This window comes from Streptomyces sp. WM6372 (assembly GCF_001279655.1).
GTDB lineage: Bacteria > Actinomycetota > Actinomycetes > Streptomycetales > Streptomycetaceae > Streptomyces.
Genome location: NZ_LGDB01000229.1, coordinates 1 through 40,573, shown reverse-complemented (window position 1 = coordinate 40,573; position 40,573 = coordinate 1). Strand labels below are relative to the sequence as shown.

Here is a 40,573-nt window from a genome sequence, read left to right as displayed (position 1 = left end):
CCGCTGAACCGCCCTCCCCTGAACCGGCCCTCCCCTGAACCGCGGCCCCGCCGAAATCCGGCCCCGCCGGCGTTCGAGGCGCCGGCGGAGCGGGTCCGGGGCCGCGCCCCTGGGGGCGGTCCACCAGCGGGAGCCGGGAGAGGAACGGAGAAAGGGCGGGGCGGGGAGAAAGCCCGCGCAGCGGAACCCGCGCCGCCGACCACCGGCATTCGACCACTCACAGGAGGTCCCCCGATGTCCGCATCCGCGGCGGCGGCTCCAGCCACCACCACCGCCCCCGAACCCCCCGGCTCCGCCCTCCGCCTCCGGGCCGTCCGGCTCGGCCGGCCCGGGAGTCCGGCCGTCCTCGACCGGCTCGACCTCGGCATCCGGCCCGGCGAAGTGCTCGCCGTCGTCGGGCCCTCCGGCTGCGGGAAGTCCACGCTGCTGCGCACCCTCGCCGGGCTCCTGCCCCCGCTCGCCGGCACCGTCACGCAGGACGGAACCCCGATCACCCGCCCCGACGCCGACCGCGCGCTCGTGTTCCAGGACGACGCCCTCCTCCCCTGGCGCACCGTACGGGCCAACGTCGAACTGCCCCTCCTCATCCGCCGCGTACCCCGTGCCGAGCGGCGCCGCACCGCCACCGACTGGCTGACGCGCGTCGGTCTCGCCGAGCACGCCCTCAAGCTGCCCCACCAGCTCTCCGGCGGCCAGCGCCAGCGCGTCCAGCTCGCCCGCGCCCTCGCCGCGCGCCCCCGCGCCGTCCTCATGGACGAGCCCTTCGGCGCGCTCGACGCCCAGACCCGCGCCGGGATGCAGGACCTTCTGGTCGACGTCCTCGCCGGCACCGGGGCGACGGTCGTCTTCGTCACGCACGACGTGGACGAGGCCCTGTTCGTCGCGGACCGCGTCGCGCTCCTCGCCACCGGCGCGGTGCTCGACGTACCGGCCCCGCGCGACCGGACCGCCGATCACTCCGCCCTCCGGGCCCAGATCCTTTCCTCACTCTGACCGCTGATCTCTGACCTCTTACCTCTGGCCTCTGACTTCTGGCCTCTGGCCTCTGGCCTCTGGCCTCTGACCGACCCCCGAAGGGCGACCCCCAGCATGGACATCCCCGCACTCGCCGACGCCGAGGAACTCTCCTGCGACGTCCTCGTCATCGGCGGCGGCACCGCCGGCACCATGGCGGCCCTGACCGCCGCCGGCCGCGGCGCGCGGGTCCTGCTGCTGGAGAAGGCGCACGTACGCCACTCCGGCGCCCTCGCCATGGGCATGGACGGGGTCAACAACGCGGTCGTCCCCGGCCGCGCCGAGCCCGACGACTACGTCGCCGAGATCACCCGCGCCAACGACGGCGTCGTCGACCAGTCCACGGTCCGCCAGACCGCCACCCGCGGCTTCGCGATGGTGCAGCGCCTGGAGTCGTACGGCGTGAAGTTCGAGAAGGACGAGCACGGCGAGTACGCGGTCCGCCGGGTCCACCGCTCCGGCTCGTACGTACTGCCCATGCCCGAGGGCAAGGACGTCAAGAAGGTCCTCTACCGGCAGCTGCGCCGCCGCGAGATGCGCGAGCGGATCCGGATCGAGAACCGGGTGATGCCGGTACGGGTCCTCACCTCGCCCGAGGACGGCCGGGCCATCGGCGCCGCCGCCTTCAACACCCGTACCGGCGCCTTCGTGACGGTCCGCGCGGGCGCCGTGATCCTCGCGACCGGCCCCTGCGGCCGGCTCGGACTCCCCGCCTCCGGCTACCTGTACGGGACGTACGAGAACCCCACCAACGCCGGTGACGGCTACGCCATGGCCTACCACGCGGGCGCGGCCCTCACCGGAATCGAGTGCTTCCAGATCAACCCGCTGATCAAGGACTACAACGGACCGGCCTGCGCGTACGTCGCGAACCCCTTCGGCGGCTACCAGGTCAACCGGCACGGCGAGCGGTTCGTCGACTCCGACTACTGGTCGGGGCAGATGATGTCGGAGTTCGCGGCCGAACTCGCCTCGGACCGGGGGCCGGTGTACCTGAAGCTCAGCCACCTGCCCGAGGAGTCGGTCTCCGCCCTCGAATCGATCCTGCACACCACCGAGCGGCCGACCCGCGGCACCTTCCACGAGGGCCGCGGCCACGACTACCGCACGCACGACATCGAGATGCACATCTCGGAGATCGGACTGTGCGGGGGCCACTCGGCGTCGGGCGTCCGCGTCGACGACCACGCGCGCACCACCGTGCCGCGGCTGTACGCGGCCGGGGACCTGGCCTCCGTACCGCACAACTACATGATCGGGGCGTTCGTCTTCGGCGACCTGGCGGGCGAGGACGCTGCGCAGTACACCGCGTACGAGGGCCCGCTCCCGGCGGAGCAGCTGGCGGCGGCGCACGAGCTGGTCTACCGGCCGCTGCGCCGGCCGGACGGGCCGCCGCAGCCGCAGGTGGAGTACAAGCTGCGGCGGTTCGTCAACGACTACGTGGCCCCGCCGAAGACGGGCGCGAAGCTGTCGCTGGCCGTGGAGGCCTTCACCCGGATGGGCCGCGAGATCGAGGAGATGGGGGCGCGGACCCCGCACGAGCTGATGCGGTGCGCCGAGGTGTCGTTCATCCGGGACTGCGCGGAGATGGCGGCGCGGGCCTCGCTGGCGCGGACGGAGTCCCGCTGGGGCCTCTACCACGAGCGGCTCGACCACCCTGAGCGCGACGACCCGGCCTGGCTGCACCACCTGGACCTGCGCAAGTCGGCTTCGGGGGCGATGGAGTTCACGGCCCGCCCGGTGGAGCCGTACGTGGTCCCCGTCCCGGAATTCCGACCGACGGGCGGTCCGTCCCGCCACCTGGGCGAGGTCGAACTGGTCGGCGTGGCCACGGCGGGCCCGCGCCGGACGGCGCCCCGGCCGGGCGGGGCCGGACCCTCCGCGGCGACGGAGCCCGCGGCGACGGAGCCCGCGGTCGGCGGAGCTCCCGGCCGGGACGCCCGGCCCGGGCCGCACACGGATCCCGCGGCGCCGACGGGCGCCCACCCCGCCGGCCCCGGCACCGCCGCCGGTCCCGCCCCGGCCGCCGCCTCCCCGGGGCTGCTGGCCCTGCTCGCGCTCGCCGAGGAGTCGCCCGGCCTCGACGTGCTGGGGCCCTACCTGGCCGACCCCGACCCGGGTGTGCGCACCGCTGCCGTCGGCGTGGTCAGCGAGACCGTCCCGGCCGGCGCGGGGCCGGTGCTGGCCGCCGCCCTGGCCGACCCGGCCCCCGCGGTACGGGCGGCCGCCGCGGCCGCGCTGCGGGAGCTGCTGGAGGTGCTGCCCGGGGACCCGGAGCTCGGGGCCGCCTTGCGCGCCGCGCTCCCCGTACCGGACCCGGTGGTGCGCGCGGCCGCCCTGGAGGCCCTGCGCGCGCTGCGGCTCGGCGACGGCGACCTGTACGCGGAGTCCCTGGCGGATCCCGACCCGGAGGTCCGCATCCACGCCGTACGGGCGCTGGTCTCGGTGGACGCCGTCGACGCCCTCGCGCGGGCCGCGGCGGACCCGGCCCGGGAGGTCCGGGTCGCGGTGGCCAAGGGGCTCGCGGCGGTCCACGCCCCGGCCCCGGCCCCGCTGAACCCGCTCCTCACGGACCCCGATCCGCTGGTCCGGGCCGCGGCCCTGGCGGCGCTGGCCGCCACGGGCTGCCCGGCGCCGTACGCCGCCAAGGCCGTGGCGGCCCTGGCCGACCCGGCCTGGCAGGTCCGCGCGGGCGCCGCCGGCGCCCTCGCGGCCGCCGACCCCGCCACGGCCGTCGCCCCCCTGGCCTCGGCCCTGAAGGACGACAACGCGGACGTCCGCAAGGCCGCCGTCCTTTCCCTCCGCTCCCACCGCGCCCACCCGGAGGCCCGCACGGCCCTGGCCGGCGCCGCCTCCGATCCCGACGCGGACGTCCGCGCATATGCCAGCCGCCCCTGACAGGGTCAACATGCCGGGCCCGTTCACACGTGTGGACGGGCCCGGAAGGATCTCCGGCGATACTCCGGCGGGCCCGGAAGACTCCCCTGCATGGAACCCGAGGACATCGAGCCGGCCTATCGCTGGCCGATCCCCCCTGCGGTCGGCTGGACGGCAGACGACCTCGACCTTCTCCCCGACGTGCCGCCGCACACCGAACTGATCGACGGGAGCCTGGTCTTCAGGAGTCCGCAGACCCCCTCTTCCGCATGCGGACGGTCAGCTTCATCAACCACCGCCTCGCGGCCCTGATCCCACCGGGGCTGGAGGTCATGCGCGAGTTCACGATCGACATCGACCGTCACAACCGGCCCGAGCCCGATGTCATCGTGGTCGACGAAGCCGCCATCCAGAGCATGGAGCAGACCCGCCGTCCCGCGGAGTTCGTGCGGCTCGCGGTCGAGGTCGTCTCCCTCGATTCCGTCCCGCGCGACCGGCACAGCAAGCCGCTCACGTACGCCCGCGCCGGGATCCCGCACTTCTGGCGGGTGGAGAACGACGACGGCCGACCCGTGGTCCACGTCTACGAACTCGACCCGGCCGGCAAGGCGTACGTGGCCACCGGCATCTTCCGCGACCGGCTCAAGGTGTCGGTGCCGTGCGGCATTGACCTCGACCTCACGGCCGCCCGGTAAGGAAACGCACCTGGGCCCGGCTCCCCGAAGGAGGCCGGGCCCAGTCGTGTCGCAGGCGTCAGCGGACGAACGTGCTCGCCTGCCCCGCCAGATCCAGGAAGTACTGCGGGGCCACGCCCAGGACCAGGGTGACGGCCACGCCCACCGCGATCGTCGTCATCGTCAGCGGCGAGGGGACGGCCACCGTCGGGCCGTCCGCCTTCGGCTCGCTGAAGAACATCAGGACGATCACCCGGATGTAGAAGAACGCGGCGATCGCGGACGAGATCACACCGACCACGACCAGCACCCCGGCCCCGCCTTCCGCCGCCGCCTTGAACACGGCGAACTTCCCGGAGAAGCCCGAGGTCAGCGGGATGCCGGCGAAGGCCAGCAGGAACACCGCGAAGACCGCCGCCGTCAGCGGCGAACGGCGGCCCAGACCCGCCCACTTGGACAGGTGCGTCGCCTCCCCGCCCGCGTCGCGCACCAGCGTGACCACCGCGAACGCGCCGATGGTCACGAAGGAGTACGCGAGCAGGTAGAAGAGGACGGACTGGACGCCCTGCGCCGACGTCGCGATCACACCGGCCAGGATGAAGCCCGCGTGCGCGATCGAGGAGTACGCCAGCAGCCGCTTGACGTCGGTCTGGGTCACCGCGATCACGGCACCCGCCAGCATCGTCAGGATCGCCACGCCCCACATCACCGGCCGCCAGTCCCACCGCAGGCCCGGGAGGACCACGTACAGCAGCCGGAGCAGCGCGCCGAACGCGGCCACCTTCGTCGCCGCCGCCATGAAGCCCGTGACCGGGGTCGGGGCCCCCTGGTAGACGTCCGGGGTCCACATGTGGAACGGGACCGCGCCGACCTTGAAGAGCAGGCCCGTCAGGATCAGCGCCCCGCCGATCAGCAGCAGCGCGTCGTTGCCCATGGTGTCGGCGAGCGCCGGGTCGATCTTGGTGACCGTGCCGTCGACGACGTCGGCGATCGCCGCGTACGAGACCGAGCCCGCGTACCCGTAGACCAGGGCGATGCCGAAGAGGAGGAAGGCCGAGGAGAAGGCGCCGAGCAGGAAGTACTTGACCGCCGCCTCCTGCGACATCAGCCGCTGGCGGCGGGCGACGGCGCAGAGCAGGTACAGCGGGAGGGAGAAGACCTCCAGGGCCACGAAGAGCGTCAGCAGGTCGTCGGCGGCCGGGAAGATCAGCATGCCGGAGACCGCGAACAGCGCCAGCGGGAAGACCTCGGTGGTGGTGAAGCCCGCCTTGACGGCGGCCTTCTCGCTCTCGCTGCCCGGTACGGACGCCGCCTGCGCGGCGAAGGAGTCCACCCGGTTGCCGTGGGCGGCCGGGTCCAGGCGCCGCTCGGCGAAGGTGAAGACCGCGACGACCGCGGACAGCAGGATGATGCCCTGGAGGAACAGCGCCGGGCCGTCCACGGCCACGGCGCCCATCGCCGCGATGTGCGCCTTGCCGCCGGCGTACCCGCCGGCGGCGAGGCCGACGACCGCCGCGAAGGCCGAGGCCAGCGCGGCGACGGCGAGGAACACCTGGACGTAGTAGCGGGACCTGCGCGGTACGAAGGCCTCGACGAGGACTCCGAGGACCGCCGCGCCCACCACGATCAGCGTGGGCGCGAGCTGCGCGTACTCGATGTGCGGGGCCGGGATCCGGTCGACCGGCTCCCCGGCCGCCAGCGTCAGCAGCCCTTGGGCAGCAGACATCGTGCTCACTTCGCCGCCTCCCCGTTCTTGGCCTCGACGGCCACCTGTGGCTTCGGGTCCTTCTCGTGTACGTCGGACATGGTGTGCTCCACCGCCGGGTTGACGATCTGGGTGAGCGGCTTCGGGTACACGCCCAGCCCGATCAGCAGCACGATCAGCGGGGCGACCACCAGTACCTCGCGCAGGCGCAGGTCCTTCATGGTGCGGACCTCCTCCTTCACGGGGCCGGTCATCGTGCGCTGGTAGAGCACCAGGGTGTAGAGCGCGGCCAGCACGATGCCGATGGTGGCGATGATGCCGATGACGGGGTACCGGGCGAACGTGCCGACCAGGACGAGGAATTCACTGACGAAGGGCGCGAGGCCCGGCAGCGACAGGGTGGCGAGGCCGCCGATCAGGAAGGTGCCGGCCAGTACCGGGGCCACCTTCTGCACACCGCCGTAGTCGGCGATGAGCCGGGAGCCGCGGCGCGAGATCAGGAAGCCGGCCACGAGCATCAGCGCGGCCGTCGAGATCCCGTGGTTGACCATGTACAGCGTGGCGCCCGACTGCCCCTGGGAGGTCATCGCGAAGATGCCCATGATGATGAACCCGAAGTGGGAGATCGACGCGTACGCGACCAGCCGCTTGATGTCCCGCTGCCCGACCGCGACCAGCGCGCCGTAGACGATGCTGATCAGGGCCAGGACGAGGATCACCGGCGTGGCCCACTTGCTGGCGTCGGGGAACAGCCCGAGGCAGAAGCGGAGCATCGCGAAGGTGCCGACCTTGTCGACGACCGCGGTGATCAGGACGGCGACCGGTGCGGTGGACTCGCCCATCGCGTTCGGCAGCCAGGTGTGCAGCGGCCACAGCGGGGCCTTCACCGCGAAGGCGAAGAAGAAGCCGAGGAACAGCAGCCGCTCGGTGTTGGTCGCCATGTCGAGCGTGCCCGCGGCGCGGGCCGCGGTGATCTCCTGGAGCGAGAAGTTCCCGGCGACGACGTACAGGCCGATGACGGCGGCCAGCATGATGAGGCCGCCGACCAGGTTGTAGAGGAGGAACTTGACCGCCGCGTACGAGCGCTGCGCGGCCGCGTTCTCATCGGACCCGGCGTGTGCCCGGTCCCCGAAGCCGCCGATGAGGAAGTACATCGGGATGAGCATGGCTTCGAAGAAGATGTAGAAGAGGAAGACGTCGGTGGCCTCGAAGGAGATGACCACCATCGCCTCGACCAGCAGGATCAGGGCGAAGAAGCCCTGCGTCGGCCGCCAGCGCGAGTTCGCCGGGGATTCCCCCTCCAGCGGGTCGGCGTCGTGCCAGCCGGCCCCGATCACGAACGGGATCAGCAGGGCGGTGAGCGCGATCAGCGCCACCCCGATGCCGTCGACGCCCAGTTCGTAGCGGACGCCGAAGTCGGGGATCCAGGCGTGCGATTCGGTGAGCTGGTAGCGGGCGCCACCGGGCTCGAAGCGGACCGCGACGAGCACGGCCAGTGCCAGCGTCGCCAGGGAGAAGAGCAGCGCCAGCCACTTGGCGGCGGTCCTGCGGGCGGCCGGGACGGCCGCCGTCAGGACGGCGCCGACCGCGGGGACCGCGGCCGTCACCGTCAGAAGCGGGAAACTCATCTCACACCGCCCTCATCAGCAGGGTCGCGGCGATGAGGATCGCCGTGCCCCCGAACATCGAGACCGCGTAGCTGCGGGCGTAGCCGTTCTGCAGCTTGCGCAGCCGGCCCGAGGCCCCGCCGACCGAGGCGGCCGTCCCGTTGACCACCCCGTCGACCAGGCTGTGGTCGACGTACACGAGCGAGCGGGTCAGGTGTTCCCCGCCGCGCACCAGCACGACGTGGTTGAAGTCGTCCTGGTACAGGTCCTTGCGCGCCGCCCGGGTGACCCAGCTGCCGCGCGGGGCGACGACCGGGACGGGCTTCCTGCCGTACTGGACGTAGGCGAGGCCCACGCCGATGAGCAGGACCACCACCGTCGAGGCGGTGATGGCGGCGGCTCCGATCGGCGGGTTCCCGTGTTCGAAGGAGGTGACGGGCTCCAGCCACTTCACGAAGGACTCGTTGAAGCTGAAAAGGGCGCCGGCGAAGACCGATCCGAAGGCCAGGACGACCATCGGGAGGGTCATGGACTTCGGGGACTCGTGCGGGTGCGGCTCGTGGCCGTTGGCGTCCGGCTGCCAGCGCTTCTCGCCGAAGAAGGTCAGCAGCATCACGCGGGTCATGTAGAACGCGGTGATGGCCGCGCCCAGCAGGGTGACCGCGCCGAGGATCCAGCCCTCGGTGCCGCCCTTCGCGAAGGCCGCCTCGATGATCTTGTCCTTGGACCAGAAGCCGGACAGGCCCGGGAAGCCGATGATGGCGAGGTAGCCGAGGCCGAAGGTGACGAAGGTGATCGGCATGAACTTGCGCAGGCCGCCGTAGCGCCGCATGTCCACCTCGTCGTTCATCCCGTGCATCACGGAACCCGCGCCGAGGAAGAGGCCGGCCTTGAAGAAGCCGTGCGTCACCAGGTGCATGATCGCGAAGGCGTAGCCGATGGGGCCGAGCCCCGCGGCCAGGATCATGTACCCGATCTGCGACATCGTCGAGCCGGCGAGGGCCTTCTTGATGTCGTCCTTCGCGCAACCGACGATCGCACCGAAGAGGAGCGTCACCCCGCCGACCACGACGACCGCGGTCTGCGCGTCCGGCGCGGCGTTGAAGATCGCCCCGGAGCGGGTGATGAGGTACACGCCGGCGGTGACCATGGTCGCCGCGTGGATCAGGGCCGAGACCGGGGTCGGGCCCTCCATCGCGTCCCCGAGCCAGGACTGCAGCGGCACCTGGGCCGACTTGCCGCACGCGGCGAGCAGCAGCATCAGGGCGACCGCCGTCAGCTTGCCCTCCGTCGCGTTCCCCACCGAGGCGAAGACCGGCCCGAAGGTGAAGGTCCCGAAGGTGGTGAACAGCAGCATGATCGCGATCGACAGGCCCATGTCGCCGACCCGGTTGACCAGGAAGGCCTTCTTCGCGGCGGTCGCCGCGCTGGGCTTGTGCTGCCAGAAGCCGATGAGCAGGTACGAGGCGAGGCCGACGCCCTCCCAGCCGACGTACAGCAGCAGGTAGTTGTCGGCGAGGACGAGCAGCAGCATCGCCGCGAGGAAGAGGTTCAGGTAGCCGAAGAAACGGCGGCGGCGCTCGTCGTGCTCCATGTACCCGATCGAGTACACGTGGATGAGCGTGCCCACTCCGGTGATCAGCAGGACGAACGTCATCGACAGCTGGTCCAGCTGGAAGGCGACGTCCGCCTGGAAGCCCTCGACCGGGATCCAGGTGTACAGCTTCTGGTACAGGGTCCGGTCGTCGGCGCCGCGGCCGAGCATGTCGGTGAACAGGGCCACGCCGATGCCGAAGGAGGCGGCGGCGAGCAGGGTGCCGAGCCAGTGGCCGGCCTTGTCGAGGCGCCGGCCGCCGCACAGCAGCACCGCCGCTCCGAGCAGGGGCGCCGCGATCAGCAGCCCGATCAGATTCTCCACTGTGAGCGCCCCTTACAGCTTCATCAGGCTGGCGTCGTCGACCGAGGCCGAGTGGCGGGTACGGAAGAGCGACACGATGATCGCGAGGCCCACCACGACCTCCGCGGCGGCGACGACCATCGTGAAGAAGGCGATGATCTGGCCGTCGAGGTTGCCGTGCATCCGGGAGAAGGCCACGAACGCGAGGTTGCAGGCGTTGAGCATCAGCTCGACGCACATGAACAGCACGATCGCGTTCTTCCGGATGAGTACTCCGGCCGCGCCGATGGTGAACAGCAGGGCGGCCAGGTACAGGTAGTTGACCGGATTCACTTGGATGCCTCCTCACGGCCGAGGCGCTCCGCGGACGCCTGCTCCAGCGCCTTCAGGTCGTTCAGCGCCTCGCTCGACACGTCCCGGATCTGGCCGCGGGCGCGCAGCGTCTTGCTGACGGTCAGCTCGGACGGGGTGCCGTCCGGCAGCAGGCCGGCGACGTCCACCGCGTTGTGCCGGGCGTAGACGCCGGGCGCGGGCAGCGGCGGGAGCTGGACGCCCTCGCGCACGCGCCGCTCGGCGAGCTCGCGCTGCGTGGCGGCCCGCTCGGTGCGCTCGCGGTGGGTGAGGACCATCGCACCGACGGCGGCGGTGATCAGCAGCGCGCCGGTGATCTCGAAGGCGAACACGTACTTGGTGAAGATCAGCGTGGCCAGCCCCTCCACGTGCCCGGCGGAGTTGACCCGGCCGAGCCCGTTGAAGTGGGTGAGCTTGGCGTTGGCGAGGCCCGCGATCAGCAGGACGCCGAAGCCGAGCCCGCACAGGACGGCCATCCAGCGCTGCCCCTTGAGGGTCTCCTTCAGGGAGTCGGCGGCGGTGACGCCGACGAGCATGACCACGAAGAGGAAGAGCATCATGATCGCGCCGGTGTAGACGATGACCTGGACCACGCCCAGGAAGTACGCCCCGTTGGCGAGGTAGAAGACCGCCAGGATGATCATCGTCCCGGCCAGGCTCAGCGCGCTGTGCACGGCCTTCTTCATCAGGATCGTGGACAGCGCGCCGATGACGGCGACGGTGCCGAGGACCCAGAACTGGACCGCCTCGCCGGTGGAGGTCGCGGTGGCCGCTGCGAGGGCGCTCATGCCTGCACCTCCTCGGCATCGGGCGCGGCCGCGCTCTCGCCCTTGGAGACCGCCACCTGCCGGACCGTTCCCGGGGCCGCCCCCGTCACCAGTCCGCGGTAGTAGTCCTGCTCGTCCGTGCCCGGGAAGATCGAGTGCGGGGACTCCACCATGCCCTCGGTCAGGCCCGCGAGCAGCTGCTCCTTGGTGTAGATGAGCGATTCGCGGCTGGAGTCGGCCAGTTCGAACTCGTTCGTCATCGTCAGCGCCCGCGTCGGGCAGGCCTCGATGCACAGCCCGCACAGGATGCAGCGGGCGTAGTTGATCTGGTAGACCCGCCCGTACCGCTCACCCGGGGAGTAGCGCTCCTCCTCGGTGTTGTCCGCGCCCTCCACGTAGATGGCGTCGGCGGGACAGGCCCAGGCGCACAGCTCGCAGCCGATGCACTTCTCCAGGCCGTCCGGGTGCCGGTTCAGCTGGTGGCGTCCGTGGAAGCGCGGAGCGGTGGTCTTCTGCTGCTCGGGGTACTGCTCGGTGAGGCGCTTCTTGAACATGGCCTTGAAGGTCACGCCGAAGCCGGCCACCGGGTTCTGCCACTTCTCGCCCTGCTCGGCATCAGACTTGTCAGACATTCTCAGCACCCTCCTCTCGGTCACTGTCGGTATTCGTCCCGCCACTGACGATCAGCTCCCGCTCGCTGCGAGGCCGCCTGCGCGGTACGGGTGCCAGGTGCTGGCCGGGCTTGGGCGGTACGGGGAACCCGCCCGCCAGCGGGTCGAAGGGCTCGGCCCCGGCGGCCTCGTCGGCCCGCTCGGCGGAAGCCTTCTCCTTCCGGTCGCGGAAGAGGTCCGCGACGAAGGACAGCAGCAGGATCGCGACGACCGCGCCGCCGACGTACAGGACGATCTCCGAGAAGTCGTAGTTCTCGTTGCGCAGCGCCCGGACGGTCGCGACCAGCATCAGCCAGACCACGGAGACCGGGATCAGGACCTTCCAGCCGAGCTTCATCAGCTGGTCGTAGCGGACGCGGGGCAGCGTGCCGCGCAGCCAGATGAAGAAGAAGAGCAGCAGCTGGACCTTGATGACGAACCAGAGCATCGGCCACCAGCCGTGGTTCGCGCCCTCCCAGAAGTGGCTGATCGGGTACGGGGCCCGCCAGCCGCCCAGGAAGAGGGTGACCGAGACCGCCGAGACGGTGACCATGTTGACGTACTCGGCCAGCATGAACAGCGCGAACTTGATGGAGGAGTACTCGGTGTTGAAGCCGCCGACCAGGTCGCCCTCGGACTCCGGCATGTCGAACGGCGCGCGGTTGGTCTCGCCGACCATCGTGATGACGTAGATGATGAACGAGACCGGCAGCAGCACGATGTACCAGCGGTCCGCCTGCGCCTCCACGATCGCCGAGGTCGACATCGACCCGGAGTAGAGGAAGACCGAGGCGAAGGCCGCGCCCATCGCGATCTCGTACGAGATCATCTGCGCGCAGGAGCGCAGGCCGCCGAGCAGCGGGTACGTCGAGCCCGAGGACCAGCCGGCCAGGACGATGCCGTAGATGCCGACCGAGGCGACCGCGAGGATGTAGAGCATCGCGATCGGCAGGTCGGTGAGCTGCATCGTGGTGCGCTGGCCGAAGATCGAGACCTCGTCGTCGGCCGGACCGAACGGGATCACCGCGATGGCCATGAAGGCCGGGATCGCCGCGATGATCGGGGCCAGGACGTACACCACCTTGTCGGCCCGCTTGACGATGATGTCTTCCTTGAGCATCAGCTTCACGCCGTCGGCGAGCGACTGGAGCATGCCCCAGGGGCCGTGCCGGTTGGGGCCGATGCGCAGCTGCATCCAGGCGACGACCTTGCGCTCCCACACGATGGAGAAGAGCACGGTCACCATCAGGAAGGCGAAGCAGAACACCGCCTTGACGACGACGAGCCACCAGACGTCCCTGCCGAACAGGGACAGGTCCTCGGCCGCGAGCTGTACCGCGTTCACGCGCCCACCTCCGCAGGGGTGCCGCTGCTGTCGGCCGGCGTCGCCGGGCCGATCCGTACGAGGGTGCCCGGGTGGGCCCCGGTGTCGGCGAGGACGCCGTGCCCGGTGGAGTTCAGCGGGAGCCAGACCACCCGGTCGGGCATCTCGGTGATCCGCAGCGGCAGTTCCACGGAACCGGCCGGGCCGGTCACCGCGAGGACGTCGCCGTCCTTGACGCCGGTCTCGGCGGCCGTGGCGGCCGACAGCCGGGCGCTCGCCTCGTGCCGGGTGCCGGCCAGGGCGTCGTCGCCCTCCTGGAGCCGGCCCAGGTCGAGCAGGAGCCGGTGGCCCGCGAGGACCGCCTCGCCCGCTCCGGGGCGGGGCAGCGGCGCGGTGTCCGCGGAGTGCTCGGCGGCGCGCTCCCCGGCCCACGGGCCGAGCGCGTCGAGCTCGCGGCGTACGGCGTGTACGTCGGGCAGCGCGATCGGCCGGTCGGCCGCGTCGGCCAGCATGTGCAGCACGCGGGCGTCGGCGGGGGCGAGCCGGCGGGTCATCTGGTCGGGCTTGAGGGCGGCCTCGAACGGCCGGACCCTGCCCTCCCAGTTGATGAACGCGCCGGCCTTCTCGGCGACAGCCGCGACCGGGAACACCACGTCCGCGTGGTCGGTGACCTGGCCGGGCCGCAGTTCCAGCGAGACCACGAAGGCTTCCTGGAGGGCGACCAGCGCCCGGGCCGGGTCCGGCAGGTCGGCGACCTCGACGCCCGCGACCAGCAGGGCGGAGAGCTCGCCCCCGGCGGCGGCTTCGACGATCTGGCCGGTGTCGCGTCCGTAGCGGTGCGGGAGTTCGTCCAGCCCCCAGGCGGTGGCGACCTCGTCGCGGGCCCGCGGGTCGGTGGCCGGACGGGCCCCCGGCAGCAGCGACGGCAGGGCGCCCGCCTCGACGGCGGCCCGCTCCCCGGCCCGGCGCGGGATCCACACGAGCTGCGCTCCGGTGGCGGCGGCCGCCCGTACGGCGGCGGTCAGCGCGCCGGGCACGCCGGCCAGGCGCTCCCCGACGACGATGACCGCACCATCCTGGCGCAGCGCGTCGGCGGCCCCCGCCCCGCCGGCCTCCAGGCCGGTCCGGGAGGCCAGGGCCGCCAGCCACTCGGGCTCGGTGCCGGGGGCGGCGGCCAGCAGGGTGCCGCCCGCCTTCTCCAGGCCGCGGGTGGCGAACGGGGCGAGGGCGAAGGTCCGCTGCTTGTGCTTGCGGTGGGCCTTGCGCAGCCGCAGGAAGACGCCGGGGGCCTCCTCCTCGGACTCGATGCCGGCGAGCAGGACGGCGGGGGCCGCCTCCAGCTTCGCGTACGTGACACCGCGGCCGTCGAGGTCCTTCCCGGTGCCGGCCACGGTGGCGGCCAGGAACTCGGCCTCCTCCGCGCTGTGGATCCGGGCCCGGAAGTCGATGTCGTTGGTGTCGAGGACGACGCGGGCGAACTTGGCGTACGCGTACGCGTCCTCGACGGTCAGCCGGCCGCCGGTCAGGACGCCGGCCCGGCCGCGCGCGGCGGCGAGCCCGGCGGCCGCGGCCTCCAGGGCCTCGGGCCAGCTCGCCGGGGCGAGGACCCCGTCGGCGCCGCGTACCAGCGGGGTGGTGAGCCGGTCCGGGCGCTGCGCGTAGCGGAACCCGAAGCGGCCCTTGTCGCAGATCCACTCCTCGTTGACCTCGGGGTCCTCGGCGGCCATCCGGCGCAGCACCTTGCCGCGGCGGTGGTCGGTCCGGGTCGCGCAGCCGCCCGCGCAGTGCTCGCACACGCTCGGGGAGGAGACGAGGTCGAACGGGCGGGAGCGGAACCGGTAGGCGGCCGAGGTGAGGGCGCCGACGGGGCAGATCTGGATGGTGTTGCCGGAGAAGTACGACTCGAAGGGGTCGCCCTCGCCGGTGCCGATCTGCTGGAGCGCCCCGCGTTCGAGCATCTCGATCATCGGGTCGCCCGCGACCTGCGTGGAGAAGCGGGTGCAGCGCGCGCACAGGACGCACCGCTCGCGGTCCAGCAGCACCTGGGTGGAGATCGGGACCGGCTTCTCGTAGGTGCGCTTCTTGCCCTCGAAACGCGAGTCGCTCTGCCCGTGGGACATCGCCTGGTTCTGCAGCGGGCACTCGCCGCCCTTGTCGCAGACCGGGCAGTCCAGCGGGTGGTTGATGAGCAGCAGCTCCATCACGCCGCGCTGGGACTTCTCGGCGACCGGGGAGGTCAGCTGCGTCTTGACGACCATGCCGTCCGTGCAGGTGATGGTGCAGGAGGCCATCGGCTTGCGCTGGCCCTCGACCTCGACGATGCACTGGCGGCAGGCGCCGACCGGGTCGAGGAGGGGGTGGTCGCAGAATCGGGGGATCTCGATGCCGATCTGCTCGGCGGCCCGGATGACCAGGGTCCCCTTGGGCACCGAGAGTTCGATGCCGTCGATGGTCAGGGAGATCAGGTCCTCCGGCGGCACCGCTGCCTCTCCGCCACCGGTCGGAGCATTAGTGGTGACGGTCATGCGTTCACCTCCGTGTCAGCCCAGAGGGTCGACTTCTTGGGGTCGAAGGGGCAGCCCTTGCCCGTGATGTGCTGCTCGTACTCCTCGCGGAAGTACTTGAGCGAGGAGAAGATCGGGCTGGCGGCGCCGTCGCCGAGCGCGCAGAACGACTTGCCGTTGATGTTGTCGGCGATGTCGTTCAGCTTGTCGAGGTCGGACATGACGCCCTTGCCGGCCTCGATGTCGCGGAGCAACTGCACGAGCCAGTACGTACCTTCGCGGCAGGGGGTGCACTTGCCGCAGGACTCGTGGGCGTAGAACTCGGTCCAGCGGGTGACGGCCCGCACCACGCAGGTCGTCTCGTCGAAGCACTGGAGCGCCTTGGTTCCGAGCATGGAGCCGGCCGCGCCGACGCCCTCGTAGTCCAGCGGCACGTCCAGGTGCTCGGCCGTGAACATCGGGGTGGAGGAGCCGCCCGGGGTCCAGAACTTCAGCCGGTGCCCGGGGCGCATCCCGCCGCTCATGTCGAGCAGCTGGCGCAGGGTGATGCCGAGCGGGGCCTCGTACTGGCCGGGTCCGGCGACGTGCCCGGAGAGCGAGTACAGGGTGAAGCCGGGGGACTTCTCGGTGCCCATCGCCTTGAACCAGTCCTTGCCCCGGTTCAGGATCGCGGGAACCGAGGCGATGGATTCCACGTTGTTGACGACAGTGGGGCACGCGTAGAGCCCCTCGACGGCGGGGAAGGGGGGACGCAGCCGGGGCTGGCCGCGCCGGCCTTCGAGGGAGTCGAGGAGTGCCGTCTCCTCGCCGCAGATGTACGCGCCCGCGCCCGCGTGCACCGTGATGTCGAGGTTGAGGCCGCTCCCCATGATGTCCTTGCCGAGGTATCCGGCCTCGTACGCCTCGCGCACCGCCTCGTGCAGGCGCCGCAGCACCGGTACGACCTCGCCGCGCAGGTAGATGAAGGCGTGCTCCGACCGGATCGCGTAGCAGGCGATGATCATTCCCTCGATGAGGGAGTGCGGGTTGGCGAAGAGGAGGGGGATGTCCTTGCAGGTTCCCGGCTCCGACTCGTCCGCGTTCACGACGAGGTAGTGCGGCTTTCCGTCGCCCTGCGGGATGAACTGCCACTTCATTCCGGTGGGGAAGCCCGCGCCGCCGCGCCCGCGCAGACCGGAGTCCTTCACGTATGCGATGAGGTCGTCCGGGGTCATCGCGAGCGCCTTGCGCAGGCCCTCGTATCCCTCGTGCCGCCGGTAGGTCTCCAGCGTCCACGACTGCGGCTCGTCCCAGAAGGCCGACAGCACGGGCGCCAGCAGCTTCTCCGGGGCGCCGTTCTCATGCATTTCGGCAGTCACCGTCATCACTCCCCCTCCTCTGTGGCAGCAGAAGCCTCACCACGCGGGTGCACGACCTTGCCGAGCTGCGGGGTCTCGCCGCGCGCGATGCGCAGCCCGATCAGGGAGGCGGGGCCGGCGCCGCCGCTCGCCTCGACCGCGCCCTCGCGTTCGTCCGGGAAGCCGGCCAGGATCCGGGCCGTCTCCTTGTACGTGCACAGCGGCGCGCCCCGGGTCGGCGCGACGGGCCGGCCGGCGATCAGGTCGTCGACCATGGCCTTGGCGGACTCGGGGGTCTGGTTGTCGAAGAACTCCCAGTTGACCATCACCACGGGGGCGTAGTCGCAGGCCGCGTTGCACTCGATGTGCTCCAGCGTGACCTTGCCGTCCGGGGTGGTCTCGTTGTTGCCGACCCCGAGGTGCTGCTTGAGCTCGTCGAAGATCGCGTCGCCGCCCATGACCGCGCACAGGGTGTTCGTACAGACGCCGACCTGGTAGTCGCCCGAGGCCTTGCGCCGGTACATCGTGTAGAAGGTGGCCACGGCGGTGACCTCGGCGGTGGTCAGGCCCAGCACCTCGGCGCAGAACCGGATGCCGGTGCGCGAGACGAAGCCCTCCTCCGCCTGGGTCAGGTGCAGCAGCGGCAGCAGCGCGGAACGGCTGTCGGGGTAGCGGGCGATGATCTCCTTCGCGTCCGCTTCGAGCCGGGCGCGTACGTCCGCCGGGAAATCGGGGGCCGGCAGCTGGGGCATGCCCAGACCCACCCCTTGACCGGGCGCATTGGCGGTCATCGGTCGACGCCTCCCATCACGGGGTCGATGGAGGCGACGGCGACGATGACGTCGGCGACCTGGCCGCCCTCGCACATCGCTGCCATGGCCTGAAGGTTGGTGAAGGACGGGTCCCGGAAGTGGACCCGGTAGGGGCGGGTGCCGCCGTCGGAGACGACGTGGACGCCGAGTTCGCCCTTGGGGGACTCGACCGCCGCGTACGCCTGCCCGGCCGGCACCCGGAAGCCCTCGGTCACCAGCTTGAAGTGGTGGATGAGGGCCTCCATGGAGGTGCCCATGATGTTCTTGATGTGGTCGAGCGAGTTGCCGAGGCCGTCCGGGCCCATCGCGAGCTGCGCCGGCCAGGCGATCTTCTTGTCGGCGACCATGACCGGGCCCGGCTCCAGCCGCTCCAGGCACTGTTCGACGATCCGCAGGGACTGGCGCATCTCCTCCAGGCGGATCAGGAACCGCCCGTACGAGTCGCAGCTCTCGGTGGTCGGCACGTCGAACTCGTAGGTCTCGTACCCGCAGTACGGGTCCGCCTTGCGCAGGTCGTGCGGCAGGCCGGCGGAGCGCAGAATCGGGCCGGTGGCGCCCAGCGCCATGCAGCCGGTGAGGTCGAGGTAGCCGACGTCCTGCATGCGGGCCTTGAAGATGGGGTTGCCGGTGGCGAGCTTGTCGTACTCCGGCAGGTTCTTCTTCATGGTCTTGAGGAAGTCGCGCAGCTGGTCCACGGCGCCCGGGGGCAGGTCCTGGGCGAGGCCGCCGGGGCGGACGAACGCGTGGTTCATGCGCAGGCCGGTGATCAGCTCGAAGATGTCGAGGATCAGCTCGCGGTCCCGGAACCCGTAGATCATGATCGTGGTCGCGCCCAGCTCCATGCCGCCGGTGGCGATGCACACCAGGTGGGAGGAGAGCCGGTTGAGCTCCATCAGCAGGACGCGGATGACGGTGGCGCGGTCCGGGATCTGGTCGGTGATGCCGAGCAGCTTCTCGACACCGAGGCAGTACGCCGTCTCGTTGAAGAACGGCGTCAGGTAGTCCATGCGCGTCACGAAGGTGGTGCCCTGCGTCCAGTTCCGGAATTCGAGGTTCTTCTCGATGCCGGTGTGCAGGTAGCCGATGCCGCAGCGGGCCTCGGTGACCGTCTCGCCGTCGATCTCCAGGATCAGCCGGAGCACGCCGTGGGTGGACGGGTGCTGCGGCCCCATGTTGACGACGATCCGCTCGTCGTCGGCCTTGGCCGCGGACTGGACGATCTCGTCCCAGTCCCCGCCGGTGACGGTGTAGACGGTGCCTTCGGTGGTCTCCCGGGCGGCCGCGTGGTTCGAGGAGGCGTTGTTTGACGTGGACATCAGCTGTACGACCTCCGCTGGTCGGGAGCCGGGATCTGGGCGCCCTTGTACTCGATGGGGATGCCGCCGAGCGGGTAGTCCTTGCGCTGCGGGAAGCCCTGCCAGTCGTCCGGCATCATGATCCGGGTGAGCGCCGGGTGCCCGTCGAAGACCAGGCCGAAGAAGTCGTACGTCTCGCGCTCGTGCCAGTCGTTCGTCGGGTAGACGGAGACGAGCGACGGGACGTGCGGGTCGGCGTCCGGGGCCGTGACCTCCAGGCGCACCACCCGGCCGTGGGTGATCGAGCGCAGGTGGTAGACGGCGTGCAGCTCGCGGCTCTTGTCGTCGGGGAAGTGGACCCCGCAGACGCCGGTGCACAGCTCGAAGCGCAGGGCCGGGTCGTCGCGCAGGGTCTTCGCGACGCGGACGAGGTGCTCGCGGGCGATGTGGAGCGTCAGCTCGCCCCGGTCGACGACGACCTTCTCGATCGCGTTCTGCGGGAGCAGGTCCTGCTCCTCCAGCGCCCCTTCGAGCTCGTCGACGACCTCGTCGAAGTAGGAGCCGTAGGGGCGGTGGCTCGCGCCGGGCATGGCCACGGTGCGGACGAGGCCGCCGTAGCCGCTGGTGTCGCCGCCGCCCCGGGTGCCGAACATGCCCTTGCGGACGCCGATCACCTCGGGGCCCTGGCCGCGCGGCGCAGGGACGTTGCTGCCGTTCTCCGGCTCTTGGGTCTCGCTCACCGGAGCAGCCCCTTCATCTCGATCGTGGGGAGGGCCTTGAGGGCCGCCGCCTCCGCCTCTCGCGCCGCCTCTTCCCGGTTCACGCCGAGCTTTCCGCCCTGGATCTTCTGGTGGAGCTTGAGGATCGCGTCCATCAGCATCTCGGGGCGCGGCGGGCAGCCGGGGAGATAGATGTCCACCGGGACGATGTGGTCGACGCCCTGGACAATCGCGTAGTTATTGAACATTCCGCCTGAAGATGCGCAAACCCCCATGGAGATGACCCATTTGGGAGCGGGCATCTGGTCGTACACCTGCCGCAGCACCGGCGCCATCTTCTGGCTGACCCGTCCGGCCACGATCATCAGATCGGCCTGGCGCGGGGATCCGCGGAAGACCTCCATGCCGAAGCGGGCGAGGTCGTACCGGCCCGCTCCGGTGGTCATCATCTCGATGGCGCAGCAGGCCAGGCCGAAGGTCGCGGGGAACACGGATGACTTGCGCACCCAGCCCGCGGCCTGTTCGACGGTGGTCAGCAGAAAGCCGCTCGGCAGCTTCTCTTCCAGTCCCATGGGAAATTCAGCCCCTCAGTCCCATTCCAGGCCGCCGCGGCGCCACACGTAGGCGTAGGCGACGAAGACGGTGAGCACGAAGAGCAGCATCTCGACGAGCCCGAAGATCCCCAGGGAGTCGAAGGTGACGGCCCAGGGGTAGAGGAAGACAACTTCGATGTCGAAGACGATGAAGAGCATCGCCGTCAGGTAGTACTTGATGGGGAAGCGACCGCCGCCGGCCGGCGTGGGCGTCGGCTCGATGCCGCACTCGTACGCCTCTAGCTTCGCCCGGTTGTACCGTTTTGGGCCGATCAGCGTGGCCATGACCACGGAGAAGATCGCAAACCCTGCGCCGAGGGCGCCGAGCACGAGGATGGGCGCGTACGCATTCACGCTCCTCGCTCCTTCCAGTCGTCCTTGACCGTTGGACCGCTGTGCCGGCACCGAGCGAGCGGCCCCGCGAAGATCGCCCAACTCGACGAGATCGCATGTGAGGCAGTTCACAAGCCGGACTGCTGCGCATCTTATGCCCGGTGGTCTGTGATCTGCGACACGGGTAACAACAACGAGTTTGTGATCTCCACCACCTGACGAACGATCATGAAGTCCGATGAGCTGTGATCTTCATACGCGAAGCATCCACATGATCACCAAAGGTGACATCCGACCCCGTTACCGCAGGTAGAAGGGTGATGGCACTATCAAACGATGGCGGGTGCAGGCAAATTTGCGGGATCAAGCCTTGCACGGTAAAGGAAATCGCCGTCGCCCGGCCGGGGGAGGCCCCGGGGACGGGAGTGGACGGACGCATAGGGGGGCGGGACGCGTGCGCGCGTTCACGAGCGGCGGGCGCGGGCGGTCGGACCGCCGGGGGTGGCACCGCACGGGAAGTTCACGGACGGATCACGGACGGACCACAGGGCCCTCACAGTGAGATGGTTCTGTGACCTGCGCCACTCCGAATTCTTGGTTCCGAAAGCGGGCTTGGCCATCTGTCCGCGGTGATGGTAGGTCGTGGATCAATTCGGACTAATTGCGGAAACCCCTTGATCACAGCCTTGTGACGGCGTGTCCGATACGTCCGTTACGGCGTCAATAAGACGCGCGACGCGCCCGGTTAGCCCGGTTCGCGAACAACTGTGGCGCAGACCACGTTTCTTGAAGGGAACCCGGACCCCCTGATAGCGGTTGTCCTCATGTCCCACACCGCTCACATACCCAGCCACCGGAAGCCCCGTCGCAGCGCCTCGAAGCTCGCGGTCCGCGCCGGAGTTGCCGGTGGCGTCCTCAGCACCCTGGCGATGGCCGGCACGGCGAGCGCGTCCCCGTCCGAGCCCGTGACCGAGACGACGCTCGAAATGCCGGTCCTGAACCTGGACCTGGCCGCCGACGTCTCCTCCGCCGTCACCACCGCCGCCGAGAACACGGCCGCCGCCGCCGTCACCGGCGAGCTGCGCACCCAGGAGGAGCAGGCCCGCACCGGCGCCGCCGCCGAGGCCAAGAAGGCCAAGGAAGACGCCCAGAAGGCCGACGCCGAGAAGAAGGCGAAGGAGGAGGCGGACCGCAAGGCCGACGCCGAGCGCGCCACCCGCAGCTCTTCCCGCAACACCCTCCAGAACGCCTCCGCGTCGGACTCGGGCTCCGAGCTGGGCTCGGGCACCGTCACCGCCCCCGCGACCGGCTCCGCCGCCGCGATCGTCAACTACGCCCGCGCGCAGGTCGGCAAGGCGTACGTCACCGGCGGCACCGGCGCGAACGGCTCGTTCGACTGCTCCGGCCTCGTCCAGGCCGCCTACCGCCAGGCCGGCATCTCCCTGCCGCGCGTGTCGCAGGACCAGTCCACGAAGGGCCGTTCGGTCTCCCTGAGCGCCCTCCAGCCCGGCGACATCCTGTACTGGGGCCCCAGCGGCAGCGCCTACCACGTCGCCATCTACGTCGGCGGCGGCAAGTTCGTGGGCGCCCAGAACTCCGGCACGGGCGTCGTCGAGCGCTCCCTGAGCTACGACCCGCCGACGGGCGCCCGCCGCGTCCTCTGAGGCCTCTGAGGCCCCCCGAGGTCCCCTGAGGTTCCCCAGGGGCTCCTGAGCCCCTCTCGGCGCGTCCCGGCATGCTTCAGCACGGCCCGAGGGCCGGCACTCCCCCGCTCGGGGGCGGAGTGCCGGCCCTTTCCGCGTCCGCCGGCGCCCTGAGAAGATGGCGGTGCGCAGCGCACGATTCAGGCCAGGAGGTGGCGGACCGCGATGACCGACGCGTACGAGGAACACGACGGCGCCGACCCCACCCCCGTACCGGCCGCCACCGGGCTCTTCCTGCTCGCCGTCGGCGGCTGGCTGTTGAACACCACCCGTCCCTGGCACAAACCCGGACATCCCGTCATCCTGGGGCTCGGCTGGGCCCTTGCGTTCGGGCTGCTGCTGTGGGGCGCGGTGCTGGTGGCCCGCTGCGTACGGACGGTCCACGGCCCGCGGCGGTCGGCGTACGGGGACGGATCCGGCGGATCCGGGAACGGCGAAGCGGGCCGAACCGGTGGAAACCCGGCCCGCCCCGCTCCCTAGCCCAACACGCGGCTCGGGCCTTGGGGGCCACCTTGGTTCCGCTGAGGTAATCACCGGACGAGAAATTTCCTACCAGCGGTGCTACGTTTTAGGCATGAGCAGTCACGTAGCGCCCCAGGCCGTCGAGCGGGCCGGAAAGAGATCCGTGTCGCTCGCCCAGTCATTGATCAAGGAAGTTGAGGAACGCGCCGGCAAGAGCGGGTTCTCGTCTGTCGTGGCCGAAGCCCTGGAGGAATGGCTCGCCGCGCAGAAGCTCCGCGAGGTCGTGACCGCCGACCGCAAGGCGTTCGGCCCCGTCTCCGCCGAAGCACGGCGGCAGGCGGAACAGGAGTGGTAAGCAAGCGCCTCAAGATCAAGGCAAAGAGCGAGGGCACGCTCGTACTGGACGCCCAAGGGCTTTCACTGCACGTCGACGGTGACGAGGGGATGCGCGCGCGCATCGAGGTCGCTCAGCAGAACGGTCGGCGCGTGGCGCTGTCCGCCCTGACGCCCTTGGAGGTGCGCCGTACCGGCGAGGCCGCCAAGCGACTCCAGTTCCTGCTATCCCGGTTCGACGTGAAGCCGGTCAGCGACGCGGTGACAGAAGCCGCAGCAAAGCTGCTCGACGCCTCGGGTCTTGACGGCCACGAATGCCTCGTGGACGCACTCGTGGTGGCCACGGCCGCCCTCTGCACTCCCCCGGTACTGCTCGTCACTTCCGACACGTCGCACATCCCGGCACTGTGCAAGGCCGCCGAGGAACTGCCGGGCTCACCGAAGGTGAAGATCGTCAACGTCTGACGGTCGCATGCGGAGAGCCCGGCCGCTCGGCTCTCCGCAGAACGGCCGGGCCTTGAATCATCAGGCTTTTGGAGCGACCTTCGAGAGGCCGTTGATGATGCGGTCCATCGCGTCGCCGCCCGCCGGGTCGGTCAGGTTGGCCAGCATCTTCAGCGTGAACCGCATCAGCACCGGGTGCGTCAGGCCGCGCTGCGCGGCGACCTTCATGACCTTCGGGTTGCCGATCAGCTTCACGAAGGCGCGGCCCAGCGAGTAGTACCCGCCGTACGTCTCCTTGAGCACCTTCGGGTAGTTGTGCAGCGCCAGCTCGCGCTGGGCCGGGGTGGCCCGGGCGTGCGCCTGCACGATGACATCGGCGGCGATCTGCCCGGATTCCATCGCATACGCGATGCCCTCGCCGTTGAACGGGTTGACGAGCCCGCCCGCGTCGCCGACCAGCAGCAGGCCCTTGGTGTAGTGCGGCTGCCGGTTGAAGGCCATCGGCAGGGCCGCGCCGCGGATCGGCTGCGTCATGTTCTCGGGGGTGTAGCCCCAGTCCTCCGGCATGGACGCGCACCAGGCCTTGAGGACCTCGCGCCAGTCCAGCTCCCGGAAGGCGGAGGAGGAGTTGAGGATGCCGAGGCCGACGTTGGACGTGCCGTCGCCCATGCCGAAGATCCAGCCGTAGCCGGGCAGCAGCCGGTCCTGCGCACCACGCCGGTCCCACAGCTCCAGCCAGGACTCCAGGTAGTCGTCGTCGTGCCGCGGCGAGGTGAAGTACGTACGGACGGCGACGCCCATCGGGCGGTCCTCGCGCCGGTGCAGGCCCATCGCGAGGGACAGGCGCGAGGAGTTGCCGTCGGCGGCGACCACGAGCGGGGCGCTGAAGGTGACCGGGGTCTTCTCCTCGCCCAGCTTCGCGTGCACGCCGGTGATGTGGCCGGTGCGGGGGTCGCGGACGGGCTCGCCGACGTTGCAGCGCTCGTACAGGCGGGCGCCGGCCTTCTGGGCCTGGCGGGCCAGGGTCTCGTCGAAGTCGTCGCGCTTGCGGACGAGTCCGTAGTCCGGGAAGGAGGCGAGTTCCGGCCAGTCCAGCTGGAGCCGCTGGCCGCCGCCGATGATCCGCAGGCCCTTGTTGCGGAGCCAGCCGGCCTCTTCGGAGACGTCGATGCCCATCGCCACCAGCTGTTTGGTGGCGCGCGGGGTCAGACCGTCGCCGCAGACCTTCTCGCGCGGGAACGCCGTCTTCTCCAGCAGCAGGACGTCGAGTCCGGCCTTGGCGAGGTAGTAGGCGGTGGTCGAGCCGGCGGGCCCGGCCCCGACGACGATCACATCCGCGGAGTGTTCGGAGAGGGGCTCGGTCACTGCGGGGTCTCCCGAAGGCTCGATAAGGGGTGCCCAACGGCACGGGACATGTGCAGTCTATGCAGCGAGAGAGATCACGAACCCGAAGGGCTGCCCCGATGACCGCTTCGCCCACCTCGCCCGCCTCGCTCCCCACCGTCCGGCTGCGCGTACCGACCGACGAGGACGCACGGGCCTGGCACGAGGTCTTCGACGACCCCGACGTCATGGAGTTCCTCGGCGGACCCGCCGAGCTGTCCCTGTACGAGGAGTTCACGGCGCGCCAGCGGATGCACGACGCACAGCTCGGCTTCTGCCTGTGGACGCTGCTGGACGCGCAGGGCGCGGTCATCGGCTTCACCGGCGCGCAGCCGTGGCCCCAGGAGAAGGCGTGGGGCCCGGTCGGCGAGATCGAGATCGGCTGGCGCCTGGGCCGCTCCGCGTGGGGCAAGGGCTACGCGTACGCCGCGGCCCTGGCCACGCTGGAGCGGGTGCGCGCGGCCGGGACAGGACACGTGGTGGCGATGATCAACGACGGGAACCGCCGCTCGATCGCGGTCGCGGAACGCCTGGGCATGACCCTGGCGGACCGCTTCCTGCTCCCCGACGGCGTCCGCTACGCCCGCCGCTACGAACTCGCGCTCGCTCCCGAGTAGACCCGGGCGGACGGAGTCCGGCACGGACGGAGTCCGGCGCGTCAGAAAACGGACAGGCCGGTCAGCGTCGTGAAGCGGTCCAGGGCGGCCACGCCCGCAACGGAGTTGCCGTGCGGGTCCAGGCCCGGCGACCAGACGGCCAGCGTGCACACGCCCGGGACCACCGCCACGATGCCGCCGCCCACACCGCTCTTGCCGGGGAGACCGACGCGGTACGCGAACTCGCCTGCCGCGTCGTACGTCCCGCAGGTCAGCATCACCGCGTTGACCTGCTTGGCCTCGCTCCGCGTCAGCAGCCGCGAGCCGTCCGCCCGCAGCCCGTGCCGGGCCAGGAACCGCGCCGCCCGCGCCAGATCGGCACAGGTCATCTCGATCGAGCACTGCCAGAAGTAGTGGTCCAGCAGCGCCGGCACGGGGTTGTCGATGTTTCCGTACGAGGCCATGAAGTGCGCCAGCGCGGCGTTGCGGTCGCCGTGCTCGTGCTCCGAGGCCGCCACCTCCGCGTCGAAGCCGAGCTCCGGGTTGCCGCTCTCCTCCCGGAGGAACTTCAGCAGCTCGCTGCTCGCGTCGCCCGTCAGCGTCTGCAGCCGGTCCGTGACCACCAGCGCGCCCGCGTTGATGAACGGATTGCGCGGAACGCCGTTCTCGTACTCCAGCTGCACCAGGGAGTTGAACGGGTTGCCCGACGGCTCCCGGCCGACCCGCTCCCACAGGCTGTCGCCGCCCTCGGCCAGCGCCAGGGCCAGCGCGAAGACCTTGGTGATCGACTGGGCCGAGAACGGGACCTGCCAGTCCCCCACCCCGAAGACGTTCCCGTCGAGATCGGCGACGGCCATCCCGAACTGCCCGGGATCCACGGACGCGAGCGCCGGGATGTACTCGGCCGGCGTGCCGCTGCCCAGCAAGGGGGCGACGTCCGCCGCTATCCGCTCCAGGAGGGGCTGGTAGTCCACGGCCCGCTACGCCGTCTTGACGCCGCGGTGCAGCGCCACGATGCCGCCGCTCAGGTTCCGCCACGCCACCTTCGACCAGCCGGCCTTCTGCAGCAGCGCGGCCAGCGCCGGCTGGTCCGGCCACTCGCGGATCGACTCGGCGAGGTAGACGTACGCGTCGGGGTTGGAGGAGACCGCGCGGGCCACCGGCGGCAGCGCCCGCATCAGGTACTCCATGTAGACCGTCCGGAAGGGGGCCCAGGTGGGCTGCGAGAACTCGCAGATCACGACCTGCCCGCCCGGCTTGGTCACCCGGTACAGCTCCCGCAGCGCCGCGTCCGTGTCCTGCACGTTGCGCAGCCCGAAGGAGATCGTCACCGTGTCGAAGACGTCGTCCTTGAACGGCAGCTTCGTCGCGTCGCCCGCGGTCAGCGGCAGCCAGGAGTGCCGCTTCTTGCCCTCGCGGAGCATCCCGAGCGAGAAGTCGCAGGGGACGACGTACGCGCCCGTCGCGGCGAACGGCAGCGAGGAGGTCGCGGTTCCGGCGGCCAGGTCCAGCACCTTGTGACCGGGGCGCGCGCCGACCGCCTTGGCGACCTCCTTGCGCCACAGGCGGGCCTGCCCGAGGGAGAGGACGTCGTTGGTGAGATCGTAGTTCGCCGCCACACCGTCGAACATGGAGGCGACTTCGTGCGGCTGCTTGTCCAGGGAAGCGCGGGTCACTGGCGTTGGCCCCTCAGGTGCGGTGCGGTACGGGTGGGCGGATACCAGGCCATTCTCGCAGGCGGCGCCCGACCCCACCGCCGGGGGCACAACTGGCCCGATGGACAGTTACGCGGAGCCCACGCGTCCGCGTTGACTGGCGGCTATGGCCTGAAGAAGGCCTACCGAAACACCATATTCACGAACAAAGGGCTCCACGATGCCGGCAGGCAAACCCACCGGTCACGGTCAACGCTCCCGCCTCGGCCCCCGCGCGCAGCGGCGGGCCGAGCGGCGCAAGCGGCTCCGCCGCACGCTCCTCGGAACGGCCGCGGCGGTCGCCGTCGCCGCGACCGCCTACGCGGTCGTGCCGCTGGACGACGCCTCCTCCGCCTCCGACTCCGTGGCCGCTTCGCCGTCCGGTACGCCCGGTGCCGCCTCCGGTGAGCCCGGCCGGGTTCCCGCCGCCGCGGCCGCCTCCCCCTCGGCCTCGGCCGGGTCCGCCGCTCCCGGGGAACCCTCCGCCGACGCCTCGAAGCCGAGCGGCGGCGCCGGCGGCGGCCCGGCCGCCGGCAAGACCCCCCAGTCCGGCCCGGGCACCTTCGCGGCCTCCTCCCACTCGGGGCAGCCGCAGGGCAAGGGGACCGCCCGCAAGTGGCGGATCGAGGTGGAGGAGGGCAGCGGGGTCGACGCGAACGCCGCCGCGCAGTCCGTGGAGAAGATCCTCGGGGACCCGCGCGGCTGGATCAAGGACCCGGCGTACGGCTTCCAGCTCGTCGGGGCCGGCCAGCCGGTGGACTTCACCGTGAAGATCGCCACACCCACGACCACCGACCGGCTGTGCGAGGTGGTCACCCCCGAACTCATCGGCGAGACGAACTGCCGGGCCGGGCACACGGTCGTGGTGAACCTCAAGCGCTGGCTGGAGGGATCTCCGCAGTTCAAGGGGGCCGTGGAGGAGTACCGGGCACTGATCGTCAACCACGAGGTGGGCCACGAGCTCGGCCACGACCACGAGACCTGCCCGGGCCCCGGAAAGCCCGCTCCGGCGATGATGCAGCAGATCAAGGGGCTGCTCGGCTGCAAGGCCAATGCCTGGCCGTTCGACGGAAATGGAACCTACCTGTCAGGACCACCCGTCCCATAGGGCAGAGAGAGCGGCCGCCGGCCGCCGGCCAGGGACGAGGAGCGGAAACCGTGCGCGTCGTGAACTTCAGCGTCCCTGTGTGGTTCCCGCCCCGCGCGAGGGAGAAGGTGCGGCGGGACGAGGTCCAGCTCACCGAACAGGAGTCGGCGGTGTTCCTGTGCCTGGCGACCGGCGCGTCCAACGCGGAGCTGGCCGGCGAGCTCCAACTCTCCGTCAGCACGGTCAAGTTCCACGTGCACAACATAAGAGCGAAGCTGGGCGGCATCAGCCGCCTCCAGGCCTGCCTCCTGGCCGCCCTGGCCCGCGAATCCGCACGGCCCAGACCGGTCAGCGGCGGCGGTGCAGCAGCCGTCCCCCGATGACCGTGGCCACGCAGGTGGTCGCGCCCTGCGCGAGCAGCTCCGCCGGGCCCGGCACGGCGAACACCGCGAAGCGGGCCGGGGCGTCCGCGTCGAGCGCCCCGTGGAAGGCCTCCTCGGCCGACCGGCGCCCGGCGAACGGGTCCAGCGAGGGCTCCCCGACCGCGGCCGGGGGCAGGATCGTCAGGCCCGAGCGGACCACCGCCGTCCGTACCGCCGGGACCGTGAGCCTCCCGGTCACCGCCACCACCCCGCGGGCCAGCAGCTTCTGCGTGGCCCGGCGGGCGCTGTTGCCCCAGCGGGATTCCGTCAGCTTCAGGTCCGCCAGCGCCCCGGCCCCGGTGATCGGGTCGGACCCGAGCTCGGCGGTCTCGTACGGGTCGTCGGGGTAGTACGTCCGCTCCAGCAGTACGTCCGCGCCGCGCACGAGCAGCCCCGGGGTCAGCACCCCGGGCCAGCGCCGGACCCGCGCGTGCGGCCAGGCCGCGGCGAGCTCCTCGTACGGGCCCACCCGGGCGATCCGGTCGCCCTCGACCAGGACCGCCCCGGCGGGCAGCGGCGCACGGCCGGGCCCGGACAGGAGGACGTCGGCGGTGTGAAGCGTCAGCACGAGCGCGTCAGTTCGTGGAGATGAGCTTCAGCTCGGGGTGCGCCGTACCGCCCTCGATCGCCGTGGACGAGATGTGCGAGACCACGCGGTCGTCGACCGGGTCGTTCGCCGGGTCGTCGTGCACGAGGAGGTGCTCGTACGTGGTCGCGCGCTGCGCCGGGACGCGGCCCGCCTTGCGGATCAGGTCGATGATCTCCTGGCGGTTCGAGCGGTGCTTGGCACCCGCCGAGGAGACGACGTTCTCCTCCAGCATGATCGAGCCGAGGTCGTCCGCGCCGTAGTGCAGCGAGAGCTGGCCCGCCTCCTTGCCGACGGTCAGCCAGGAGCCCTGGATGTGGGCGATGTTGTCCAGGAAGAGCCGCGCGATCGCGATCATGCGCAGGTACTCGAAGACCGTCGCCTGGGTCCGGCCCTTGAGGTGGTTGTTCTCGGGCTGGTACGTGTACGGGATGAAGGCGCGGAAGCCGCCGGTGCGGTCCTGCGTGTCCCGGATCATCGCGATGTGCTCGATGCGCTCGGCGTTGGTCTCGCCGGTGCCCATCAGCATCGTGGAGGTGGATTCCACGCCCAGCTCGTGGGCGATCTCCATGATCTCCAGCCAGCGCTCGCCGGACTCCTTCAGCGGGGCGATCGCCTTGCGCGGCCGCTCCGGCAGGAGTTCGGCGCCGGCGCCCGCGAAGGAGTCGAGGCCGGCGGCGTGGATCCGCTTGATGGCCTCCTCCGCCGAGACGCCGGAGATCCGGGCCATGTGGTCGACCTCGGAGGCGCCGAGGGAGTGGATGACCAGCTGCGGGAACGCCTTCTTGATGGCGGAGAAGTGCTCCTCGTAGTACTCCACGCCGTAGTCCGGGTGGTGTCCGCCCTGGAACATGATCTGCGTGCCGCCGAGCTCCACGGTCTCCGCGCAGCGGCGCAGGATGTCGTCGAGGTCGCGGGACCAGCCCTTCTTGGTGTCCTTCGGGGCCGCGTAGAAGGCGCAGAACTTGCACGCCGTGACACACACGTTCGTGTAGTTGATGTTGCGCTCGATGATGTACGTCGCGATGTGCTCGGTGCCGGCGTAGCGGCGGCGGCGCGCCGCGTCGGCGGCCTGGCCGAGCGCGTGCAGCGGGGCGTGCCGGTAGAGGTCGAGCGCCTCTTCCCTGGTGATCCGGCCCCCTGCGGCGGCGCGGTCGAGGACAGACTGGAGAGCGGCCTGGTCGGTCACCGGTGCGTCACCTTTCGGCGGTGTCAAGAGGTACGGACCGATCCAGCGTACGCCAGGGCCCGTCGGCGGGTTTCAGGGGATGCGGGTCAGGTCGCCTTCGGGGTTTCCGGCCGGGCCGTCGCCCGACTTGTAGTGGAGCGTCCCGTTGGCGTTGAGGGTGAAGCGCTCGTCGGCGGAGCCGTTGGAGCAGACTCCGGGAGCCGGGTTGGGGCCGCCCGCCGTGTCCAGGACGAGGGAGCGGTCGGTGGCGGAGGCCAGCTTCCAGTCGCCGCTGCAGTCGGTGCCGAAGACCGGGACGATCGACTTGTCCCGGGCGACGACCTCGCCGACCCTGCCGGCCTTGATGGTGATCTCGAACTCGCTGGAGACCCCGGCGCGGGCGGTGGTGACCGTCCCCTTCCAGGTGCCCGTCAGCTCCTTGGGGACGTCGCCCCGGGTGCCGGTCGGCGCGCCCGTCGAGGGCTTGGCCGTCGACGGGGTGGCGGAGGGGGTCGCCGACTCCTTCGGGGCCGGCGTGCCGGACTGCGCCGATGCCGGGGGCCTGGCCGCGGTGTCGCCGGACGCGTGCTGGTCGGCGTCGCCGCTGCCCGGGAGCAGCCCCAGCCCGTACAGCCCGCCGCCGGACAGCACGGCCAGGACGGCCGTCGCCGCGAGGACCAGCGAGCAGCTGAACCGCCGCCCGGCCGCCTTGAAGGTGACCTGGCGCGCCTGGTCGGGGGAGGTCCGCGGCTGCGGCACCCCGCCCCCCGCGGTCTCGGTGGGGCTGTGCCCCGCGTCCGTCGGCGGCGGCCCGTAGGGCCCGTACGAGGGCCCAGCCCCGCCACCGGACCCGGCGGCGCTCCCGTACGAGGGGTCCGGCGCTCCGAAACCGACCGCAGGTCCCCCGTACGAGGAGGAGGTGAACGGCACCGGCCCGGACGCGGGTTCACCGGCGGGCGCCGCGGCACCCGCCGAGGGGCCCACCGGCGCGGCCTCCAGGTCCAGCAGGGCCGTGGCGGCGCGGCTGGCCTCCTCCACCACGGGGGCGGGGAGCCAGCCGGGAGCGCGCAGGGCGCCGGCGAGCGTCTGCGCGATCTCCGCCGGGGCGGGCCGGTCGGCGGCCGGCTTGGCCAGGCAGGCCGCGATCAGCTCGCGCAGCCCGCCGGCCGGGACGGCGTCGAGGTCCGGCGGCTCGTGGACCACCTTGTAGAGGAGCGTCGCCGAGTTGTCCCCGGTGAACGGCGGCCGCCCGGTCGCCGCGAAGGCCAGCACGGCGCCGAGCGAGAACACGTCGGCGGCCCCGGTGATCCCCTTGCCGAGGATCTGCTCGGGGGACATGTAGCCGGGGGAGCCGATGGAGACGCCGGTGGAGGTCAGCGAGGCCGTCCCGTCGGTGGCCCGGGCGATCCCGAAGTCGATGAGCCGGGGGCCGTCGAGGGTCAGCATCACGTTCGACGGCTTCACGTCCCGGTGGACCAGGCCCAGCCCGTGCACGGCCGTCAGCGCCCGGGCCAGGCCTTCGCCCACGGCCCGTACGGAGGCCTCCGGAAGGGGGCCGTGCGCGGCCACCGCACCGCCGAGCGAGGGGCCCGCCACGTACCCGGTGGCCACCCACGGCACCGCCGCCTCCGGGTCGGCGTCCAGCACGGGCGCGGTCCACTCGCCGCCGACCCGGCGCGCGGCCTCGACCTCGCGGCGGAAGCGGGCGCGGAACTCCTCGTCGGAGGCGAAGTGCGGGTGCACGATCTTGACGGCGACCGTCCGGCCGCCGGCGCTGCGGCCGAGGTAGACCCGCCCCATGCCGCCCGAGCCGAGCCGGCCGAGCAGCCGGTACGCGCCGATGGTCCGCGGTTCGCCGGCTTCGAGCGGCTGCATCGCGTCCCCCTCCCCCGTGGTCCCTGTGGGTGTCGTGCCTGTTGGCTTCGTGCCAGCAGAACCTTAGGGGCTGATCACCGTGGTGCGCCGGGGGTTGGGGCCATCGCACGGTCAGGCCGGCGCGACGGGGACCGACCCCTCGGGCGCGGGCGCGGCCGGTCCGCCGGGCTCGAACCCGGCGAGCATCTGCTCCAGGGCCTGCTGGTCGGGGCCGACGAAGGGGTCGATGCCCGCCGCGAGGGCGGCCGTCTCGACCATCCGGCCGGTGATCCCGACGGCGGGCGGCAGGTGCGTGGACGCCACGATCTCCGGGTCCATATCCCGCAGCGGCGCCACCGTGGCGAGGTAACGGTCGCGGTCCACGAGGTGCACCCACGGGCTGTCCACGGAGGCCCACAGGAGCTGGGCGGCCCGCAGGTCCTCGGCCCCGACCGCCGCGGCGTCGCCGCCGGCCGCGGTCTCCGCGCTGGGCATGGGCGCGCCGAAGCAGTCCGAGCTGAAGCAGGCCCGCGAGCGGTCGTCGTAGAAGCCGACGGTCGCGGGGTTGTCGAAGAGGGGCGGCCGGAAGGCGGCGAGCGAGCGGTCGCCGACGTCGAGGGACTGGCCGGGGTTCAGCAGGAACACCCGGTCCATGGGCAGCGGCCGCTCGCAGGACATCTCCCCGGCGCCGAGGAAGGTGGTCACGACCCTCGCCCGGGGCGCGGCGTCCAGCAGGGCGAACAGTCCGCCGGTGTGGTCCCGGTCGGGGTGGCTCAGCCAGATCCACCGGACGTCCGCGGGGTCGATCGCCGTGCCCAGCACTTCCAGGAAGTCGCGGTCGGGCAGACCGAGTCCGGTGTCGACGACGACGGGCTCGCGCGCGTGCAGGACGTACGCGTTGATCGGGATGAAGCCGATCCCGGGCACTTCGAGGCTGTCCCCGAGGACCGTGATGTCCGGGGCGATCTTGCGGTTCGTCATGGCGGCACTCCCATGGCCCCCTGGCATGAGAACGCTCGCGGCCACCGAGGAGAGGATGCCCCTCCTGTCCATGGTGGCCCGGGCGGGGCGGCACCGCACGCGCGCGGGGCCCGTGAATCGGACCTCCGCATTCCCGCTCCGGTGGTCCGGAAAGCGAAAAGAGGGGGAATTCCCGGGAAATGGCATATACCCCGCGAGCGGAACCCTGCCTACCGCCCGGTAAACCGATCACCGGAAGCGATCAGCAGTGCGCGCCGTCCCCGTTCAGCAGCTCCACCTCGACATCGGCGGCATAGCCCGTACTCGATCCCGTACGCCGGGCGAATTCCCTTACGCCGGCCAACTGTTCGGGCCCGAAGCGGAAGTCGAGCGTCGTGAAGTACCGCTCCAGCAGATCGGCGTCGAAGGCCTCCCAGCGGGCCGCCTGCTCGGCGACCTTGGCGACCTCCTCCAGGGAGAGGTCGCGCGAGTCGAGGAAGGCCTCGTGCACCTTCCGCACGACGCCCGGCTCACGGGCGAGGTAGTCCTTGCGGGCGGCCCAGACGGCGAAGACGAACGGCAGTCCGGTCCACTCCTTCCACATCAGCCCCAGGTCGTGCACGTCGAGACCGAGCCGGGGCGCGTCGTGCAGCGAGGCGCGCAGCGCGGCGTCCCCGATCAGCACCGCCGCGTCCGCCTCCTGCATCATCAGGCCCAGGTCGGGCGGGCAGGTGTAGTAGTCCGGCTGGACCCCGTACCGCTCGGAAAGCAGCAGCTGGGCGAGGCGTACGGACGTGCGGGAGGTCGAGCCGAGGGCGACCCGTGCCCCGTCCAGCCGCTCCAGCGGCACCTGCGAGACGATCACGCAGGACATGACCGGACCGTCGCAGCCGACCGCGAGATCGGGGAACGCGACGAGCTGGTCGGCGTTGCGGAGGAACTCCACGAGGGTGATCGGACCCATGTCGAGCTCCCCCTGGACGAGGCGCTCGCTGAGCTTCTCGGGGGTGTCCTTGGTCAGCTCCAGGTCCAGCAGCGTGCCGGTTCTGGCCAGTCCCCAGTAGAGCGGAAGGCAGTTCAGGAACTGAATGTGGCCGACGCGGGGCCGGCTGCGATAGACGTCCACATCGCGAGACTAGCCCCCGGGTCTCCGTCAGCCTTCGGGCGGGCCTCAAACGTCCGGGTGACGTGATCTTTCCCTCTGGTCTCCGCCACAGGGTGCGTGCTAGGCTCGTCGCAAGTTGCAGTTTGGTTTCCCTTGCAGTACGAGGCCTGCGGAGAATGTGACCCGCAGGCTTTTGTAGTTTTCAGACTTCTTAGCAGGTTCTGGAGCAGGGCGACCCTTTGGCCCATAGGAGGGCTCATGGCTACCGGAACCGTGAAGTGGTTCAACGCTGAAAAGGGCTTCGGCTTCATCGCCCAGGACGGCGGCGGCCCGGATGTCTTCGTCCACTACTCCGCGATCAACGCCTCTGGCTTCCGCTCCCTCGAGGAGAACCAGATGGTGAACTTCGACGTCACGCAGGGTCCGAAGGGCCCGCAGGCGGAGAACGTCACCCCGGCCTAGTCGCCTGGGCCAACCTAATCGCGGTTGGATAGCAGTACCCAAGGAGCCCTGCCTCCTCCGTGCGAGCGGAGGTCGCGGGGCTCCTGCCTTTGTTCGAGGGCTCGCGCGATCGGCTCCCGACGCAGACCGCCCCGGTCACCGTGTCCACGGTGACCGGGGCGGTCTGCGTTTGCGGAAGGCCTACGACGCCGGCGGCGGCGTCGTCGTCGGGGCCGCCGTGATCTTGAGGTCCAGGACCAGGACCACGTTGTCCTTCGTGATCAGGCGCAGGTGGTACGTGCCCGGGGCGACGTCCGCCGTGAACAGCTCCGGCAGCGCGATCTTGCCGTCGGCGCCGGTCGGGGCCAGGAGCAGGCTCGTCACCTTGGCGCCGTCCTTGTCCTTGAACCACGGCCCCTTGGACTTCGCCGGGTCCACCGGGACCCACGCACCGCTTTCGTTCTTCTCGACCAGGCCCGCCGTGACCTGCGTACCCTCCGCGGCCTTGCCCTGAGCCGTGGCCGTGACCTCCAGCCCCTTGAGGCTCTTGCCCGCCTCGACCTCCAGCGGCTTGTCCGCACCGGCGTCGGTCCGGGCCAGCTTGTCCGCGACCGGGGCCGGCTTCGCCGTCACCGTGCCGGTGAACTTCACCGTCAGCTGCGCCTCGGTGTTGTACGCCGCCACCCGCAGGGTGAAACCGCCCGCCTTGGCACCGGCCTTCAGGCCGGGCAGGGCCGCGATGCCCTCGGAGTCGGTCTCGACCACGAGGAAGGTCTTGCCCTCGGCGCCGATGGAGGACCCCGTGGTGTCGTCCTTGAGCTCGAACAGGATCGGCTTCGCGGCGGCCGGCTTGCCGTCGCTGAGCACCGCCTTGACCCGCGGGACCGTCGTGAACGCGGACCCGGCCTCGGCCTTGAGCTCCGCGCTGCCGAGCAGCTCCAGCTTGGCCAGGCTCGGCGTCGGCGTGGGCTTCTGCGGCTCTTCCGGCTTCGACGGCGTGGGCGTCGGGGTCGGGGTGGGCGTGGGCTTGGGCTTGGGCGTCGGGGTGGGAGTCGGGGTCGGGGTGGTCGGCCTCGGCGTGGGCAGCGTGGTCGTGGGCGGCGTCGGGAAGCTCCCCGCGGGCGGGTTCGGCACCCCGGCGACACCGCTCTGGTACTGGTGCATGTACCCGACCACGGTGTTCACGTACTCGCGCGAGTTGTTGTAGCTGAGGATCGCCCGGTCGAGCTGCGCCTCGTCCGAGAGGTTCCGGTCGCCCGCGCACAGGTAGAGACCCGCACCCAGCGCCGCGTCGTAGATGTTGTTCGGGTCCCGCTTGGAGTCGCCGTTGCCGTCGGCGCCCCACTTGGCCCAGGTGGACGGGATGAACTGGAGCGGGCCGACGGCGCGGTCGTAGACGGCGTCCCCGTCGAACTCGCCCTTGTCGGTGTCCTTGATCTCGGCGAAACCGTTGCCGTCGAGGCGCGGGCCGCGGATCGGCTTCTCGGTGTAGCCGTCGGCCTTGAGCCCGTAACCCGAGGCGTGGACGGACTCGACGCGGCCGATGCCGGCGAGCAGCTGCCAGGGCAGCTTGCAGCCGGGGAGCGCGGCGCCCACGGAGAGCTCGGCGCGCTGGTACGCGTCGAGGGCGGTCGCGGGTATGCCGCTGGCCCCCTCACCGGCGCCCGCACCCGCGGCGGGCGGTACGGCCGGGTCGGCGAGCGGGTCGGGCAGGTCGAGGCGGGCATCGCCGCGGTCGGTGGCCTGGGGGCTGTCCGGGGTCGGCTCGGACTCGCCCGCGTCGGCGGTGGACGTGTTGGTCACCACTGCGGCGGTCGTCAGGCTGGCCGCGAGCGCGGCCGTGCACAGGACCTTGCGCGAGGTGTTGACGAGGTGACGGTGAAGCGGCTTCACAGTGCGGCGATCCCCCCAAGGCGGCCGACAAGGTATACGGCGGGTCGAGCCGTGGATATCCACTGTCTATCAGGTATTCGGACACGACTCACCGGCGTCCCGGCAGATGTGACACACCATTCGTCTCGGCTTCACCGGGTCCTCACGACCGTTCGCACAAAGGACGTTGACCCATGAGGGAAAGACCCCGAAATCCTACCGTTTGACCGAACCGGAAGTCCTGACGCGCCGCGCACCGGAGACGGCCCCGGCCGGACCTACGGTGGGGTGCCATGACCACCACCGAGCCGGTCCGCGTCCCCGACCTGTCGGACCGCCCCCACCAGCTGACCGTAGAGCGGTCGATGATCGCCACCGAGCACACCCTGTACGCCGGGTGGACCGAGGAGTTCGACCGCTGGTTCGCGGCGCCGGGCTCTGTCCTGATGAAGGCCGAGGTGAACGCGCCGTACTTCTTCGAAACGGAGTTCACGCCGGAGCCGGGAGCTCCGGCGACCAGGCACCCCCACTACGGACGCTTCCTGCGCCTGGTCCCGAACCGGCTGGTGGAACTGACCTGGGTGACGGGCCGGGGCGGCACGGAGGGCGCCGAGACGGTGGTCACCGTGGAGCTCCTCCCGCACCCGATCGGCACCCATGTGCGGCTGACGCACGCGGGGTTCCACGACGAGGCCGCCCGGGACCGGCACGAGTCGGCCTGGCAACAGGTCCTGGTGCAGCAGGACGAGGTGCTGACCGGGGACGAGTGAGGAGCGGCCCGACCGCCGCTACAGGCAGGCCCACACCGTCTTCCCCGGATGCCCGGGCGGCCGGTCCCGCACCCCCCACTCCCGGGCCACGGCCTCCACCACCACGAGCCCCCGCCCGCCCTCCGCCGACCACGGATCGGCGGGCGCCGGCGCCCGTGGCGGCCGCTGCTCCCCTCGCGCATCGCTGACCTCCACCCACACCCGCCGCCCGTCGTACCGGAGTACGACCTCGAAATTCCGCCCGGGTACGTGCCCGTGCACGACGGCGTTGGCGGCGAGCTCGCCGATCACGAGCTCGACGTCCTCGGCGAGCGTGCAGCCGTAGGGGATCCCCCAGGCGTCCAGCTGAACCCCCACGAGCCGCCGCGCGAGCCGCGCCCCGCGCCGGGTGGCGCTGAGCAGCATCCGGGACTCGCGCGTCCCGGGGGCCTCGCGGCCCTCTTGTGCAATGTCACTGATTTCGGTCGTCACCTCACCGAGCGTGTCCGGAGCGCCGTACGCTTTCCAGAGGCGGCGGCACTACGGCCGAGTCCCGTAGGGCCGACGCCTGTTGCGTGTACGGCCCGTACGGACGAGGGCGGTTCAGCCGATGAACGACCTGTCAGACCGCGAGGAACAGCCGGAGCGACCAGTGGAGGTCGACGGCACGACACACCTCTTCAAAGCGCTCGGCAAAATGATCAAGCTGCTGAGAGAAGCGGCGGGCCTCCAGCAGAAGGAACTGGCCGCGCTGGTGCATGTGAGCGAGGACCTGGTGTCCTCGATCGAACGGGGAGTACGCACCCCCCAGCCGGAGTTCCTGGAGAACGCCGACCGCGCGCTGGGCGCCAGAGGCGTCCTGCTGGTGGCGATCCCGGAGGTGAAGGAGGCGCTGCGGCGGGCGCGGACGCGGCATCCGGATTGGTTCCGGAAGTTCGCGGAGGCGGAGGCCTCGTCGGTTGCGCTGCACTATTACGGACATCAAGGTGTGCCCGGCATGCTGCAGACGGAGGCCCACGCCCGGGCCATCTTCGCGAAGCGCCGACCGCTGCTGTCTGCGGAAACGATCGAGAAGCGAGTGACCGATCGGCTGGCCCGCCAACAAATCTTCGAGCGGTGGCCGTCTCCCACGTTCAGCTTCGTGCTTGATCACAGCGTGCTGATGCGCCCCGTGGGCGGGCGGGCCGCGCACGAAGAGCAGCTGCGCCGCTTCATCGAGATCGGCAGGCTGCGAACCGTCGAGCTGCAGGTCATGCCTTTCAACCGGGGCGAACACGCGGCGATGGGTGGGTCGTTCACCCTCCTCACTCCCAAGGGTCGCCAACAGGTGGCCTATACCGAGAGTTACGGCCATCCCCACCTCATCACCGACCATGAGCAGGTACGGATCTACGCGGAGCGGTATGGGATCATCCGGGCGCAGGCACTCACGCCGGACGAGTCACTGGCTCTGATCGAGAAAACGCTGGGAGAAAGATGAACACCACCAACCTGGCTTGGTTCAAGAGCTCCTACAGCGACGGCGAAGGCGGCGAGTGCCTCGAAGTCGCCTACACCTGGAGGAAGTCGAGCTACAGCAGTGGCGAGGGCGGCCAGTGCGTCGAGGTGGGGGCGTGCGCCGACGCCGTCCACATCCGGGACTCGAAGGTGACGGCCGGCCCGGAGCTGGCCGTGCACCCCGCGACCTGGACGGCATTCCTCGGCGGGGTCACCGGAGCCTGAGCTCCGGCCAACCGGCATCAGAGGGAGTCCGGGGGTTTCCCGGCGTCGCTTCGCGATGTCGCTGCGCTCCACCCTTGACTGCCCGGCCCGCCCCGGAATGCCATAAGACTGTCGGGAAGCCCCCGAAGGACGGTCAGGGGGGACGGTTACCCACACGGGTGCGTCAGGGATGCCGACCTTGCCACCCCGTTCAGCCGCACCCAGCCCCACCAGGACTATCAAGTAGCGCAGGGTGAGGGGCGCGTCAGATCGCTACGCGCTCCTCACGGCCTGGCGTCCGACGACCGTCTGGGGCTGGTCTTAGGCCGCCCACGACCGGCAGGTGGTCAGCTGTGCTCGGGCTCCACGGGGAGCCAGAGTTCGGCCTCGGCCTCGGTGTTGTCCGGCGACATCCGGACGCGGAGGATCTCAGGGCCGGAGCGACTGCGGTACGCGTTCGACGGGAACCATTCGGTGAACACGTCCCGCCACAGCTCCTGGATGGCCTGCGGCATCGACCCGGAGGCGTTGAAGACCGCCCAGGTGCCGGCCGGGACGGCCAGGGCGCTCTCCGGGGCGGCGGACGTGATCACGCCGTGGTAGTAGTCGAGTTCGGTACCCTCGGCCCGGCTGGGGTCCAGGTCGTCGCAGACCGCGACGATGCCGTGGGGCTCCTGGTCCGAGAGCTTCTCCAGGCTCTCCAACGTCTGCGGGTCGATCCCTCGGACGAAGTCCATGATCGCCTGATTCGGCCCCGCATGCACCAGGGGTACCCGGGCCTTGGGCCCGGCGACGGTGAAGGCCGGCTTGTCCACAATGCGGTAGCGCATGCTGCTGCTCCCTTCGATGGTGAGACGGAAGGCCATCCGGGACTGGGAGCTGAGCGCGGCGCCGGTACGCCGGGCCTCGCCCGGTCCGATGCCGTGCATGGCACGGAACGCACGCGCGAACGCCTCACCCGAGCCGTAGCCGTAGCGCACGGCGATATCCAGCAACGTCTCACGCCCTGCGAGCACTTCGGCCCCCGCGAGGGTGAGCCGACGGCGCCGGATGTACTCCGACAGCGGCATGCCCGACAGCGCGGAGAACATCCGGCGCAGGTGGTACTCCGAGGTGGCCGTGATGCGTGCCAGCTCATCCGCTTCGATCGCCTGGTCGAGATGGCGCTCGATGTGCTCCATGGCCTGGTTCAGCCGCTCCAACATGCCCGGTGTCCTTCCTCTTTACGATCACCACGCTAGGCAGCGCCCACCCTGCCGGACCCGACATCCTGTGCCCGATCAAGTCGGGTGCCTTTCCCAGCCCCAGACGGTCGCCGGACGCCATGCCGAGAGGAGCGCGTAGCGATCTGACGCGCCCTCGGGCGCCCCGGGCTTGGTGGTCCTGGTGGGCTGGGTGCGGGTGAACACGGAGGTCCCGATCCGCATCTCTGATGCGGCCGCTCCTGGTCGGATCACCTCCCGGCCATCCTTCGGGGGCTTCCCGGCAGTCTTATGGCATTCCGGGGCGGGGCGGTCAGTCAAGGGTGGCCGAAGGCCATCGCGAAGCGACGCG

The 40,573-nt window shown here is 71.0% G+C and carries 38 protein-coding genes and 1 pseudogene; 14 read left to right on the top strand and 25 right to left on the bottom strand.

Going from position 1 to position 40,573, the window contains the following annotated elements; genetic code table 11:
* Positions 1–234 precede the first annotated feature (234 nt).
* The 3 genes and pseudogenes from ADK52_RS33880 (at position 235) to ADK52_RS33870 (ending at position 4,586) form a co-directional block, all read left to right on the top strand.
* A complete protein-coding gene (locus ADK52_RS33880) occupies positions 235–993 on the top strand; it encodes an ABC transporter ATP-binding protein (protein WP_053693704.1) in 759 nt (252 codons plus the stop codon).
* A gap of 96 nt (positions 994–1,089) precedes the next feature.
* Complete coding sequence (locus ADK52_RS33875; protein ID WP_053693703.1) at positions 1,090–3,912, top strand: fumarate reductase/succinate dehydrogenase flavoprotein subunit; 2,823 nt, start codon at positions 1,090–1,092, stop codon at positions 3,910–3,912.
* A 90-nt stretch (positions 3,913–4,002) separates the two neighbouring features.
* Positions 4,003–4,586: pseudogene (locus ADK52_RS33870) on the top strand (Uma2 family endonuclease).
* Between the two features lie 58 nt (positions 4,587–4,644).
* Here ADK52_RS33870 and nuoN read toward each other — a convergent pair.
* The 14 genes from nuoN to ADK52_RS33800 are packed head-to-tail and all read right to left on the bottom strand — an operon-like array spanning position 4,645 to position 20,480.
* Positions 4,645–6,291, bottom strand: coding sequence for an NADH-quinone oxidoreductase subunit NuoN (gene nuoN / locus ADK52_RS33865; protein WP_182508840.1), 1,647 nt, complete (start codon positions 6,289–6,291; stop codon positions 4,645–4,647).
* A gap of 5 nt (positions 6,292–6,296) precedes the next feature.
* Entirely contained in the window at positions 6,297–7,898 is a 1,602-nt protein-coding gene (locus tag ADK52_RS33860; protein WP_053693702.1) for an NADH-quinone oxidoreductase subunit M, read from the bottom strand.
* A gap of 1 nt (position 7,899) precedes the next feature.
* Positions 7,900–9,795, bottom strand: coding sequence for an NADH-quinone oxidoreductase subunit L (nuoL, locus tag ADK52_RS33855; protein WP_053693701.1), 1,896 nt, complete (start codon positions 9,793–9,795; stop codon positions 7,900–7,902).
* Positions 9,796–9,807: 12 nt separating this feature from the next.
* A complete protein-coding gene (gene nuoK, locus ADK52_RS33850) occupies positions 9,808–10,107 on the bottom strand; it encodes an NADH-quinone oxidoreductase subunit NuoK (RefSeq protein WP_030864698.1) in 300 nt (99 codons plus the stop codon).
* Positions 10,104–10,913: an NADH-quinone oxidoreductase subunit J gene (locus tag ADK52_RS33845; protein ID WP_053693700.1), complete on the bottom strand. Its 810-nt coding sequence runs from the start codon at positions 10,911–10,913 to the stop codon at positions 10,104–10,106. The genes nuoK and ADK52_RS33845 overlap by 4 nt, the downstream gene beginning before the upstream one ends.
* Entirely contained in the window at positions 10,910–11,524 is a 615-nt protein-coding gene (gene nuoI / locus ADK52_RS33840; RefSeq protein ID WP_053693699.1) for an NADH-quinone oxidoreductase subunit NuoI, read from the bottom strand. The genes ADK52_RS33845 and nuoI overlap by 4 nt, the downstream gene beginning before the upstream one ends.
* The gene (gene nuoH / locus ADK52_RS33835) at positions 11,517–12,887 is read right to left on the bottom strand and encodes an NADH-quinone oxidoreductase subunit NuoH (RefSeq protein WP_053693698.1); all 1,371 of its coding nucleotides are present in this window, start codon (positions 12,885–12,887) and stop codon (positions 11,517–11,519) included. The genes nuoI and nuoH overlap by 8 nt, the downstream gene beginning before the upstream one ends.
* A complete protein-coding gene (locus ADK52_RS33830; RefSeq protein WP_053693697.1) occupies positions 12,884–15,391 on the bottom strand; it encodes an NADH-quinone oxidoreductase subunit G in 2,508 nt (835 codons plus the stop codon). The genes nuoH and ADK52_RS33830 overlap by 4 nt, the downstream gene beginning before the upstream one ends.
* On the bottom strand, positions 15,388–16,734 hold the full coding sequence (gene nuoF, locus ADK52_RS33825; protein ID WP_053693696.1) for an NADH-quinone oxidoreductase subunit NuoF: 1,347 nt from the start codon (positions 16,732–16,734) through the stop codon (positions 15,388–15,390). Before nuoF ends, ADK52_RS33830 begins: the two co-directional genes overlap by 4 nt.
* On the bottom strand, positions 16,734–17,498 hold the full coding sequence (nuoE, locus tag ADK52_RS33820; protein ID WP_053693695.1) for an NADH-quinone oxidoreductase subunit NuoE: 765 nt from the start codon (positions 17,496–17,498) through the stop codon (positions 16,734–16,736). The genes nuoF and nuoE overlap by 1 nt, the downstream gene beginning before the upstream one ends.
* Positions 17,495–18,835: an NADH-quinone oxidoreductase subunit D gene (locus tag ADK52_RS33815; protein WP_053693694.1), complete on the bottom strand. Its 1,341-nt coding sequence runs from the start codon at positions 18,833–18,835 to the stop codon at positions 17,495–17,497. Before ADK52_RS33815 ends, nuoE begins: the two co-directional genes overlap by 4 nt.
* Entirely contained in the window at positions 18,835–19,554 is a 720-nt protein-coding gene (locus ADK52_RS33810) for an NADH-quinone oxidoreductase subunit C (protein ID WP_053693693.1), read from the bottom strand. The genes ADK52_RS33815 and ADK52_RS33810 overlap by 1 nt, the downstream gene beginning before the upstream one ends.
* The gene (locus tag ADK52_RS33805) at positions 19,551–20,105 is read right to left on the bottom strand and encodes a NuoB/complex I 20 kDa subunit family protein (protein WP_030028258.1); all 555 of its coding nucleotides are present in this window, start codon (positions 20,103–20,105) and stop codon (positions 19,551–19,553) included. The genes ADK52_RS33810 and ADK52_RS33805 overlap by 4 nt, the downstream gene beginning before the upstream one ends.
* A gap of 15 nt (positions 20,106–20,120) precedes the next feature.
* Positions 20,121–20,480, bottom strand: coding sequence for an NADH-quinone oxidoreductase subunit A (locus ADK52_RS33800; protein WP_030028256.1), 360 nt, complete (start codon positions 20,478–20,480; stop codon positions 20,121–20,123).
* Positions 20,481–21,283: 803 nt separating this feature from the next.
* On the opposite strand from ADK52_RS33800, the gene ADK52_RS33795 reads away from it, so the two are divergent.
* The 4 genes from ADK52_RS33795 to ADK52_RS33785 all read left to right on the top strand — a co-directional run bounded on the left by ADK52_RS33795 (position 21,284) and on the right by ADK52_RS33785 (position 23,422).
* A complete protein-coding gene (locus tag ADK52_RS33795) occupies positions 21,284–22,123 on the top strand; it encodes a C40 family peptidase (protein ID WP_053693692.1) in 840 nt (279 codons plus the stop codon).
* A gap of 204 nt (positions 22,124–22,327) precedes the next feature.
* Positions 22,328–22,642 (top strand): hypothetical protein, encoded by a 315-nt coding sequence (locus ADK52_RS33790; protein WP_053693691.1) that lies wholly within the window; start codon positions 22,328–22,330, stop codon positions 22,640–22,642.
* 94 nt (positions 22,643–22,736) lie between these two features.
* Entirely contained in the window at positions 22,737–22,979 is a 243-nt protein-coding gene (locus tag ADK52_RS42690; protein ID WP_147420012.1) for a hypothetical protein, read from the top strand.
* Entirely contained in the window at positions 22,973–23,422 is a 450-nt protein-coding gene (locus ADK52_RS33785; RefSeq protein WP_063784003.1) for a hypothetical protein, read from the top strand. The genes ADK52_RS42690 and ADK52_RS33785 overlap by 7 nt, the downstream gene beginning before the upstream one ends.
* A gap of 60 nt (positions 23,423–23,482) precedes the next feature.
* On the opposite strand, the gene ADK52_RS33780 is transcribed toward ADK52_RS33785, so the two are convergent.
* Positions 23,483–24,766, bottom strand: coding sequence for a geranylgeranyl reductase family protein (locus ADK52_RS33780; RefSeq protein ID WP_053693690.1), 1,284 nt, complete (start codon positions 24,764–24,766; stop codon positions 23,483–23,485).
* Between the two features lie 98 nt (positions 24,767–24,864).
* Between ADK52_RS33780 and ADK52_RS33775 the strand changes: the two genes are divergently transcribed.
* On the top strand, positions 24,865–25,401 hold the full coding sequence (locus tag ADK52_RS33775; RefSeq protein WP_053693689.1) for a GNAT family N-acetyltransferase: 537 nt from the start codon (positions 24,865–24,867) through the stop codon (positions 25,399–25,401).
* 41 nt (positions 25,402–25,442) lie between these two features.
* On the opposite strand, the gene ADK52_RS33770 is transcribed toward ADK52_RS33775, so the two are convergent.
* Positions 25,443–26,354 carry a glutaminase gene (locus ADK52_RS33770; RefSeq protein ID WP_053693688.1) on the bottom strand — a complete coding sequence of 304 codons (912 nt, stop codon included), beginning with the start codon at positions 26,352–26,354 and terminating at the stop codon, positions 25,443–25,445.
* A 6-nt stretch (positions 26,355–26,360) separates the two neighbouring features.
* Entirely contained in the window at positions 26,361–27,056 is a 696-nt protein-coding gene (locus ADK52_RS33765; protein WP_030162018.1) for a demethylmenaquinone methyltransferase, read from the bottom strand.
* A 199-nt stretch (positions 27,057–27,255) separates the two neighbouring features.
* Here ADK52_RS33765 and ADK52_RS33760 point away from each other — a divergent pair, with 199 nt between their 5' ends.
* Positions 27,256–28,182: a DUF3152 domain-containing protein gene (locus ADK52_RS33760; RefSeq protein WP_053693687.1), complete on the top strand. Its 927-nt coding sequence runs from the start codon at positions 27,256–27,258 to the stop codon at positions 28,180–28,182.
* A 50-nt stretch (positions 28,183–28,232) separates the two neighbouring features.
* Positions 28,233–28,544 carry a response regulator transcription factor gene (locus tag ADK52_RS33755; RefSeq protein WP_053693686.1) on the top strand — a complete coding sequence of 104 codons (312 nt, stop codon included), beginning with the start codon at positions 28,233–28,235 and terminating at the stop codon, positions 28,542–28,544.
* On the opposite strand, the gene ADK52_RS33750 is transcribed toward ADK52_RS33755, so the two are convergent.
* The 5 genes from ADK52_RS33750 to ADK52_RS33730 form a co-directional block, all read right to left on the bottom strand.
* Positions 28,510–29,151 carry an imidazolonepropionase-like domain-containing protein gene (locus ADK52_RS33750; RefSeq protein ID WP_053693685.1) on the bottom strand — a complete coding sequence of 214 codons (642 nt, stop codon included), beginning with the start codon at positions 29,149–29,151 and terminating at the stop codon, positions 28,510–28,512. The two genes, ADK52_RS33755 and ADK52_RS33750, sit on opposite strands and share 35 nt — an antisense overlap.
* A 7-nt stretch (positions 29,152–29,158) precedes the next feature.
* Entirely contained in the window at positions 29,159–30,358 is a 1,200-nt protein-coding gene (gene mqnC / locus ADK52_RS33745; RefSeq protein ID WP_053693684.1) for a cyclic dehypoxanthinyl futalosine synthase, read from the bottom strand.
* Between the two features lie 72 nt (positions 30,359–30,430).
* A complete protein-coding gene (locus tag ADK52_RS33740) occupies positions 30,431–32,212 on the bottom strand; it encodes a serine/threonine-protein kinase (RefSeq protein WP_053693683.1) in 1,782 nt (593 codons plus the stop codon).
* Between the two features lie 111 nt (positions 32,213–32,323).
* The gene (locus ADK52_RS33735) at positions 32,324–33,172 is read right to left on the bottom strand and encodes an MBL fold metallo-hydrolase (RefSeq protein ID WP_053693682.1); all 849 of its coding nucleotides are present in this window, start codon (positions 33,170–33,172) and stop codon (positions 32,324–32,326) included.
* Between the two features lie 241 nt (positions 33,173–33,413).
* Complete coding sequence (locus tag ADK52_RS33730) at positions 33,414–34,277, bottom strand: menaquinone biosynthetic enzyme MqnA/MqnD family protein (protein WP_053693681.1); 864 nt, start codon at positions 34,275–34,277, stop codon at positions 33,414–33,416.
* Between the two features lie 237 nt (positions 34,278–34,514).
* Between ADK52_RS33730 and ADK52_RS33725 the strand changes: the two genes are divergently transcribed.
* Positions 34,515–34,718: a cold-shock protein gene (locus ADK52_RS33725; protein ID WP_030162033.1), complete on the top strand. Its 204-nt coding sequence runs from the start codon at positions 34,515–34,517 to the stop codon at positions 34,716–34,718.
* A gap of 180 nt (positions 34,719–34,898) precedes the next feature.
* Here the strand turns inward: ADK52_RS33725 and ADK52_RS42685 are convergent, their stop codons facing one another.
* Positions 34,899–36,590: a lytic transglycosylase domain-containing protein gene (locus tag ADK52_RS42685; RefSeq protein WP_199828591.1), complete on the bottom strand. Its 1,692-nt coding sequence runs from the start codon at positions 36,588–36,590 to the stop codon at positions 34,899–34,901.
* Positions 36,591–36,862: 272 nt separating this feature from the next.
* Here ADK52_RS42685 and ADK52_RS33715 point away from each other — a divergent pair, with 272 nt between their 5' ends.
* Positions 36,863–37,339 carry an SRPBCC family protein gene (locus ADK52_RS33715; RefSeq protein WP_053693680.1) on the top strand — a complete coding sequence of 159 codons (477 nt, stop codon included), beginning with the start codon at positions 36,863–36,865 and terminating at the stop codon, positions 37,337–37,339.
* A gap of 18 nt (positions 37,340–37,357) precedes the next feature.
* On the opposite strand, the gene ADK52_RS33710 is transcribed toward ADK52_RS33715, so the two are convergent.
* A complete protein-coding gene (locus tag ADK52_RS33710) occupies positions 37,358–37,810 on the bottom strand; it encodes an ATP-binding protein (protein WP_324615953.1) in 453 nt (150 codons plus the stop codon).
* A 118-nt stretch (positions 37,811–37,928) separates the two neighbouring features.
* Here ADK52_RS33710 and ADK52_RS33705 point away from each other — a divergent pair, with 118 nt between their 5' ends.
* Positions 37,929–38,798: a helix-turn-helix domain-containing protein gene (locus ADK52_RS33705; RefSeq protein ID WP_053693678.1), complete on the top strand. Its 870-nt coding sequence runs from the start codon at positions 37,929–37,931 to the stop codon at positions 38,796–38,798.
* On the top strand, positions 38,795–39,040 hold the full coding sequence (locus tag ADK52_RS33700) for a DUF397 domain-containing protein (protein WP_053693677.1): 246 nt from the start codon (positions 38,795–38,797) through the stop codon (positions 39,038–39,040). Before ADK52_RS33705 ends, ADK52_RS33700 begins: the two co-directional genes overlap by 4 nt.
* Positions 39,041–39,366: 326 nt before the next feature.
* On the opposite strand, the gene ADK52_RS33695 is transcribed toward ADK52_RS33700, so the two are convergent.
* Complete coding sequence (locus ADK52_RS33695; protein WP_053693676.1) at positions 39,367–40,224, bottom strand: AraC family transcriptional regulator; 858 nt, start codon at positions 40,222–40,224, stop codon at positions 39,367–39,369.
* Positions 40,225–40,573 lie beyond the last annotated feature (349 nt).

Excerpts from the sequence above, each read along its gene's own strand:
- ADK52_RS33880 (WP_053693704.1), top strand. The coding sequence starts at position 235 with ATGTCCGCATCCGCGGCGGCGGCTCCAGCCACCACCACCGCCCCCGAA.
- ADK52_RS33875 (WP_053693703.1), top strand. The coding sequence starts at position 1,090 with ATGGACATCCCCGCACTCGCCGACGCCGAGGAACTCTCCTGCGACGTC.
- nuoN (WP_182508840.1), bottom strand. The coding sequence starts at position 6,291 with ATGTCTGCTGCCCAAGGGCTGCTGACGCTGGCGGCCGGGGAGCCGGTC.
- ADK52_RS33860 (WP_053693702.1), bottom strand. The coding sequence starts at position 7,898 with ATGAGTTTCCCGCTTCTGACGGTGACGGCCGCGGTCCCCGCGGTCGGC.
- ADK52_RS33845 (WP_053693700.1), bottom strand. The coding sequence starts at position 10,913 with ATGAGCGCCCTCGCAGCGGCCACCGCGACCTCCACCGGCGAGGCGGTC.
- nuoI (WP_053693699.1), bottom strand. The coding sequence starts at position 11,524 with ATGTCTGACAAGTCTGATGCCGAGCAGGGCGAGAAGTGGCAGAACCCG.
- ADK52_RS33830 (WP_053693697.1), bottom strand. The coding sequence starts at position 15,391 with ATGACCGTCACCACTAATGCTCCGACCGGTGGCGGAGAGGCAGCGGTG.
- nuoF (WP_053693696.1), bottom strand. The coding sequence starts at position 16,734 with ATGACGGTGACTGCCGAAATGCATGAGAACGGCGCCCCGGAGAAGCTG.
- nuoE (WP_053693695.1), bottom strand. The coding sequence starts at position 17,498 with ATGACCGCCAATGCGCCCGGTCAAGGGGTGGGTCTGGGCATGCCCCAG.
- ADK52_RS33815 (WP_053693694.1), bottom strand. The coding sequence starts at position 18,835 with ATGTCCACGTCAAACAACGCCTCCTCGAACCACGCGGCCGCCCGGGAG.
- ADK52_RS33805 (WP_030028258.1), bottom strand. The coding sequence starts at position 20,105 with ATGGGACTGGAAGAGAAGCTGCCGAGCGGCTTTCTGCTGACCACCGTC.
- ADK52_RS33795 (WP_053693692.1), top strand. The coding sequence starts at position 21,284 with ATGTCCCACACCGCTCACATACCCAGCCACCGGAAGCCCCGTCGCAGC.
- ADK52_RS33790 (WP_053693691.1), top strand. The coding sequence starts at position 22,328 with ATGACCGACGCGTACGAGGAACACGACGGCGCCGACCCCACCCCCGTA.
- ADK52_RS42690 (WP_147420012.1), top strand. The coding sequence starts at position 22,737 with ATGAGCAGTCACGTAGCGCCCCAGGCCGTCGAGCGGGCCGGAAAGAGA.
- ADK52_RS33775 (WP_053693689.1), top strand. The coding sequence starts at position 24,865 with ATGACCGCTTCGCCCACCTCGCCCGCCTCGCTCCCCACCGTCCGGCTG.
- ADK52_RS33760 (WP_053693687.1), top strand. The coding sequence starts at position 27,256 with ATGCCGGCAGGCAAACCCACCGGTCACGGTCAACGCTCCCGCCTCGGC.
- ADK52_RS33740 (WP_053693683.1), bottom strand. The coding sequence starts at position 32,212 with ATGCAGCCGCTCGAAGCCGGCGAACCGCGGACCATCGGCGCGTACCGG.
- ADK52_RS33735 (WP_053693682.1), bottom strand. The coding sequence starts at position 33,172 with ATGACGAACCGCAAGATCGCCCCGGACATCACGGTCCTCGGGGACAGC.
- ADK52_RS33725 (WP_030162033.1), top strand. The coding sequence starts at position 34,515 with ATGGCTACCGGAACCGTGAAGTGGTTCAACGCTGAAAAGGGCTTCGGC.
- ADK52_RS33715 (WP_053693680.1), top strand. The coding sequence starts at position 36,863 with ATGACCACCACCGAGCCGGTCCGCGTCCCCGACCTGTCGGACCGCCCC.
- ADK52_RS33705 (WP_053693678.1), top strand. The coding sequence starts at position 37,929 with ATGAACGACCTGTCAGACCGCGAGGAACAGCCGGAGCGACCAGTGGAG.
- ADK52_RS33700 (WP_053693677.1), top strand. The coding sequence starts at position 38,795 with ATGAACACCACCAACCTGGCTTGGTTCAAGAGCTCCTACAGCGACGGC.
- ADK52_RS33695 (WP_053693676.1), bottom strand. The coding sequence starts at position 40,224 with ATGTTGGAGCGGCTGAACCAGGCCATGGAGCACATCGAGCGCCATCTC.